Genomic DNA, 44,566 nt, shown 5'->3' on the forward strand with positions numbered 1-44,566 from the left:
CGCGATCTTGCCCACCGCAACAGGCTGTCGGAAGAGCACGGCGGTATGAGTTGGCGTAAGGTCACACCCTGAACCAGTCAGCCACCTTAACTATCGCTTCCACCGTTTCTTCCAGGTCTTTGTCGGTGAAATTCTCGTTGACTGGCAGCGTGATGGCTGTCTCCAGAACTGATTCAGCCATAGGGCACATACCTTTGCCGTAATTAACCCTGGAGAATGGATGGTCACCGTGATCGAATGCGCTGTGGTCCGCGAATATCGGATATTCGTATACGCATTGGGCGATGTAATGCGCGCCCGCGCCCAGCCCCTCCGCCTGCAGTGCTTTTGCAAACTCATCTGTGTTTGCTTTGAAAGCTGTCGGGTCGATCCTGAGCATATAGAACCACCACGAAGGGTCACATCCCGCAGTCGGCTTTGGAGTGAAAATCCCCTTTACGTCCGACAGGCGTTCGTTCAGCTTTGTGGCCCATGATCTGCGCTTGGAGACTATGCTTTCGAGCCTATGGCTCTGTGCAAGAGCCACTGCGCCCTGCAATTCGGTCATTCTATAGTTGTTTGCCAGGAAGAATGCCCGGCGCATGGCTTTGCCCGGCTCGCGGTCGTAACATTTATCGGTCGAAAGGCGAAGACGTCGCGCCAGATTATCGTCGTTTGTGATGACAACACCGCCGTCGCCACAGGATATATGCTTGAACTCATTGAGGCTAAAGCAGCCCATATCGCCGATAGTGCCGATGTATTTCTCATCATATGTGCAGCCCCATGCCTGAGCACAGTCCTCGATCAGAAATATGCCATGCTCGTCGCACAATGGTTTCATTGCGTTGAGGTCACATGCATTGCCCCATAGGTGGACCGCCAGTACTGCGCGAGTTTTGTCCGTGATGCACTTTTCCACCGACTTCGGATCTATCACATATGAGTGCGGGTCGACATCGGCGAAGATGGGCACCGCTCCTTGCCAGAGTATCGGCACAAGAGAACCCATGTCCGTGATGGGTGTGACGATCACCTCATCACCCGGCGATATTCCGGCGGCCATCATCGCAGCATGTATGCTTGCAGTGCCGCTGCTGGTTGCCACGGCGTATTTTGTGCCCATGATCTGAGTAAATCGCTGTTCCATCTCATGGACTTTTTTGCCATGAGCGTAGAAAAGTGTTCCCTGATCCAGCACCTCTCGGAGCTGCGTCATTTCTTCTTCGAGATACCTCTTGCCTGAGCCGAATGGCTCGCTCTTTGCAGGCGATCCGCCTGCAATAGCTGGGAGCTTGTTGTCGGTTGAATTGTTAGAACATGTCATTGGTTTACTGCCTTCTTAGCTCACATTCGGAACAAGTTTTAATGCATTGCCGGAATAGATTCGCTCGAGCACGTCTTTGGGCAAGTCGAGCGAGTTTATGAACTCCTGATGCTGGTTATCGAAATAATCGCGAGCATAGAGTATCCTGTCGCTGTAGTCGATCAAGAACTTGCGCCCGAACTCGGGGTCTCGGCCTAGAGCGTTGCAGCCAGATCCGCTCGACATATCACAATACAGGTTCGGGTATGACTCGAGCAGCTCTATGAGCTTGCCGCCAGGCTTCACCTTGCCGGTCGGGTAGGGTTCTTTATCGAATTTGTCGTCACCGGATATGTGCGCCCAGAACCCAGGCGCATGACCGAGGAATATTGTCTCCGGGCATGCTCTGACTGCACGTTCGAGCGCGTCAATACCTCCGCCATACCAATAGTTCGGGCGAGGATACTTGTTTGGTGAATTGAATTCATAGTCGAGGTGGACCACCACCGGCAGTCCTTTCTCGCCACAGAATCTGAACATGCGGATCGCGTCGGGGTTGTCATACATCATCCTAAGCTTCAACTCACCGCATACACGCACTCCATAGATTCGTATAGCCGCATCCAGCTTGTCTATGGCGTCCGGTTTTCGCGGATCGGGCGCATAACCCAGAATGAACCTGTTTGGCGCTCGCTCGACATATGAGATACATCTGTCGAATGAAATGGCGTAGTTAGTGCCGGCCTCCGGCGGCAGCACGAACAAATACGCCGGGTCATACTCATCCGCGGGGGTCTCCCAGGAGAGCAGCCACGTGATATCGATATTGTGATCGTCCATATTTTTTATGAAACGATCCAGATTATGACCGTGCCAGTCGGGATGATTATGCGCATCGATTATCATTACCGGATCCTACTTCAATGGCAGCGTTATGGGCTTGCCTGTTCTAGATGATTTATAGATCGCCAAGATCAGTTCAACTGCTTTTCTGGCCTCTTGGCCTGTAACCATTGGGTCGCGGTCGTCTTGTATTGCTTGGACAAAGTCTTGTATCAGGATTCGGTGACCCTCTTTCCCAATATTTGTCGGGTCCGACGCAGCCGTGTCTTTAGTGTCGTCAACATTTTCCGGCTTTCCATCATCAGGGACATTCCAGTCAATAATCTGTTCTCCCTCGATGCGTATGCTGCCGTTTTCACCATGAAATTCCATTCTATGGTTGAGCCCAGGGTTCACAGAAGTGGTGCATTCGATTACGCCGAACGCGCCGTTTTTGAACTTAACTGCCGCAACAGCCGTGTCTTCTACCTCTATATTGCGCACAAGCGGCGCTGCATGCGCATAGATACTTTCGATTGGACCCATTATCCAGTTGAGCAGGTCGATGCAGTGGACGCCCTGGTTCATCAATGCTCCGCCGCCGTCAAGTTTCCATGTGCCGCGCCAGTCACCCGAATCGTAATATTCCTGACTTCGATAATATTTGATGTATGCGTCGCCGAGCACCATCTTTCCGAGTTTGCCGCCGCGCACTGCGTTTCTCACTTTGATCCAGTTTTCGGATGTTCTTCTCTGGAAAATGCCGCCGAGCTTTACATTTGCCTTATGGCAGGCATCTATCAGAGCATCTATATTTTTGAGCGTAATGTCGATGGGCTTTTCGGACAATACATGCTTGCCTGCTTTTGCGGCATCTATCCCTATCTTTGCATGCAGCCCGGACGGCGTGCATATACACACTGCGTCCACCTCGGGATCGGCAAGCAGCTTTTTGTAGTTTGTATAAACCTTAGGGCTGCCGTTCTCTTCAGAGATGGCTTTGGCTTTTTCCTTTACGACGTCACAGACAGCGACAAGCCTTGCGCCTTCGGAGTTTTCTATGCCGTATGTATGACATGGCGCAATCACCCCACATCCGATTATGCCGAACCTTACATCATTCATTGTTCATTACTGTCCTTTTCAACCACAAATATGCTGAACACATTGTGTATGAATATTATCGAACTGCCTTTTGGCGGCGAACCGAACCAGCGTATTTCGTGAACTCATCGTGTGCCCACTCCTGCCATTCAGGCTCGACGCCCAGCGAGCGCACATCACTATAATATCCACATATGAACCCACCGCCATTCGACCCGAGCTTGTCTATGAGTTCGCGTGCTTTTTCACGGATATGTTGTTCATCGCCAGTCGGCAGGTCACGCTGAATATCCACGGGTGACCAGATTGTGGTCTTGCCCTTGCAAGTTTCTGCCAGGAAATCCAACCCCGAGAGTGTGGGCTGTTGAAGCTGAAGCACCTTAATGCCTATATCTGAAAGAGTTGGGATGATATCCTTTATATATCCGCAGGAGTGCATCCATACGGTAAGCCCCAGGCTGTCTGCATGGTCCACCAGTTCTCTAAATCCCCACTCAAACATCTCATGCCAGAGCTTGGGTGAGACCAGTAGCCTCTCTTGAGTTCCCCAGTCTTCGTAGAAGAACACACCGTCCGCGCCTGCTTTTGACCACTGCGTCATGCAGCCCTTGAGCAGGTCGACTATCTTGCGCTGCAGAGCATTTACTTTATCAGGGTAAAGCAGCACGTCCGCCAGAAACTCCTCAATCCTGCGCATATAACGCATGATAGCAAATGGGAACCCTTTCAACGTTCCCAGTCTATACTTATCAGAGTTTTGTGCGAAGATATCTTTTGCGCATTCATACCGAAGAGGCAAATCCAGACGAGGCATTACATAGCTGTCCAGGTCGGACCAGTCCTTAATAACGCCTTCTACGACTTCGCCCTGTTTAGTGTTCGGCAGGCATTTCCAGACGTTGTGCCACTCGTCTTCCCACTGCATATAGCCTTCGCACTCCCATGTTCGCCATGGCTTCCAATCTGGGTCATCAGTGATGCCAAGAATGCACAAGTCACTCACATATGGTTCCGGCAAACAGCAGGGACACCGCTCTGGTCCCTCAAAATTAAGGCACTTGATTATCAGTTCTCTGCCCGTCATTTTATCCGCGCACAACCTTTTCCGGTTTATTCGACTGTGACGACTTCTCTGCTGCATCCAGAAGCGCCATAATTTCGAGCGCATCGTCCATAGTTGCCGGCTGCTCGGTTCCATTGAAGAACGCCTGAACTTTTTGCAATAACGAGGTATATGATTTGGACATATCCACCGTGTATGAGACTGCATGCTCTTTATCTCGCAGACACCCGCCATAGGTCCAATAGCCTTTTGTCAGTTCGACCACTCCCCGGCGTCCATCATCATAATCCACCGTGCAGACCACACCGGTCGATGTATTGGCAGACTGAACACTTACTGCGCCGCTGCCTATGGCTCTCTGGAGCATCTCGAAGGCATGGACGCCGTACCAGATAATGGAACTGCCTGCCGGAGCCTCGCCGAGTGGGCCATATGTCCAGACCATTTTGGGCTCAGGTATCTGACCGGCAGCATCCTGGAGTTCACTGACGAACCTGAGCGAAGATGCGGAGAAGACTTTTAGTTTTTTGTAGACAGCCAGATCATGGATTTTTCTGCCGTTCTCGATTGTGTCGGCAAGGGGTTTGTCTAAAAACATAGGCTTGCCAAGTTCTGCTGCTCGATTGAAATATTCAAGATGATATGCAGGATCGTTAATTTCAAGCATGATCGCGTCGCAGTCAGCTACGGCCTCATCAAAATCGAGTGTGACCGGCACACCCCAAGATTCCAACTGCTGCTGTCTCTCGTTCAGACCCTCTTCACTCTGAAACGGTGTGGAGAATCTCAGACAACTGACCGCTTTCATCCCAACAATTTTGCGCTCATCAGGGCATTCAGGATCATTCATGCTCCCGGAGAACGCGAGGCTGTGGGTGGTATCCAGACCAATTATTGCTACTCTTACTTTATTCGACAAAACACTACCCCCAAATTGGATGTTAGAAGATTAGAAATAAGATGCTAAGTAAACTACGCCCATAAACTTGTATTAGGGATTGCACTTTAACACATACGGATTTTATGCTGAGAAGTGCGATTTATATAGCGTAAATTGCTTATAGGTTTGAACTCCTGCAGGCTGTATCTATTTTGAGAGGTAAACTTAGTGGTTTGCCCGTCCGGCTGGACGCGTATGCTCCAAGCACGATCTCGACAGCCCTGCGTCCTTCGACCCCGTCGATAGCCGGTTTCCTGTCTTCATCGATTGCGTTGATAAAGTCTTTGAACTGAGCTATATGTCCCGCAGCCGAAAAGGCCATGGGGTTATATGACCCACTGCCGATTGAACTGTTTTTGGACAGGGCGGGGCAGGGCGCTTCATCTTTCGTCTTCCAGTATACTATATCACTGTCTTCAATGACAGCCGTTCCGGCATCACCCAAAACTTCCAGGCGTACATGCAGACCCGGATATGCGCATGTTGTTGATTGGAGAGTGCCCAGCGTACCATTTTCAAATTCCAGCGAGGCCACAAGCGTGTCTTCCACTTCGATATCGTGGTGGAGCGTCCGCGCATTTGCGCAAATGCTTTTGACCGGCCCGCCGATCCATCTTATCAGGTCGACCGCATGAATGCCCTGGTTCATCAGTGCGCCGCCGCCGTCCATGCTCCAAGTCCCTCGCCAATCACTGGATGAGTAATATTCGGGCTTTCTATAATAGTGCACATGACCGTTGAGCAGGATCAGTCTTCCGAACAGACCATTATCGACTGCAGACTTTATGGCGGCAATGGCAGGGTCATAGCGTCTTTGTGAGACAACACCCAGCTTCACACCCATTTGGTCTGCAGTATTTATAACTTTATCCGCATCTTCGATGGAGATGGCAAGCGGCTTTTCGACTATAACATGCTTGCCCGACTCGAGCAGCGTTATTGCCTGTTTGGCGTGCAGACCCGATGGAGTGCAGAGTGTTACAACATCAATATCCGGGTCGGATGCAATCTCGTCTATGTTCTGATAAGCCTTTGCGTTATATTCCTGGGCGAAGGACTCGGCGGCGTCGAACGGAATTGCCGTAACCCCGATCAATTTGCAGCGTTCGATTGCGCCGATTGCCTCAGCATGCAGCTTTGCGACATTACCTGCTCCGATTATTCCGAAATTATATACGGCTTTTTGCATCTTTCCTCCGTTTATGTCGAGTGCCTAACTCTGATTATGCGCTTTCTTCATCATCAGGGTCTCCGAGAGCATTATTCAAATTCCTCGTGAATAATGCGGACTAAAGAAGTGCCAGTTACCCAATTGCTCGGGGTCACCGCAATCATCAGCAAGCAATGTCTTATAGTTAGACAATGTCTTTCTGAAAGCCTCCACATATTCGTCAATAATTTCAGGCTTATAATGTTTGAACCATGGCACGGCAAATGTCCGTTTGCCGATACCTTCGCTTATCTGCAGACTTCCAGCACCTTGTCTGATGTCCCTGATGGTGTATGCGATGCGGGTAGGTTTGCCATGGCCGTATACATCGCAAGTATTGAAAAGCGGATGCAGATGCAGCGGCAGATTGCAGCCCGGGCTGCACATTTCGCAGCCTTCTTCCTGCAATGCCATACAAAACCGCGTAATGGAGAGTCCGTCCAGTTCTTCGGGCATATACAGCCCATGTGGGAAATACCAGCCGCCCATTGTGGAATTCGATCCTGGGTCGGTGCGATGCGCTCTTATGCCAGGCAGGCCATCGAGCTGGTCCCAGAAGTAGTTCATGGCTTTTTGTATCTCGGCTATGCGCTGGTCATAATACTTGAGCTGCACACGTCCGACTGCCGAACTCATCTGATGCATACGAAACTTATAACCTCCCAGCGGAAGCCCGGCAAACGGCTTCAGATATGGTGTCTGTATCTGCGAATTGAATTTTTCATAGTGGCCGAATGCGACAGCCCTCTCGTAGATTTCCAGGTCATCGGTCACCAACATCCCTGCTTCGCCAACTGCAAATGCTTTTGCGCTCATCAGAGACATTGCGCCGACATCACCAATAGTGCCCAGCTTTTTACCTTTATATAAGCCACCCTGAGCATGCGAGACATCTTCGATAACTTTCAAATCATATTTGTGTGCAATTTCCATTATCGGGTCCATATCGCATGGGTATCCGACATAGTGGACGACCACGATTGCTTTGGTGCAATCCGAAATTCTGTTTTCTATATCCGCCGGGTCGATGCAGAGTGTATGCGGATCGATATCAGCGAATACAGGGGTTGCGCCGAGATTGAAGCATGGCAGGCATGAGGCCCAATATGTGATCGACGGGCAAATTACTTCATCACCTGCGCTGATACCGCAGCCGAACATCGCAGACAAAATCGCAGAAGTTCCGTTGTTAGTGCCCAGGGCATATTTAGTTTTTTGCCACGCCGCAAACTCGCATTCAAATTGAGCCGTGATATCCGTGCCGGACATAGCCGCATGTCTGAGTACATCAAGCACGGCCTCCTCATCTTCACTGCTGATTATGGGCCAGCGAAACATATCCTCATGGTTTGATGTGATGACCTTGTTGTCAGTTAGCGCTGTTGGTTTGGACAAATCATGCCTCCATATTCTCAAGAACCTGAATTCAGTATGCCAAAGGCAATTAGTTGAGCGCTACCGAAAACCGGCCAAAATGTGTCGAAAAGAGGTCATCAAATAGCATATTACATGCTGCTGCTGTAATGTGTCGTGGAGTATTATCGTGTCGATCGTCGATAGTCTGATGGGCTGATACCTGTTACAAGTCTGAACTCTCTGTTAAAAGCTGAAAGGCTGTCATATCCTACTGAATAAGCAACTGCGGCAACTTTTGTGTCCGAATCTTCAAGCAGTTTCTTTGCTGCATTGATGCGTATTTGGATAATAAATTCCTTAACTCCGAGTCCGGTCTCTTGTCTGAATGCTCTTCTGAGTGTAGATTGTGAGATGCAGCATTCTTTGGCTATATCTGCAACGGATTGTTTTTTTGCGTAGGTGTTGTTGAGGTAGTATATAACATCTTTAATGATAGAGTTTGGGACTTTTACTTTCTCAGAGCTTTCAAGTGCTGCTCGGCCGATAGTCAGCAGGAAGCGTTCAAGCTCACTGCAGATGATATCTTTCCATCCGTCTCTCTTGCCGGCTTTTTCATCTTCAATGTTCCTAATCAGCAGTTCGATATTGTTCGTTTCAGTGGAGCTAAGTGTAAATGTCGTCAGCCCGGTAAGTTCTTCAAGCTTTTTCAATGCGGCAGGCCTTGATTCCAATAATGCGGGTGAGAACATGAGCACCGCTCGAAGTAGTCCGCCTTTTTCTATCGGAAAACCATAGTGGATATCTTGCCCATGAACAATAAGCCCGGAACCCGGATAGAGTTCATATACGGTGTCTTTCACAAAGTACCTGCCATGGCCCCTAAGCGTAATGGAGACCTCAAGTTCGGAGTGATAATGCGCTATTGGAGGGAGTGTGCTCCACGATATCCGAACAGGCAGATCGCCTTCTCGAAATAGCATTTCTTTGTATGATTTTTTATGAATGCTATTTTCCGTCTTCATAATCAGCTTTGCTCTCCTGCAAGTAATGTCGGCCAAAATATTGGTAGGATGCCGAATTCCACAATAGCGAGACCTAAACTGTTATCATTTGCTATAGTATAACTCAGTTGTTCCATCAGCGCCAGGAGATCGAGGCAATTAAGACAAATTTGTCTATCACAACGATCTGGATGTTCGCATATCTTGGAGCAGACTAATATTGACAGAGTGGTGGACTCAGGATAAACTGCACGTGTGTGGTGGGAATGCATAAGGATTCGTTTGAGTTAGCGAAGATCAGCGAAACAGATGGCATGAATGCGAAAAGAGGTGGGTTATTATGGCAGTGCAAAAGAGGCTGCGCTTGGGGTTTACGTTAATCGAGTTACTTGTGGTAATTGCAATAATCGCTGTACTTGCTGCAATCTTGTTTCCAGTATTGACAAACGCCAAAGAAAAAGGTCGTCTGACAACCTGCATATTCAATTTGAAGACTCTGTCCAGTGGGATGAGGATGTATGCTGATGATAATGCGGGCAGACTTCCATGTTCCTATTATGGTTGGCTGGATGCTGGGGTTCACGATTGGTGCGGCTGTGAGTATGGTAGTACAAACCGTGTTTACCCTGACAGAGGCTCGCTCTATAAGTATTTAAAAAATATCAACGTATACAAATGTCCTTCGGATGCGGGCATTGCACCGAGAAATGTCACTTTAGTCGACACAAAAACTGCGCTGAAAGACTACCCACTGTCATATTCAATGAACTGGAAAATCGGTTACAATTGGGTCGAGACCCCTCCTGTGATCGACGCGATGACACGCCCAAGCAAGGTATTGTTACTGATTCATGAAGGTCGCAAGTTTATTGATGATGGCTGTTTCTATTGGGGTATCGGGGGTAATGGCGAGGCAAATCAGCCCAGCGATATCCATCTTAGTGGAACTGCCGCATCATATATCGATGGTCACGCGAAGTGGCTGAGTTTTGAGGCTTTTATTCTCGAACGTGATACCAATGTCTGGTATCCAGGCAAGTCATAGCCAAAAAGAGAAATATGTGATATGCTGACAGGGTCAGGGTCTTGAATCTGACCCCATATTTATGAGAAAAACTGCGCTTTACATCCTTGTTATACTGTTGTTTCTCACGCCTTATGCATTTGCGCAAGACCAAGCCTCGCAATCCAGCATCTGGTTTGGAGACATTGCCGCTCCGCTTAGCCTATCCGGCCAGGACCAGGCATCCATCATGAAGATATTGAGCGAATGTCTCCTTTCGGGTTCAAAAGTATCCAACAGTAAATTTCCCGATGCCGTCTCAACTGACATGGGCAAGCGCATTGTATTTGTGTCCCTCTTTGACGGCAAATCGCGCGCACAAATCTTTCGTGGTGAAGGATTGGGTTTGTCGAGTGCGATCAACTGCGCCCTGACAAGGATAGCATCTCAGCCTGATGCGCCCAAAAAATGGAGCGGTGTCAGGTTGGATATTGTGCGATCGGCGCGCATGCTGGACAACAAACTCGTGCCGCTTGAGCCGGGGCTGAATGGCTTGGCGACAGGCAGTCAGCAGGCTGTAGCTGTGCTTGCCGATGAACTTATTGCGGATGGGTGCGTGCGCGATGATGGCGATGTCAAATGGGATAAAGTAGCATTCCTCATAGAACGGCATGGCCTTAAGATTTATGACATTTCATCGCATACAATCGATCTGATGAAAATTGCCTATACATTCACAACCGACAGTCTCTACACCGACGGCAGGAATGTAATGCCGCTTTATCGCGGCCATACGGCAAATGTTCAGGTCACGTCATCTAATTTGCTTCAAGCGGTAAAAGCGGGAGGTGACTACTTGAAATGGTCGCTCGATCCCAATGGCCGTTTCACATACAACTATATGGCGGGCAGCGATAAGACCGACAAGGCGTATAACTATGTCCGACACGCCGGGACCATATATGCAATGTGCGAGGTCTACGGGGTCACAGGTGACCGCAGTCTGCTTGTTCCCATCCGCAGTGCGATCGATTACCTGATGCGTCTGAAAAAGTCCTCCGGCAATGCTCTGTATCTTGCCGACAAATCGGACTCCACCTCGCTGGGCTGTAATGCTTTGGCGGCACTTGCGCTGGCCGAGTATACTATGGTCACCAAGGATCGCCGCTATGTGCCGACCATTATAAAGCTCGGCAGATGGATCGAGATGTGCGAGAACGATTCGGGCGAGTTCGTGCACAAGGTCTGTGTGCCGTCGCAAAAGGCTCTGCCCGATACATGCAGTTATTATCCGGGCGAAGCGACTTTTGCTCTTATGCGCATCGCCAAGGTCGACAAACAGTCACATTGGATCACATCCGCACAAAAGGCCGCAAAAAACATAATAGCCGGTTATGCCAAGGTGAAGGACGACGATCTGCCCAATGACCAGTGGTTTCTCTACGCTCTGAACGAACTCTATCGCGTCAAGCCGAAGTCTGAATATATGAGCTGTGCACGCAGACTCGTTCGTGCTGAGATTGTCAGCCAGACGACAAAATCCGACCATCCTGATGAGATTGGTCTACTAAGGGGCAAGCTGGTGTCTAATATTACTGCCGTGGAGGGTCTTTGCGCAGCATATGCAATGATGAGAGATTATGGCTCGAAGAATGATGCGGACGCGATCAAGAAGTCTCTGCAATCGGCTGTGCGCTACCAGATGCAGCTGCAGTATCGGAAGGAGTCATCCGGGTACCTGCCGAACCCGCGGCATGCGCTGGGGGGCGTTACAAAGAGTTTCGCCAACACCACAATCCGAATCGACACAGTCCAGCACTTCCTGTCCGGCTGCATCCAGTATTACAAGATCATCAAGCCCAAAAGTTGATAAATTACTGTTCAGATGCAATGTCCGATATAGGACCATACATTGTTATTGTTCGGACGCGATATTTGATCGCGTCCGAAACAGAACTAATGCAATTTTCGGATTAAAGCTCGGAATGACGCGCTGCATTAGGAATGCTTTCCACTTTTAGCCTTCCACTCTTAAAGTATCGGTAGATACTTATTCAACTCCCACGGCGTCACTTGCACCTTGAACTCGTCCCATTCCTGCTTTTTGTTCCAGATCAACCGCTCGAATGCGTGGTCACCGAGTGTCTCTCTTACCAGTTCGCTGTTTTCGGCTGCTGCGATAGCCTCTCCGAGGCTGCCCGGCAGGCTCTCAATACCTCGCTCTTTGCGTTCCTCTTCTGTAAGCTCGTAGAGGTTATCGGTCATCTCTTGTGGAAGTTCATATTTGCCCTCGATACCCTTAAGCCCGGCGGCAAGCATTACTGCAAAAGCCAGATAAGGGTTGCATGCGGGATCAGGGCACCTGAGTTCGGCGCGAGTTGCCACTTCCTTGCCCGGTTTATACAAAGGCACTCGGACCAGTGCGGACCTGTTTCTCTGCGACCATGCGATATAGACCGGCGCTTCATATCCCGGCACGAGACGTTTGTATGAGTTGACCCACTGAGCCAGAATCAGCGATATTTCCTTTGCGTGTTTGAGCAGACCGGCAATATAACTCTTTGCGATATCTGAGAGATGATTGGGGTCGCTTTCATCGAAGAATGCATTGTTGCCGCCGGTAAAGAGCGACTGATGGGTATGCATTCCGTTTCCATTGGTGCCGAAAATCGGCTTGGGCATGAATGTTGCGTAGACGCCATGCTCGTGCGCGATCTCTTTGACCACCAGCCTGTAGGTCATCGCTGAGTCAGCCATAGTCAGGGCATCCGCATATCGAAGGTCGATCTCATGCTGGCTTGGAGCGACTTCATGGTGACTGTATTCGACCCCGATTCCCATCTCCTTGAGCACAAGTATGGTGTCTCGTCTGAGAGACGATGCCACGTCCAGTGGTGTAAGATCGAAGTAGCCGCCTTCATCTAGTATTTCGGTCCCGTTATTGTTCTTGAAATAAAAGTATTCAAGCTCCGGTCCGACATAGAACGAAAAGCCCATATCGGCAGCTTTTTTCATCGCTTTTTTGAGTATGAAGCGAGGGTCTCCAGCATATGGTTCGCCGTCCGGCGTCATAACATCGCAGAACATCTTTGCGACCGATTTGTCCGACGGCCGCCACGGCAGCAGAGTAAATGTGGAGGGGTCAGGCAGTGCGATCATGTCGCTTTCCTGGATGTCCTGATAGCCAGTGATGGATGATCCATCGAAGCCCATGCCCTCGTCGAGTGCGCCTTCAAGCTCCTCGATCGTGATCGCAAAGCTCTTCATCTGGCCAAGAATGTCCGTGAACCACAGCCTGATAAATTCGACATCCTTGTCTTGGCATGCTTTCAAAACCCATTCTTTACCTCTGTCGGCCATGTCTATGCCTCCCTTGGAAATAGATGTTAGAAGTAAGATGTTAGAGGTTAGATATACCAACCATACCGACTCCCTTTCCACGGGGAGAGGGTTGGGGTGAGGGCGCTGCCCCCTTAAGTAACGAACTTATACCCGACTCCATGCACTGTCTGGATAAGGTTATCGTGTTTTATCCCGAGTTTTGCACGTATGCGCCTGACGTGAACATCAACAGTGCGCAGTCCGCCGAAATATTCATATCCCCAAACCTGGTTCAAAAGCGCTTCACGTGTATGGACACGTCCCGGGTGGGCCGCCAGGAAGCGTAAAAGCTCGAATTCTTTGAAAGTCAATGCAAGCTGCCGGCCATCGACAGTCACTTCAAAGCTCTCCGTGTCGATAACGAGGCCGTCGGCGGTGATTTGCTTGCCTTCTTTTGCACTTTGACCCTTCGCGAGCAATCGCGCAATTCTCAGCGCAAGCTCAGATGCTTCATAAGGATAAAGAATGAAATCGTCCAGATATTTCGATTGCAGTTCTCTGGCGTCGATGTTCTCGACCACAGCCAGTCTGGGCGCTTCAGCCACCTGGTCATAGTTGGCCACAAGGTCCTTTGAATGTGCAAGAGCATTTTCGCTATTACGCATGTCCAGTATCACGATCTCAGGGCTGCCGTTTGCGACGGCGTCCGAGAGTGAGTCCAAGTCCCATGCTGACGTAACGAAATGACTCAATCCCGCTACCGAGGCGGCAACGGGCGAGAGGTCGCGTTCATTTTTTCCTAGAACAAGAATTCTGGGCATGGTCATTTTAAGGAGCTTTATTGCTCCACCTGAACCATTATATATTTGATCTATTGTCATGTCCAGTGCCTTTAATGTTGACCAATACGCCCTATTCTATAAAATAGTATAGGTCATTTGATGTTTCGACGCCGTTACACAAGAGTTAAGCGTATGTTTCAATGGGTGGCGAGGTGGAATCGGCAAGAAAGCGTACGCCGGTCTTCCAACGTACGCTTTCAAATAATCAATATAAAATATCAATTACAAAATTTTAAGCTGCTGCTTCCACATCGATCCTGGGGATGTAATCCTCGCACTTATACGAATGCGACTGCTCGTCCGGACTTTCCGCATCCGACATAAAGACGGCATATCCGGTCTTTGAGCACTTCTGATAGCTCTGATCGTAGTTTTCGCAGTCAAGGCATCTTCTGAGCACGCTCCAGCAGACACTGCAGCGCAGGCTGCCGACCAGCTCTATTCTGCCGCAGAGCGGACAGTGGATATAGACTTCCTTGAACTGGTGGTCTGTCTTTTGCAGAGTATCGCGCATGGTCTTGTTAAACTTCATAAGCTGCTCGGCGAGGTCTGCTGTGGCGCTGAGCATCTGGTTCATTTCGGTTGGCGAGAGATATTGCGACACGCGGTCATCGAGCAGATCGAGCACACCTGTGCAGGCTTTTTGCATAAGCTTAAGATGAGACTGAGCAGTCTTTGGCCGATATGCGGCTTTCTTTCTTTCCTGCCGCGCAATGCTTCGCAATATTTCTTCCGTAACGTTGAGAGGCACGCGCAAAAAAGCTTCAGTCTTGGAGGGTACTTCCGCGATGGCGCCGATTATCTTTTTGAGTTCATCTACGGACAGCCGTTCGGCTCTTACTTTCTTGGCGAGCCTGATCTGCACTTTCTGATTGTCATTGAGCTGCTTTAGGGCATAGGCATGCCCTTCCAGGAACTCACCTTCATTGTCTTTGGGCTTGGTCAGCAGTTCATCGAGGATCGGCTCGGGAAGCTCAAGCAAGTCAAGATATCTGCGCATGGTAGAATCGGCAACACCGAGTGTCTTCAAACACTTCTCCCACGGCATAAACTCCAGCAGTTTCTTGATAGCCCTGGCTCGTTCGACGGGGTTAAGGTCTTCACGCTGGAAATTTTCCAGCAGAGCGTCAGTGCTGGCGTCTTCGTCATTGAGTTCGCGTATCACAGCCGGTATTTGAGTAAGGCCGGCCAGCTGCGATGCCCGCCAGCGGCGTTCGCCCATTACTATTTCATATTTATCCTGTCCCACAGGACGAACTACTATTGGTTCGAGCACTCCACGTTCTCGAATGGACATCGCCAGTTCAAGCAGTGTGCCCTGGTCGAATGATTTCCTCGGCTGATCGGCCGCAGGTGCGATTTTTGAGATGTCGACAAGTTCCATTAAGACAGTCTCCTCTAGTATTGCCAGTGCGTCTTCATGGTAATTATGGCTGTTGAGGGCTTCAAGACAAGGCAATATGCGTTAAATTACGCAAAGTTACCGGCTGGTCGAGCAAGTTTTTGCGCGTATTGTGCGTCCGTCGGAGGTGATAGTGACTGCTCCGCATCTGTCCGTGCGATATACACGCGCTCCAGATGATTCGAGTCTTTCAACGGCTTCTGAGGATGGGTGACCGTAGTTGTTATGCCGTCCGCAGGAGATTATGGCTATCGCGGGTCTAACTGCATTGAGCCACTGTGTGGATGATGCAGCTTTCGCGCCATGATGGCCGACCTGCAATACCTGCGCGCGGACGGGTATCCCCGACTCGAGGATATCCTGTTCGGCTTCATCTTCAGCGTCGGCAGCCAGCAGAATCGCTGTCTTGCCATATACGATTCTGAGCACGATTGAGTTATTGTTGAGGTCGGAGTAATGCATCTTGGGATTTGGGCTGAGCACATGGATGCTCACGCCGTCGCCCATTTCGATATTCTGCCCACGCTTTGCGATCCTGTAAGTCGCGTTACTTAGCTTCACCCGTTTGATGAAGCGTTTGTATAATGGTGATGCATGCCTTGCTTCTATGTCCATAACAACCTTGGCCGGCACAGCTTCGAGCAGCCCCGCATATCCGCTGACATGATCCGAGTGCGGGTGGCTGAGCACGGCCAAGTCTATAGTGTTTTTGCCCATCCTATGCAGGTAAGGCACTACCACACTTTCGCCTACGGTGTCGTTTTTGCGCCAACTGCTGGTCCCGCAGTCCATCACCATTACCCTGTTCGACGGCGTGCGCATGACCACACATAGCCCTTCGCCTACGTCCATCACGGTGAGGTCGAGTGTTTTTCCACCAGGCAGTAGAGCGCTCGTCCATATGCCTATTGCAGCCAGCGCGGCGGCTGCAATTACCAGGAGTCTTCTATCAGTTCGCAATATCGTTCCTCACATAACTGACCAGTGCTTGCAGCAGCAGATAATATCCCACAATTGCAAGCAGCCCCGGTGATGAGACTGCCACGGAACTGTGCTCCCATGCCCCGAGATAGTCGACCACAGCCAGCATTGCCTTTGTCACAATCGTGCCGGACCACCCGACAATCACTCCGATAACGGGGATCGGCGCGGCAATGGGTGCCAGCATTCCGGCTCCAAATACTAATGGAACTCCCAGAGCCAGCGCCATATTGGCGGGCAGCGAGACCAGTGAGAAGTAGTTGAAATAATATGCAATCACCGGCGCAGTAAAGACCGTGACGCTCAGCGTGGCGATGCCTGCGCTTGCTATTTCGAGCGGCACTGCCTTTAGCCGGTCGAGGTTGGTTTTCTGAGTGGGTGTATTTTTTCCGAAAACTAATCCGGCACGTGCAAGCAGCGACTCGACCACTGGAGCGATAGATATCAGTGCCCATACGGCAAGAAACGAGAGCTGAAAGCCCACATCGAAGAGATAGAATGGATTGATAGCCAGCACTATAATCCCGGTCACAAAGAATAGGTCTCTGGCGGAAGGTATCTTATTGAACAGAGGCGCAAGCATATACAATATCGCTATCAGTGATGCGCGGACCAGTGACGGTTTCGGCCCTACCATCAGCAAATATGCAATTACCAGCATGATAATTATTACGTTGCGCCCTTTGGGTATTACCCGAATGCGCCTGAGCAGTGGCGTTGCAATCAGCAGGATTATGTAGCAGTTAAACCCGGATGCCGCAAGCAGATGCAGCGTGCCTGTTTTGCCGAAGTTGGCGAGCGTTTCGCGCGGCAGGTATGAATATGTCCCGAGCACCATGCCCGCAATCACCGATGCTTCGCGCCTGGGTGTGATCCGGTAAATGCTTTTCACGATATAGTGCTTTGCCTTGAGTGCCGCCGACATCCATATATATCCTGATGCCCCCTTGAGCATTTCAAGCTGTGAGTGATTGGCATAAGCGCATGCGTAAATGTTTTGTCTTGCCAGATACTGCCGCCATGAAAACTGTCCCGGGTTTGTCGGGTCTCTGGGCGGGTAGACTGTGGTGTTGACTCTGATGCGGTCACCGTATTCCAGTTTGGAAGATCGTCCATCTTTGTCGGGGTATAGATTAAGCATGATGCGTCCGCCTGCGCCTTGCCACCTGTCGCGCAATTGCATTCTGTTCACGCGGCAGATCAAGCGTGTTCGTTCTCCATTGTCCTCGGGGTCAGATGCGACCACACATTCAAAAGCTCTCGCACGGAATGCGTAGTTGGATATATCATCTGCCGGTACGCGGCTGTTTATGCAGTAGTAAGCAGCACCTATAATGAAAACAATCGCGCAGATCAACGCAGTGTCGTGCAGTGATTTCTTTGCAAATGCGCGAAAACCCAGCAAAACAAAACAGGCTGATGATGCCCACACGATGGGGTGCATATTGGCCGCAGCGGCAATCCCCAGTGCGAAGCAAATTGCTATGGGCGCTATCTTGCTCTCAGGCATCATGATGTAAATGATAGCGTTGATCGGCGGCGTATGCAAGCAGGGTTTTTGGTTAACTTTCCAACATCAACCCTTCTTTGACTGCGTAACGAACCAACTGTGCGCAAGTATGCATATCGAGCTTCTTGAATATTCGCTTTCTGTGGCTTTCTACCGTATTGACACTGATGAACAGCTTGTCGGCAATCTGTTTGCTGCTGAGTCCTTGAGCGACCAGCACAACAATTTCACGCTCTCTGTTTGTAAGTGCTGCGTGTGCGGTTGGGTCCGGTTCGACAGAGATATTTTTTCGCAATAATGGAGAAACCCATCTCTTTTTTTGCGCGGCAGATTCTATAGCTTTTATCAAGTCATCTATTGTGGAAGTTTTTGGTACAAATCCGATTCCTCCCGCTGCAACGAGCGCGTCAATCATCTCCTTCTTAATAACATCGCAAAATGCCACCACCTGGGTGCCCATACGTACAATACTGGAGACTGCCTGAACGCATTTAATGTCCGGCTGGGATGCGCCCATTATCACCACATGTGGTCTTTTTTGCCTTATTATAGCCATTGCCTCATCTGCGGATGGAGCATTACCCAGCACAGTGATGTCAGTGTGTCGTGATAGATATTCGTTCAATGCCCAACCTATTATCGGGTGTTCGTCAATGACGAAGGTGGTAATCCCTGTATGCACAATCCCAACCCCAGCTACTGCTGTTGACAATTTGATGGATACTGCGTTGCAACTTGGAGCTTCCTGCACCAAGCTAGTGTTATTGTGGGTCTGCCGGAGTTATTTTACTATGTTGATAACTGTTTTTTAAATACAAATTCACGGAATGCCGTTAAGCAATTATCAATTACCAAGTCCGAAGATAAAGCTTGGCAGCTAAAACTATGCAATGGTGTGCAATAGATGAGCATCTGTGCATTATCAGTAGGAGAGACAAAATATGTGGTTTTATGACCTCAAGATCAGGACCAAATTGTTGTGCGGCTTTATCTTTGTAGCCGTAATTGCCGGTACTATAGGGCTTGTGGGTGTATCAGGCATAAGAAAAGTAGCCGACGCAGACAAAACGATGTACGAGCGAATGACCGTACCGATATCTCAACTCAGCGATATCGCAGTTGGTTTTTATGAAGTCCATATCAACTTGCGAAATATGATGATGACACGGACGCTTGAAGAGCGCAAGCAGCATATTAGCAATATACGCGAACTCACAGCCGAGATTAAAAAAGCCAGTGATGAGTATGAGAAGACAATCATCACTGATAAGATGCGAGATAATTTTGAGCATTTCAAACAATCCCGTCAAGAGTTTGCCCCCTTAAGAGACCGGATAATTGAACTTGCTCTTCAGGGCAGAGATTCGGAAGCCATCGCCATCCTACGTGGTCCTGCGGCTGCCTCGACCAAAGCCGAGCAGGACGCCATCGATGCAATGCTGAAAATGAAAGTCTCTCAGGCGAACCAGACATCCGTTTCCAATACCTCCACTGCAAAGAATGTGTTTACAATTGTAGTATTGCTGATGATCGCGGGTGTGTCGGTTGCAGTCGGGCTAGGGTGGTTTATGTCGACAGTCATCTCCCGTCCTGTTGTCGATATCGCCGCTGCAGCAGAGAAAGTCGCTAACGGTGACCTCACGATCAATATTGAGAGCAAATCCAAAGATGAAATTGGGTCATTGTGCACGAGCTTTCGCAGGATGATCGAGAACCTGCGCAGCGTTGTACATGATGTAAGGCAGAGTGCCGAGACGGTGAGTGCATCTTCACAGGAACTCTCAGGCGCTTCAAAAGAGGTCACTCAGGGAACACAGCAGATCGGCGACACGATCGGCCAGGTGGCCGCAGGCAGCCAGGAACAGTCCAAGACGGCTCAATCCAGTTCACTTGCCATGGAACAGCTCAGTCGAGCAATAGACGAAGTCGCTTCTGGTGCCCAGGCTCAGGCAAGGCAAGTTGAGAATACGGTCGCGCTTATCCAGCAGATCAGTTCTTCTATCGAAGACGTTGCAAAGCTGTCACAGGATTCCGCGGTCAATGGCCAGCGAGTCAGCGAGGTTGCTGCTGATGGCGGCAAAGAGGTGATCGAAGCTGTCGACGGTATGCACAGGATCAAGCAGGCAACCGACAGGGTTGCTGAAATGGTCATCAAGCTCGGCGAGAGTTCGCAGCAGATTGGCGCGATAGTTGAGACTATTGACGATATTGCTGAGCAGACAAACCTGCTGGCTCTGAACGCGGCCATTGAAGCAGCCCGGGCAGGCGAGCATGGCAAAGGCTTTGCCGTGGTTGCCGATGAAGTCAGAAAACTGGCAGAGAGGTCATCAAAGGCCACCGGCGAGATTGCCGATCTCATCGGCGATATTCAGGAGATGACAAAATCTGCTGTTGAAGCGATGAACCATGGCAGCCAGGAAGTATCAGACGGCACAGAGCTTGCAAATCGCGCAGGCGAAGCACTAAAGAATATTCAGAGTTCCATCGAGGGTATTGTCGGTGAGATTCATCAAATATCGGCCAATGCACAGCACGTGAGCAGCTCAAGCGCTGATGTTGTGAGATCCATAGAAAATGTTTCGTCCGTTACCCAGCAGACCACTGCCGCCGCCCAGGAGATGAGCGCCTCGTCGACTGAGGTCTGCCACCAGATTGAGCAAGTAGCCGCTTTGAGCGAGCAGAATGCTGCTGCCACGGAAGAAGTTTCTGCCACGACAGAGGAACAGAATGCAGCTGCAGAAGAGCTAAACGCATCAGCCGAGGAACTGGCCGATATGGCCGGTCAATTGCAAGAACTGGTCTCGCATTTTAAGCTTGATGACGACATCCGTCCCGGCAGTGTGCATGACATATCCAGTCGCGTTGCTCAGACGGCGCATCGTAAGGCTGCATAGAGGAGGTCGACAGAATGACTGGTGAGACACAAATGGCAGCCATCGACAAATGTGAGCAGGTGGTTGTGTTCGAGTTGGGCGGCGAATGCTATGGAATTGCTATAGGGTCGGTCAGCACCATTATCAGAATGCAGGGAATCACTACAATCCCCAGAGTGCCTGATTTCGTAGACGGTGTGATAAATCTGAGGGGCAGTATCATTCCCGTGATTAACTTAAGGAGACGCTTCGGACTGCCTGCAGGTGAACATACAAAGGCTGCCAGGATAGTAGTTGTTGAGGTTGATGGCCAAATGATCGGTGTGACTGTGGATGCAGTAGTTGAGACGCTGAGGCTGCCCATGGAAGCGATCCAGGCGCCTCCTCCGGTTATGTCGTCAGTAAGCTCAGATTTTTTGCGCGGCGTGGGTCAGCATGAAAGCCGCCTTGTGGTTTTACTTGATCTGGATAAAGTGCTTATGACAGATGAAACACAGAGTATTTCCAAGTGCATAGGCAAATTGGATGAAAGGAGAGCAGCGGCGTAAGTAGTAGATGCGCGTAAACAGCTCTATTTAGCTCAGGTTGTTGGAGTGAGAAGATTTTCGTCTCCCCGGAGTCTTTCGTGCTCCAACACCATGACAATACCGGGCGAGAGCATGGACAACACACTCGCCCGGTGCAAATTTAACTACATCAGAAATACTCTTCAAATATTTTGATGCGCACAATGATCAGTGATGTATCGAGCGGTTTTGGCGACGGGTTCTGCGCAAGGTGATTGTCATGACAATTATCGCTACCAGGAAGCCTACCGCCGGTACGATCAGAATGTAGTATGCGCCCGCCACATGATGAAGTTCTTTCTCTTTCTCAGATGGCTCAAAAAGCGGTATCACGAGAAACATCGCGAGAGTTGAAATTCCGAGGATGACTCCTACAAGAGACTTGACGCGGTTGTGTCTGGCGGTGGTTAAGCTCTGGGCCGATGGGGCTTCGTCAAGAGAGAGAACTCTACGCATGGCCTCCAAATCGCCTCGGAGAAAGCAGTTCAAGGCATATCGAACCACTCGACACGCATTGTCTTGCAGTTCGGCTGCTTCAACGCTGCGACCAATGAGTAGTTGCCGGGTGAACTTCAGATCTTTGGCGCTCATCGTCGCGGTGCAAGCGCCGTCCCAGGTGATTATGACCCTCTTGGAACCGCCGGCGAATAGTGTAATTCCGTCACCGCGCCATCTGTAGTCATTCACCAGCCAGACTCCGCCCAGAAACTTCGCAAACGAAAGCAGTTCCGTCCTGGTCAGCCTGTGTCCCAGCGATTGATCGTCCTCGAAGTCCCCGAAGATGCCCAGTGCGCTGCCCGTGAACAGATTGAAGCCGACTCTTTGGGGCAGTTTCTGATTGGTGAAGTAGGCTATTATGCTGGCTAGCAGTGATGCTATAAAAAACAGGTAGGGCGACGCATGGAAGAAAGCAAACGCGACAATTGCAATGAAGATGATCGCAACTCCGAGCGCCCCTCCAATCACCGCTAAGCTCGTGTTTACTCGAAGAGGTTTGAATGCTCGCCAGGTCATATAAGCCCACAGCAGACTGACGACCTGGATCATTGCGTATAGGGTGTTTTCTTGTCGGTGTATAATAGACAGCCAAATCAAGGGGAAGACGACCACGAAATATACGAACATCACGGCCATAGCTTTCACGTAGCCGCGTCTGATAAACGCCTTGATTGGCCGGTTCTCAGGTTTGTCCTCAAGGCCGGCCTCATCCAGCTTGGAAAACATTGCATATAGACCTAATACCGGCAGCATCGAAGCCACTGATATCCACAATGAGAATGAAATGCTCGCAGACAGCTTACCGAGCGCGGCAAGCGCGCCGCCTGCTCCAATTGCGCCCTTGGGAGTCATCGGAAGCAGAACGATCACGGAGCGAGTGAAATTCTTACTCGGCTGCAGGTCACCCAACGATTCCTCAAGCATCTGTTCAAGCTGAGTGCGCAGAGCTATTCTTGCCCGGTGTAGTCTCGTGCGCAAGGTCTGCTCTGCTATTCCCAGTGTCGCCGAGGCCTCAGCTATACTCTTGCCTTCAACATAGAAGAGAGTCAATGCCTCGCGGTGGATAGCCGGCAATTTGGCGAACGAATCCCAGAGTTGCTGTGATAGAGACTCGCGATCCTCTTCTTGCGGTACGGCCTCAGTGGATTCAATCACAGCCCATTTCTTGTGGAAGGCATTCTCACGCTTTATCCCACGTCCCAGTGAACCGCATACGTTGCGAGCAATCCTTGCCAGCCAGCCCGCAAATTTGTCGGGTTCACGGAGCGTGCCAAGGTAGGTATATGCCTTAACGAATGTCTCTTGGGCAGCATCTTCAGAAAGGTCGACATCACCAAGATGACTCCATGCGATACCGTAGACCATCTTCTTGTATTTGTCTACGAGTTTCCCATAGCCGTCTTTATCGCCATTCAGGACAGCACTCACTGTCAGATAGTCGTCCGTGTGCATTGCCCACCTCCGGTGTCTTTGACTTAATGACGCCGGACATCGTTAAAGGTTACCGACAATATTATATCAATCCACGAAGCATAGTTGCGTTAGCACTGGGAATGTAGAAACGTAAGTGGATACACCGTGAGGACAAGAGTTTGTAGTTAATGGTCGGGGTGAGAGGATTTGAACCTCCGACCTCTCAGTCCCGAACCGAGCGCTCTACCAAGCTGAGCCACACCCCGACGACCATAAAGAGTATATCATAAATGTGAACTTCAAGCAATATATATGGAGCATGGTATTCGGGATTTTTGCAGCCATCGAGTTTTGGCGGGGGTGTGTGGGAATCGAACCCACCCGAGGACTTATTCAGCCCTCACAGCGATTTTGAAGACCGTGCGAGCCACCAGGCTCAAACCACCCCCATACCATTTTATATTGAGGATTTTGGATTGAGTATTTCTTATTATTATGTGATATTGGTGAGGGTTACGCCCTTTTTGATCTCCGTTATAGACTCAAGCGAGCAAAATCCCGCACCGTATGTAGTCGCATTTGCAGCACCTGCCGCCGTCGCAGAGACGAGTGCATCCGGCAGTGTTTTCCCCTGAGTAATCGCAGCCATAAACATAGCCAAAAACGCGTCACCCGAACCTACAGCACTTGCAAATTGAATTTCCGGCGGAACGGCCTTCCATACCTGCACCCCATCCGTGACAATTGCGCCGCTGCGACCCATCGTCACGGCGGTAATGCTCACGCCGAACTGCTTCAGGCTTTTCGCCGCTCTCACGATCTCCTCAAGTGTCAGCAGTTCCCTTCCTGCGATCTGCGAAAGCTCGGTGACATTGGGCTTTACCATAAACGGAGCGGACTTGATTGCCTCTTTCAGATGAGAATTGCTCGCATCGAGCACAGCCTTCACGCCGGCATTTTTGGCGATCCGAATTATCTTGCCATAGAAATCGTCCGGCACTCCCGGCGGACAGCTTCCGCACATCGCGACAAACTCGCATCCGCAGACAAGGCTTGTAATCTTCTCAAGCATCAGCTCGACTTCATCTTTGGTGATGAGGGGACCGTTTTCGTTAATCTCCGTCTGGGTGCCGTTCTTCGGGTCTACGACTGCTATGCAGAGCCTGGACTCATCCTGCACATGCACAAAATCGTGACGCAGTCCCTCCTGGCTGATCAGGCGCATGATTGCTTCACCCGTCGCACCACCGACAAAACCGGTCGCAATCCCCTCATGGCCGACTGTCTTGAGCACTCGAACAACGTTTATCCCTTTGCCACCCGCAACTGTCCGGCTCGCACTTGGTCTGTGGACCCTATCCAGCCCGAAACCTTCCACTTTATACGTTTTGTCAATTGCCGTGTTGGGAGTTATGGTTAATATCAAGAGGAGCCTCCATATAACAATGGGAAATTCTACGCCCGATATAAACAGGATGTCAAACCAAGCCTGTGTCATTCCCGCGAAAGCGGGAATCCAGATACCTTGCTTTCATCTTAGCGCCGGTTCCTGGATTCCCAGTCAGGCTGGGAATGACATGTGAGCATTACCTTAGTTTTGGAATGCACTCGTGCCAAGCGCTGCAAACTCGTCCAGCGAGAGAGTCTCCCCACGTCTGTTCTCATCAATTTCAGCCTGGGCAAGGATTAGGTGAGCTTTTTCTTTATCCCAACCTAACTCCGCCGATGAACCGAGCGCATTAAGTAGTGTTTTCCTGCGTTTGCCGAAAGCCGCCCTTACTATTCTGAAAAAGAGAGCCTCATCGCACACAGCCACAGCCGGCTTTTCCCGCATGGTCAGCTTGACCACTTCGGAATCGACATCCGGCACGGGATAGAACACGTTTTTTGAGACTTTCATCACGCTCTCGATCTCGCAGTGATATTGCACGAATACGCTCAGCGAGCCGTAGTCATCCGTCCCTGGTGCAGCCTGGAGTCTCCGAGCCACTTCCCTCTGCACCATCAATACTATGGATGAGATGATCTCTTTGGAATCCAGGAGCATTGTGATTATTGGACTTGTGATGTAATAGGGCAGATTGCCGACCACAGTCCACTTGCCTCCACCGCGCTTGCCGATAAACTCAGACAGATTGACTTTAAGAAAATCCTGGTTTATGATCTCGACAGCACTGCCGACAAGCGTATCTTCGAGAATGGGGATAAGCGCTTTGTCCGCCTCTACGCATACCACCCGGGCGCCTGTATCGGCCAATTCTTTTGTGAGCACACCCAGCCCTGGTCCGATCTCAAGAACATTCACGCCCTCACGAGCGCCGCTTGCTGCCACGATTCGTTCCAGCACATTACGATCAATAAGGAAATTCTGCCCGAGGCGCTTTTTTGGGCGCAGGCCATGGTCGGCGAGCAGTTTTCTGACTTGTGGAGCGGATGTGAGGTTCATATTGTAATTAGGTAATAGGGAACAGGTAACAGGAAATAGATTCTGTTGACTAATAAAATATAGGCCGCCATATGGCGGCCTTCGTAAACTATCCAGCTTGACAGGCGTGGACTACTCCAGTATATGGACGTTTACTTTTTTACGTCCAAAACGGATTGCCTCACGATATGTGTCGAACCCGAGATCGATGCGGTTGCCCTGTATAGAGCGGCCTACATCGCCTGCAATAGCATGACCATAGCCCTCAATATAGAGCCTGGTCCCAAGACTAATTACATCCGGGTCGACGGCAACCACGCCATAGCCCGCTTTCATACCGCAACTTGTCCTGCCTGTCGCCCACTTTCCACAGCTTCTTGGGCCGGGATCATATGCGCTGGCAGACATTTTCAGCACGCGCTTTGTGCGGTATTCGCCGCGGCTGGTATAGCGGCCTTTTGAACCAATGCTGACCACCTTGTTCACGGGCTGCTTTACCACAACGCTCTCGACTTTGGTGCGCATTACGGGCACGCCGTCATGACAGCGGACCTTGTAACGCACGACCTTTTCTCCACGAACCCCGTTCCTGGTCACTTTGACCACTCCCGGGCGCAGAGACTTAGTGAATGTTTTAACGGTCTCGAAACCGATAGGGCTCTTGATCTCCTCAATCGATTCTGAAACCCGAACAACCGTGATTTTCATCCCATCATGCGGCTGTCCATTCGTCGCAGGTGTGACCATATCGATCGGTCCCACCACGATCCCTTCTTCCTTGAGGGTCGCGCCAACAGACGTCTGGGCGGTGCGTACCTGTCGTTCATTTCCATCATAGCGGATTTTGACAGTCACCGTTTCCAGGCGCTGGGCTTGCACGACGTCATCTCGGTTGGCTCCAACCGCCATCAGCATTGTCAGCATAATTACTGCCACTGCGGCGGTTCGCGCGAGCCGAAACTCTCGTCTTCGCAAAACATCGCCTCCTTTCCCGCGCCAATTACCCATAGAGGATGCTATGTAAACCTTTTAGCCGTCACATAAGCGCCCGGCAACTGCCGCGAGAACATCCAATGCTAACACATCAGTCGCTGCTCTGTCAAATTTACCGGCCATACGCTCTGACCACTCGCGTTGACAGTTCACGTGAGCCGAGATAAAATAAGTGTGGAAAAGGGCCGCGGAATAGCGCATTGTCCGCGGCCTTTGCTGCGAATATGGCTATTTTAACACTCTCCAATATAAAAAAATCCTACGGCACCCGTGATCTCTTTGATGACGTTTCGCTTCTTGTAAATGAACGTGAGCGCACAGCTCTGATTGGGGCGAACGGCACCGGCAAGACCACACTGCTCAAGATAATTTGTAGTCAGGAGTCTGCGGACGACGGGACAGTCAACAAAGAGAGCGGGACCACGATCGGTTATCTGCCGCAGGAAGTCGATCTGCCGGAGACATCGGAGATGCTGCCCGCCGTGGTGGGCGTGACGCCGGAGATATATGAATGCGCCTGCGAGCTAGCCGACCTGGATAGAAAGATGAAGCACTCGACAGGTGAGCAGGCCCATATTCTCGGCAGCAGATATGCGGAGATCAGCCATCGGTTCGACAATCTGCGCGGATTCGATTATCAGGTTCAGGCGAAAGCTATACTGTTGGGGCTGGGTTTCGAGGAGTCGGACCTTGTCAAACCAGTGCAGACTCTCAGCGGCGGCCAGAAGACCAGGGCAGCGCTGGCAAGGCTGCTGCTTTTGTCACCGGATCTGTTGCTGCTTGACGAGCCTACCAACCATCTGGACATACAGGCCTGCGAATGGCTCCAGGAATATCTGCAGGACAGATATAAAGGCGCTGCGCTCATAGTCAGTCATGATCGCTACTTTATGGACAGGGTAGTGGGAAAAGTGTTCGAGCTGGACTTTGGAACGGTCTCGACCTACAAAGGCAATTATTCATCCTTTGCGAAACAAAAGGAAGCCCGCATCGAAGAGCAGCGCAGGCTCTATAAGGAGCAGCAGAAGGAAATAGCGCGCATCGAGACAGCCATACAGACTCTTTTTTCGGACCGCAAGTTCAGCAGGCGCGATTCAAAGATCAAGCAGCTCGAACGCATCAATCGGGTGCAGGCTGTGGGCAGCCAGCGGACAGTCAAGGTCCATTTTGCATCGGCTGTGCGCAGCGGTCGTGAAGTCCTCAGGCTTGTGAATCTCACAAAAGGCTATCCCGGAAGGCAGTTGTTTACGAATGCCGACTACGTAGTCGAGCGCGGGCGCAAGATAGGCATTGTCGGGCCGAACGGCAGCGGCAAGACCACCCTGCTCAAGATCATAGACGGGCGTGAAGATGCAGATTCGGGAGAAGTCATATTCGGCCACAATGTGGAGCCGGTATACTTCGCGCAGGAGTTCGACCATCTGGTCCCCACTCGCAGCGTATTGGAAGAACTGTTGGCGGATTCGAGCCTGAATGCCGTGCAGGCTCGCGATCTGCTGGCAAAGTTTCTCTTTATGGGCGACGATGCTTTCAAGAAAGTGGAAGTGCTCTCCGGTGGCGAGATGTGCAGGCTGGCGCTTGCGAAGGTCCTCGCGTCCAGCCCGAACTTACTCTTGCTCGATGAGCCGACCAACCATCTCGACATCGCATCTCGTGAGGCTCTGGAAAATGCATTGAGGGCATACGACGGCACTGTGATTGCTGCTTCTCACGACCGCTATCTGCTCGATGCCATAGCCGATGAGATCATAGAAATAAAGGATGGCGAGTTTACGACTTATCTGGGCAATTACTCGAGCTATCGCGATAAAGCGAATCCGTCACAAGTTGTTGTGCTTGAATCCAAGCCCGAGCCAGTGAAAGAGCGGCCGGTTACGTCCCTGCGCGAGATGGAACGCAGAAAACGTGAGCTTGCAAAGCAGCAGACAATGCTTGAGAGTCAGATCCATCAAGTCGAGGATAGAATGCGCGAAATAACCGAAGCTCTGGGCAGCGAGGAGACATATCGCAACGGCTCCGCCAAAGATATGTCGACGGAATATGACAGACTTTCCGAGCAGTTGTCTGCGCTTTACACAGACTGGGAGAGCGTGATGTCTGAAATCGCAACGTCTGAAAATGCATAACCCCTAATATGCACAGCTTGCTTGTCACATCACTTGCTGATAGAATATCACCATCACATTTTTTGAGGGGACATCATGGACCTGAAAGAAGCTCTTTACACTCGACGTTCGATGCGCGCATATCAGGACAAACCGGTGGACCGTGCAACTATTGAGCAGTTGATAGATGCAGCGATCCAGGCTCCAAGCGCAATGAACACTCAGCCGTGTGCATTTGCTGTCATCCAGGACAAAGCTCTGCTTGACGATCTGTCGGAGAAAACTAAAGCACATCTGCTGAGCGTTCTCGACCGGATGCCAGCGCTCGAAAGATATCGCGAGGCTATGCAGAGCCCGGACTACAATGTGTTCTACAATGCTCCTGCGCTGGTAATAGTCTGCGCAAAGCCCAACGTCAGCCCGGTGCCAGAAGTCGATTGCACCCTTGCCGCAGAGAACATGATGCTTATGGCGCGAGGAATGGGACTTGGAAGCTGCTGGATAGGCTTCCTTGCAATGTATCTGAGCAGTCCCGACACAAAGGCCGCACTGGGTATTCCGGCGGATTATACGGTTGTCGCACCAATAATTCTGGGTTATCCCGCGATTGAGTTTTTCGAGATGGAGAAAAACCCGCCGGAGATGATTTTCTGGAAATAGAGCAGGCAGTTACTTGCCGGAGGTGTATTTCCTCATTACATATGAAAGTATGAGACCTACCAGAAACGGTGAGAGCAGATATGCGCTACGTATTCCGACGGAATTGATGAAGTCTATGAAATCCCAATCGAAATCAGTAATCAGTCGTGATGTGGGCACGTAAAAAATAGTGGCGGCAAGTACGAGCAGGGTATATATCTTGGCTCGAACGGAATAATTAGGCTCTCGCCAGCCGGCTCCTGCAAAGAGTGCGACGGTTGCGAATAGCAGATAGATGCCGCAGAGCACAATCTTCGATGAATGGTCCGGCAGCGCAAGTGCGAGCACGGTTGTTGGAACAGCGAAAACAAGGATTATGGCCAGCACCTGAACTATCAACACGACAGCATCGTCGTTTTTGAGGTCACGAAACATACACGGTCCTCCCGCTGCGGATATATTGACATTATACGATAGATTCCGGCTTTGTCAATTTGGGGTATCACATTGTCAAGATAGGGGAAATTATATGGCAAACTGGTTTGAGGACAATTCATACAGCATCGGTCGAACGCCCCTGGTCAGGATCAACCGGATCACGAAGGGTGCAAAGGCGACTGTTCTGGCGAAGATAGAGGGTAGGAACCCGGCATATTCGGTAAAGTGCAGAGTCGGGGCGTCGATGATATGGACGGCTGAGATGGACGGCTCGCTCAAGCATGGCAAGGTGATCGTGGAGCCAACCAGCGGCAATACGGGCATTGCGCTTGCATTCGTCGGCGCGGCCAGGGGTTATCCGGTAATCCTTACCATGCCTGAGACTATGAGCATCGAGCGGCGCAAAGTGTTGATGGCCTTAGGGGCAAAGATCGAACTCACGGATGGCGCACTGGGGATGAAAGGCTCGATAGATCGTGCTGAACAGATGGTCGAATCCGACCCGGACAAATTCTTTATGCCCCAGCAGTTCAAGAACCCAGCAAACCCCCAGATTCATGAAGAGACCACCGGTCCTGAAATTTGGGACGATACAGACGGCAACGTGGATGTGCTGGTGGCTGGAGTAGGGACTGGCGGCACGATAACGGGCATCTCGCGGTTCTTCAAGTGTGTCAAAGGAAAGCAAATCACATCTATCGCTGTAGAACCTGCAGAGTCACCTGTGCTTACTCAGACGATTATGGACCAGCCGATAAAACCGGGTACGCATAAGATTCAAGGGATAGGGGCTGGTTTTGTGCCTGAGGTTTTGGACCTTTCGCTGATAGACAGAGTGGAGACTGTCGCCAGTGACGAAGCAATCGAGTATGCGCGTAGGCTCCCGCGTGAAGAGGGCATTCTGGTCGGCATATCATGTGGAGCAGCTATGGCTGTGGCGGATCGGGTTGCGCGCATGGACGAGTTCGAGGGCAAGAATATAGTCGTAATCCTGCCGGACGCTGCTGAGCGATATATGAGCACGGTGCTTTTCGAGGGCGTGGAGAAGAACGGCATTATATAGGTGGAAAGCCGGCAAATTTGAATATTGAGGCAGAGCAGTTATATAATTGCTCTGCTCTTTTTTGCATCTTGAAATAAGAATGCAAGAAGAAAGTTGATCATCGGCAGAGGTAAAAATGTCTGTATTAAAGATCAATATGACCTACCAATGCACCGCGAAATGTCGCCACTGCAGGTTCGCATGTGACCAAAGTCCGCATAGTATTGTAGATTTCGACCTTGTGATGCAGTGTATCGACACATTGCAGAAGCATAACAATCTGGAGTTGGTTGTGCTCCTCGGTGGAGAACCCGGTTTGGTTGCCGAGATGACTCATACGCTGGTGTCTGAAGTTCGAAAGCGCGGTATATGTGCGCGTGTTGAAACAAACGCTTCATGGGCTACAAGTGAAGAGGCAGCATACTCGTTTCTTGACAAGCTTTATTCTCAAGACTGTGCCGTAATGTTCAGTCTGGACTCATTCCATGAGCCGTTTGTTCCGCTGGATAACGTCGAACGTGCCATCCGTGTCTCAGAAGAGTTTGATGGATTTTACAATCTGGAAGTTGCATACATGGCTGGGCCAGGCAGTTCCAATGTTGCCGATTTGCGCACAGACCAGCTTCTAGCGGAGTTGTCACGCAGATTGGGACATCTGCCTCGAGAAATATACCGCGGCAATATTTTTTTTACCGGCCAAGCTGCTTACACACTGGCTGACAGTGTGGCGGTCGGTCGAGGAGTGCCAAAAGATATCTGTGATACGGCTCCCTGGTGGAATAACGGCTCGTTTTCATCACTCGAATTGCTTATACTCGACTCTGAGGGATATCTCAGCAAAGGCTGCAATGTCGCTATCGGAAATATCAAGCATACCCCTGTGCTGGATGTTATCAGATCGTTCGACGCCCATCAACACCCCGTCTTTTCGACATTGATCAAAAGCGGTCCATTCGGATTGGCAGAAGAAGCATCAAGGCTGGGCTATACCATCAAAACCGATTACGCAGACAAATGCCACTTGTGTCAGGAAGCAAGGGACGTACTTGAGGCTGCATACCCCGAGTATATAATTCCCATTCGCCGCTTTCAAAGCTAATGACTTGCCAGAAAAGTTCCAGAATCGTCCAGCCAGGGGAGCCAGCAAATTTGAAGATTAAGGCAGAGCTCTGCCTTTTGTGCGTCGGAATGATTGGAGGGATTTCGGGAAAAGAGATTCCTGAAACAACGAAAGCATGCCTGAGAAGAAATATCCTACACTGATCCACGAACGCGTGGCGCTCGCGCGGGCAGGCGAGAATCCCACAGTCATCTGTCGTATGCGGTCTGGCTGGGTTGTGCTCGGCGACGATCAAAGACTGCGGGGATATACGCTGCTGCTCGCGGATCCGATCTGCGATAATCTCAACGATCTATCGTTTGAAGCACGTACACAATTCCTACTCGACATGTCGATTGTGGGCGACGCTCTAATGGAGACCTTGGACGCTTCACTTATCAACTATTCCATACTCGGCAACCTAGATCGCGCTCTCCATGTACACATTCATCCGCGCTATGATCACGAGGCCCCTGAAGATCGCAGACACTTGCCATTCATCTATGGTCTGCGGAATGATGCACGCGTTGACTTCAATCTCGAAAGAGACCGACACCTTATGAGTGACATTAGGGATGCCATTGCGAAGCGGACGGAGATCATCAGCTAAGTAAAACACGGCCATAAACTTGTATAAAGGCGCGTATTCTAGATATACGATATTCAGACCGAGACGTGCAATTTACTTAGCATAAATTGCTTAGCGAGGAGACTACTGCTGCTGGGTGTTTACTTGATTCGGGAAGCCCTTTTTCGCTACACTGCTTCTGCGAGAAAAGTTCTAAAGTCGTCCAGCCTGAGGAGTAAGTTCAAAAACGTTCTGGGTCAGGATTCACTAATCCTGAAGTGTGCGACCTGTGTATGGGAAGCAAGCATCAGAAATTATTGGCGTTGAATGAGAAAAGTTTTGCATGAGTTTGAGACAACAATAGTCAGACTGCCGGGCAAAATGGCCTGGCCGGTGTTTTATATACCAACATCTTTCACGGACACCACCGGCACCAGGGGTCGTATCAATGTGCTTGCTACAGTCGACGGCGCTGAGTTTCGCGCAACGCTGCTTCCCAGCAGCAATGTGCATTACCTTGTCTACAACAAAGCGATGCGCGAACACTGCGGCAAAAAAATCGGAGATACTGTGCACGTATTATTGGAAATTGACGATCAGCCGCGCGAACTGGAGTTATCCGATGATGTTGCAGATGCGCTTGCAGCAAGCGAAACTGCTGTCAAAAAATTTGCGGCGCTTCCATACTATATTCGCAGAGAAGAAATAAACAAAATCAACTCTGCCAAAATGCAGCCTACGCGCGAGAAACGGATAAAAGCTCTGGTAGAAAAATTTAGTAAATGACCAGGCAGAAAGCTATGAGGCCGTCTCAAAAGTTAATGGGAGACGGCTTCTATATCTAGGTCTGCTTAGCAATGTCAAAGGCCTTAACAGACTGTTCTGCAGAACAACAATGAGCGAGGTTAGTATGAATACAAAGGAAGACCAATATCCTATCCTCTGTAGTGAATTCGTGCGGATGGCAACGGATATATTGTCTCATTTCACGGATGTTGTGCATGAATGGTCGGTCGACGAAGATGGAAATCACTGCATTTTCCTAAGAGGTCTGATGATGGGTTCGATATTACGGTGGAGGTTTTTAGCAACGAGATTATCGTCAGCGCTGATGGGCCGCACTTCCATTTCGACCAGGTGGAGTCGCCGGAGGATACGGTGAACGATGCATTAGGCCTGACGAGAGATTTGCTGAGTCCAGACATGCGTATCTTGCAAAAGTGTACGAATGGCAAGCCATACAAATGGTCACTGCAGGTTTTGCGTAACGGGACTTGGCATACAGAACAGACCATGGGTCTTCTTGTCTTTAATATTATTGGAAAAAGAAGTGAAAGAGTTTTCACAAACAGACTTCTGCCAGGAAGGCTCAATACTTCCGATGCATAAGTCGTTTTCGCTGAGCGAGATCATTGGATGCCAAAATCAGGAAAACACCTCGGTCTACGCCGCCTGAGCCAGAAAAGTTCAAAATCGTCCAGCAGGGGGAGTTGCAAATTTGAATATCAAGGCAGAGCGGCTGTATAATTGCTCTGCCTTTTTTGTTCCATTCTGGGTCAGGATTTCCAAATCCTGACCCAGAATATTTGCAGATTATGCGCTCAGAGCCATCTCTTTTGGCTTGCCGAGCAGATCGAGCGCTTCCGGGACTGTGTGGACTGTCGGGACAATCTTATCCAGCTTGAGCAGATTGAACGCACGCTCCACGGACGGCGGCAGACCCACAACCACCAGGGATTTTCCCGCCGATTCTGCATGCCTGAACTGCCTGACGATCCACCTGTAGCCGGGAGTCTCGACGTATTTAGACCGGCTGAGGTCGAGAATGAGGTTTCTGGACTCGATCATCGGTGAGTTAACGAAATGCGCAAGCGCTTGGGTTGTTCCCTCATCGCATGCTCCTTCGGGTCGGACTATTGCGTAACCATCCGAGACGCTGTAGTGAATCTGGTGACCTGTAATACGTGCTGTAGGCATATTTTTCCTTCCTGCCGCGCCTACGGAGTTAGCTGACGGGCTGGGGTAGGAAGTACCCCTTCCAGTGACCTGGAATTAGCCCCAATGATCGGTTTCCCCGCGCTCTTACTAACCCTGATTATGCGCTTTCCGCATAATCAGGGGCCCCGAGAGCATTATTCACGATCTTCGTGAATAATGCGGGCCAAGAGCTTCGGCGCCTGTAATCTATATTCCATATTATATACGGCAAAGTAGTTGGGCTTGTTCCGCCAACATGATAATTATCGGCAGGATGATGGTTGAACTTTGCCGAAACCAATTTAAGTAAACACTGACTTTCTGCACGGAGGTGCATTCTATTGAGTAAATTCGATTATCCACTACTTCTTGAGCCTATATCCGTTCCCAGACCGTGGGGCGGCGGGCGTGTGTGCAAGTTATATGAGCGCGCATCCGTCCAGTCCGATCAACCCATAGGCGAGTCATGGGACGTAAGCACCTGGCCGCGCGACCCCGGCAATGCCGACCTGGCGACTGTCACCAAGATCACAAACGGTCCTCTTTCAGGTACCCCGCTCGATATGATCGTAAACGTGCCTGTCGTCGTAAAACTGCTTGATTCGGCGGAGAAGCTGTCGGTCCAGGCGCATCCAGTTTCAGAGAATGTACACAAGGACGAGATGTGGTATATCCTTTATGCCGAGCCGGACGCATATCTATTCTGCGGGTTCAAAGAGGGTGTGGACAAGAATGCTTTCTGCGACCTCATTCATTCCGACAATCCGAGCGAGAAAGAAGTGCTATCTATGCTCTATCGAGCAGACAATATCAAACCCGGCATGCACTTCAATGTCCCCACAGGCACGATACATGCAGTCGGACCCGGCATCGTCGCTTTTGAAGTGAGCGAACAGACTCAGGTAACATATAGACTGTTCGATTACAATCGGGGCCGTGCACTGCACCTGGCCGACGGCTGCAAAGCTATTACAACCCCTCGTCCCGATTATCCAGTTCTTGACGCCGGGATTGAGATAGACGGAGCCATAAAAGTCGAGACACTGACCGAATTCCCGACCTTCTGTGTCGTGAGGGCCGCAGGCGATAAAGTCATGGTCAAATCATCGAAGCACATGCATCTAGTCACAGCTACTATGGGAGACTGCAAACTCACCGGTCCGAATGACAACTGGAATATCACTCTCAAGCATTCGTTCACATGTCTGGTTCCTGCTGTCTCTGAGCCGTATACGATAGACACCTGCGGCAGTGGTGAAGTGCTTTTTACACCTCTTACAGATTAAACAGCTTGTAAAAACTGCGCATTCGAGCGTTATGTCGATTGATGACTTGTTGACGGAGGACTCGAATGCGCATAACCATCACGAGCTTTGGCGATATTCCCGGTGAATATCATCTCCGAACCCCGGCTTATGTTGATCCGAAACAAAAGACAAAAGCAAGCCCATACAAATGATAATCGGCGGCATGAATACTCCCGACCAACATTTCTTATTTCCAGCTTCCGACGTCCGACATTCAGCTTGCTACCCTGTTAGAGTATGGGTTATAATTTAATCGGAATTAATGGAGGATGCCGGTGCGCGCGGAGATTGTGTCGGTTGGCACGGAATTATTGCTCGGGCAGATTGTCGATACCAATGCCCCTTATTTGTCCAAACTCCTGCCCGAGTTGGGGATAACTCTGCACCACAGGTCAACCGTCGGTGATAATGAATCCAGATTGATCGAAGCGCTCGAACAGGCGCTTTCCCGTTCTGATATCGTCTTCACGATTGGCGGGCTGGGTCCCACTCAGGATGATATCACCAAAGAGACAGTGGCGAAAGTAGTAGGTGACCGGATGGTCATCGACGCAGAGTCCGAGCGCAGTATTCGCGAGTTTTTTGCCACTCGCGGGATCGAGATGCCTGCCTCCAACCTGAAGCAGGCGATGGGTCCGATTCGCGGCAGGATCATGCCCAACCCTGTTGGGACAGCTCCCGGCGCGATATTCGAGACCGAAGACGGCAAGGTTGTTATAGTGTTGCCCGGTCCTCCGAGAGAATTTATCCCGATGGTCAATGAGCGCGCGATCCCATATCTTCGCGAGCGCTTTGGGAATCAATCTGGTATAATTAGATCAAGAATCTTACGTGTTGCAGGTCTTGGCGAGTCAAGTGTTGAAGATAAAGTTAAGCACTTGTTGAAAAGCTCGAACCCTACCGTGGCTCCTTATGCAAGTCCGGGTGAGGTCCATTTGAGAGTAACTGCCGGCGCGGCGAATACGGCCGAGGCGGATGCTCTGATAGACGGGATGGACCGCAAAATAACGGACGTGCTTGGGGTATGCGTGTTCGGCAGGGATGATCAGACTCTGGAACAGGTGGTTGTGGATACGCTGGTGCGGCGCGGCATGACGCTTTCTTTGGCCGAGAGCTGCACGGGCGGGCTTGTTGCGAATAGAATAACGGATATACCTGGAAGCTCGGCGACGTTTATGGCTGGTGTGGTGAGCTATGCCAACCAGGCAAAGATTGACTTTTTGGGTGTCGACGAGCAGTTGTTGATTAATTACGGAGCCGTCAGCGAGCAGGTTGCCCGCGCGATGGCGGAGGGCGTGCGGCAGCGTTCTGGAACGGATGTTGCCCTTTCCATCACCGGAATAGCCGGTCCGAGCGGAGGATCGCCCGAAAAACCGGTGGGTCTGGTGTATATGGCCCTTGCAAGTGACATGGGAACTGTTGCCGAACGATATCAGTTCGTCGGCAGCCGGATCAATATAAAGCTGAGCGCGTCCCAGTTTGGATTAAACATGCTGAGACTGTTCTTAGCAGGGAATTCTTCCTGATTCTATGTGGTGAGGGGTATTCCCGGGAATTTTCCGAACAAAGGGACCATGAAGGTTATCCGCACATTCGTAGCAGTCTTGATAGACGATGACATCAGGCGCGCTGTCGCCGAGGTGCAAAGTCGACTCAAGCAGCTTGCCCCGGACGTGAAATGGGTTGCGCCCGAAAACTTCCACATCACGCTGAAGTTCCTAGGCAATGTAGATGAGTCCGTAATACCGGATGTCATATCGGCGGTCGAGGACGGTGCGCGTGGCTTTTCACCATTTGACCTGGCCATATCGGGGGTGGGGGCATTTCCGAATCCCGCCAGGGCAAGAGTAGTCTGGGTAGGTAGCAGAGGTGGTCGTGAAAGGCTGTCTGACTTGGCGCAGTCTATAGACGGTAAGCTCGCCGAGTTGGGTTTTGAAAAAGAGGACAAACCGTTCAAGGCACATATAACAATCGGCAGGGTCAAGACAAGCAGGTATTTACGGACGCTTGCCGAAGGAATTGGTAATGTAGATGCCGACAATCTGGGCTTGCAGCGGGTGTCAGGCGTGGCTGTAATGAGCAGCGAACTCGGGCGCGAGGGCCCGGCCTATACGCCTATTAGTATTATTGAATTTTAATCACGAAAATACGAAAGCATGAAATATCTCTTTCGTGTTTCCTTCCTTTCGTGCTTTCGTGATGGAATCTTATTCCGGCTTGCCGGTCAAGGAAGGGACTTACTTATGGACAAATCAAAAGCGCTTGACATGGCCATGGCGCAGATCGAGAAGCAGTTCGGACGTGGTTCCATCATCCGTCTGGGTGAGAAGCCCCGCTTTGATGTAAGTGTTATTCCCACCGGCGCAATCACGCTGGATATGGCGCTGGGAGTTGGCGGTGTTCCGCGCGGAAGGATCACCGAGATATACGGTCAGGAATCCTCAGGCAAGACGACTCTGGCCTATCATGTGATAGCCGAGGCTCAGAAAGCCGGAGGCACCGCCGCATTTGTGGACGCTGAACACTCGGTTGACGCCGATTATGCGCGCCAACTCGGTGTGGATGTGGATGCGCTGCTGGTCTCGCAGCCCTCGACTGGTGAAGAGGCTCTGGAGATCATGGATGCGCTTATCAGAAGTGGGGCTGTTGATATAGTTGTGCTCGACTCAGTTGCGGCTCTTGTTCCAAAGTCCGAGATCGAGGGTGATATGGGCGATTCGCATATGGGCTTGCAGGCAAGGCTGATGTCTCAGGCCTTGAGGAAGATCGGCGGGTCGGTATCCAAGTCCAACACTGCTGCGATCTTCATCAACCAGATCCGTGAGAAGATCGGGATCATGTTCGGCAATCCGGAGACCACACCAGGAGGTCGCGCGCTCAAATTCTGGTCCAGTGTCAGGCTGGAAGTCAGAAGGATAGAGACGCTTAAGGTAAGCGGCGAGGCTGTTGGCACACGCGTGAAGGTCAAAGTAGCCAAGAACAAAGTGGGACCGCCGTTCAAGGATGCTGAGTTCGACATCATGTTCGGCAAGGGGATTTCCAAGAGCGGCAGTGTACTCGATCTGGCAACGGATATGGGCTTTGTGACCAAGACCGGAACGTGGTTTACTTGCGGCGAGACACGCCTCGGTCAGGGCAGAGAGAACGCAAAGGCATATCTTGAGGACAATCCAGAGCTTATGGCCGATCTTGAGTCTCAGATACGCAAAGCAAATGAAGAGGAAGAAGCCGTGCCTGAGAAGACGGAGACAGCGGCAGCCGAGTAGAAAGTAACTCACAACACATAACTTGGAACTCATAACAAAAGAATGGGCAAAATCACGGCAATAGAGCCGCAGAAGAGGCGCGGTTACAGAAGATCGATATTTGTGGACGGTGAGTTTCTCGTCGGCACTCATGAAGATATCATAGTCGCGCTCGGCCTGGGGGTCGGCCAGTCGTTTGATGAGGACAGGCTCGTCGAAATCCTCAATGCTGAAGAAAAGAGAAAAGCCCGTGAGAGTGCACTGAGGCTTCTGGGATATCGGGACAGATCGGTATCCGAGATAAGAAAACGTCTTATCGGGAGTGATTTTCCCGAAGATATCGTAGAAGAAGTAATAAAGCATCTGTCCGACTGCGGTCTATTGGACGATGGAAAATTCAGCCGAGGCTGGGTTAATTCGCGGATGGCTGCAAAGCCGATGGGCAGAGCCAGACTTTCTTGGGAACTGCGGTCGAAGGGCGTCGACGCACCCACCGTAGAGGGAGCGCTCGAAAGTATGGACGAAGATGCCGAGTTCGATCTGGCGCTTTCAGTTGCCAGAAAGAAGATCGGCAAGTCCGACGGTTTTGATCTTGATTCAAAGAAGAGGCTGGGCTCTTTTCTGGCAAGAAGAGGGTTCGGTTGGGAAGTAATAAACAGAGTGTTTGAAGAACTTTTACACGAGTAGTACGAGGAAGAGTCGAGGATATTATCCTTCCCCATACGGGGAGTTATTACTGGTCAGATAATAATTCGCTCAACCTCACATCCAATCAATTCAGGAGGTGAGGTCGTTATGACAAACTGGGTAATCGCGGTAGTCGGTGGACTTATAATTGGCGCCGCGGCGTTTTGTATAGCCTATTTCGGGTATATACGTCAACTTCAAATTAACGTAAAGTCCGAGCGAACGGAACTTGCGGGACGAGAAGAAGATTTAAAAAAGGAAATCGAAGCCAAACGGAAAGAGATTCTCCTTGAGGCCAAAGAAGAGGCGTTCAAGGTACGCGCTGAGATCGAAAAGGAGAATAAGGACAAACGGGCTGAAATTCAGAGGTTAGAGCGAAGGCTGACGCAGAAAGAAGAGACACTGGATCGCAGGCTTGAAAACCTCGATCAGAAAGAAAGAATGATTCAGCAGAAAGAAACCGAGGCTCAAGCCAAATTTGAAGAGGGCGAGGTCTTGGTTGCGCAGCAGAGGGGCGAGTTGGAGAAAATCTCCAGAATGTCTGCCGATGAAGCCAAAGAGCTGCTGATGCGGCAAATTGATCGAGAGATGGAGCGCGAGACTGCGCGCATTATCAGACAAGCCGAAGAACAGGCTAGAGAAGAGGCCGACCGCAAAGCGAGAGATATTATCACGCTGGCGGTGCAGCGGTGTGCTGTAGACCAGGCCACGGAGACGACCGTCTCGGTGGTTCCTCTGCCCAGCGATGACATGAAAGGCAGAATAATTGGCCGTGAAGGCCGCAATATTCGCGCATTCGAGACACTGACCGGCGTCGACCTCATCATCGACGACACACCCGAGGCAGTGGTCATATCGGGCTTCGACCCTGTGCGGCGGGAAGTCGCGCGTGTGGCGCTGTCAAATCTGATCCTCGACGGACGGATTCACCCCGGACGCATCGAGGAGATGATCAACAAGGCTCAGATCGAAGCTGAGACAAAGATGAAAGAGGCCGCCGATCAGGCAGTCTTTGAGACAGGTGTAACGGGTCTCGATCCCGAGTTGGTCAAGCTGCTGGGTCGACTGCGGTTTAGAACGAGCTATGGTCAGAACGTACTCCAGCACAGTGTGGAAGTCTCACACCTGGCCGGAGCAATTGCGTCGGAACTGCAGGTAAACGTGCCGCTGGCAAAGCGCGCAGGGCTTTTGCATGACATTGGCAAGGCTGTGGACTTCGAGGTGGAGGGCTCTCATGCAATCATCTCGATGGACCTGCTCAAGCGCTACGGCGAGCCGTCAGAGGTCTGTCATGCGGTTGGCGCGCATCACAACGACATCGAGCCTCATTCGGTGGAGGCAGTGCTGGTTCTGGTGGCGGACGCGATATCTGCCGCAAGACCAGGCGCTCGCCGAGAGACTTTGGAGACCTATGTCAAGCGCCTCCAGAAACTCGAGACCATTGCCGATTCGTTCGACGGAGTGGAAAAAACGTATGCCGTCCAGGCTGGCCGTGAGATACGTGTCATGGTCAAACCCACCGAGGTCGATGATGATTCGGCTGTGAAACTCGCCTACGATACCGCTCGGCGCATAGAAGAGGAGATGGAGTATCCGGGACAGATAAAGGTCACGGTGATCCGCGAGACTCGCGCCGTGGAATATGCGAAGTAGGTAATAGGTAACAGGCAACAGGCAACAGGAAATAGTGAATAACTGATCGGCGGGGGAATCCTTCCCCCGCCGCACATATAAATGTTGGTGATAGATAGTTGAAACTGCTCTTTGTAAGTGACATAGTCGGAAACCCAGGGCGCAAAGCCATAAGCGATATGCTTCCGGCCTTGCGCTCGCGTCTTGATGTGAGCTTTGTGATTGCAAACGGCGAGAACGCAGCAGGCGGGTTTGGGATTACCAAAACCATTGCGAAGTCTATCTTTGATGCAGGCGCGGATGTAATCACGCTGGGCAACCACACCTGGGCAAAACGCGACAGTTGGGACTTCATCGACCAGGAAGCGCGCATATTGCGCCCCGCGAACTACGGTCCCGGCACTCCAGGTCGGGGTTACGGCACTTTCAAGGCGCAAAATGGGCGGACCATCAGCGTAATCAATATGATGGGCAGGACGTTTATGTCTCCACTCGACTGTCCCTTCCGCACGGCGGATACGATCCTGACAGAGCTTGGCGATAATGCCGGTATGGTGTTTGTGGATATGCATGCGGAAGCAACCTCGGAGAAAATCGCGCTCGGATATTATCTCGACGGCAGAGTCAGCTCCGTTGTCGGAACACACACGCACGTACAGACGTCAGATGAAAGGGTGCTGCCGTGCGGGAGTGCATATATCACCGACGCCGGTATGACGGGTGCAGTCGATTCTGTGCTGGGTCTGGATCCTCAAGAGGCTATCAGAAGGTTCATTACACAGATGCCCGGCAAAGTCAAACCTGCCGAGGGCGAGCCATCACTTCAAGGTGTCCTGATTGATGTCGACCCTGTCACATCCCGCGCTACCAGCATCAGCCGAGTAAGCGTATGCTCAACTGAGCAATTCTAAATTCAAAATTGACACTGCAGTCGGCTCCCGGTAGAATTAAGGCTGGAGGAAATGAAGTAATGCGATTTTTTCGTTTGACTATAATGGTTGTGGTTGCCGTTATGGCTGTTGGCGCGTATGCCCAGACAAAAGATGAAGCCTATATATATAGAGGGACGCCTCTTAGCCAAGAAGGAATAACGGTTGGTTCGTGGGGAAGCGGCAGGGCTGTCGAGTCTAAAAATGTGATTCTGACGGGCAGTGACTCTATCGAGATCAGCACTCAGGGCTTTTATGCAGGCGGCAGGTTGGATTTCACAAAACCGGTGACGCTGTATTCCGGCACACCAGAGGGGACACGATATCTAGTTTTTGCATTTTACTTTAGTGATGTCAGGACAGTGGATCCCGCGGCAGGCACCGGCTACTCTTTTGATGTCGAGCCATATACCGTACCGAAAGTGTGCAAGATAAGGTTTGTCTTCACATCCGATAACGATACAAATATATCGGTTGAAGAGCCGACAGGCGCTTTGGACACCGATGATCAGTGGGTCCGAATCGCCGTTCCTTTGGCAAAATTCAAGGCGGGCGGTTTTAATCTCAAGAGACTGCTCATATTCTCTGATATACCGAGTACTTTCAATCTTGGCGAGATCAAACTGGTCACAGATAACACACCAATAACTGTTGATCCGATAGGAACCCAGACGGTTGCCGTTTACGACCATGTATTTTTGACAGCCGAGGCCGAGGGTGGCGTCAGCACGCTTAAGTATTCCTGGGACTTCGACAGCAGCAACGGCATCCAGGAAGAACAGACGGGCAAGGTTGCGCACTATGTCTTCACACGCGGCGGTGACTTTACGGTCACTCTCACAGTCAGTGATGTGGACGGGCTAAAGAAGCAGGCGCAGACGTCGGAGGTCATTTCCGTAATCGGCGACTAGCCTGGTTGGAGGCAATTTGCTTAGAACAATTGCGGGTCTTGCGGTATCTCTTCGTCCAAAACAGTGGACAAAAAACCTGCTTGTATTCGCCGGATATCTCTTCACCATCGAACAGGGGCATTCCTCGATAATGCTGCTCAGAGCAGCGGCGGCGTTTGGGCTGTTTTGTGCCGTATCGGGTGCGGGATATATTCTCAATGATGCCTGCGACGTTTCTTGTGACCGCAAACACCCTCGCAAATGTCATCGACCTATTGCAGCCGGACAGATATCCATAGGCGCAGCGGTTGTGTTCTGTGTGCTGTTGCTTATTGGAGGGCTTGCCGCCTCATATGCGCTGGCGACCTCGTTCGGTTTGATGATTACGGCCTATTTTATACTGACCACAGCCTACTCTCTATATCTCAAGCATGTGGTCATAGTGGACCTGCTTGCTATAGCTGGCGGGTTCGTGATTCGCGCTGTAGCTGGAGCTGTGGTGATCCATGTTGCGATTTCTCCATGGCTGCTGGTCTGCACGACTCTCCTGGCGCTGTTTTTGGGGCTTGCAAAGCGTAGAGGCGAGATAGCGACCCTGGAAAATGGAGGAGTTGATTACAGGCCGACACTTGGCCTGTACTCGACATTGATGCTCGATCAGATGCTGACAATCTCTGCTTCGGCATCGCTGATGGCATATTTCCTCTATACGTTCACGCCCAACTACTATTCCGGCCAACAGCACCCGGCTATGATGGCTACGGTCCCATTTGTGATCTACGGTTTGTTTCGCTATCTGTTCCTAATCCACACAAAGAATGCGGGAAGCGCGCCTGAACAGGTGCTGCTTGAAGATAAGCCACTGCTTGTCAATCTTCTGCTGTATATCATAGTGACTGTGATTGCACTTAAGATATAAAAAATGCCGGTCATCAAAAGACAACCGGCATCTCTACTAATTGGGGCGAGTAATGGGACTCGAACCCACGGCCTCCAGGGCCACAACCTGGCGCTCTAACCGACTGAGCTACACCCGCCATATGGCGCCCCCTGGGTGAATCGAACACCCGACCCACTGCTTAGAAGGCAGTTGCTCTATCCCCTGAGCTAAGGGGGCAACGTCTTGAACCGACTACAAATTATATCATGAAAGCCTTTACGTTCGCAATATCGTAACTGCTCACTCTTTATGAGTACAACCTATCGTGAACCGTCATTCCGAGGAGGAACGACGAGGAATCTGCTGTTTGCCACGCTTAAAAAGCAGATTTCTTGTATTATTGCCTTGCCTGTCAGATAATGGTGGATAATAGGACGCTATGATCCACCTGGTAGAGTAGACGAGCAGATTCGAGTGCCTTGAGCACGTTAGCGAGATGGTTTCCTCTACCTTGTATGAC

At 50.8% G+C, this 44,566-nt stretch carries 41 protein-coding genes and 4 tRNA genes (1 of these 45 running past the window's edge); 21 read left to right on the plus strand and 24 right to left on the minus strand.

Annotated elements, in window-relative coordinates:
* Positions 1–72, plus strand: partial view of a pyrimidine dimer DNA glycosylase/endonuclease V gene (locus LLG46_08155; protein ID MCE5323274.1) — the 3' portion only. 303 nt of this gene lie to the left of the window's left edge; the window shows 72 of its 375 coding nt (coding positions 304–375); its start codon lies beyond the left edge, outside the window; the stop codon is at positions 70–72.
* On the opposite strand, the gene LLG46_08160 is transcribed toward LLG46_08155, so the two are convergent.
* The 8 genes from LLG46_08160 to LLG46_08195 all read right to left on the minus strand — a co-directional run bounded on the left by LLG46_08160 (position 62) and on the right by LLG46_08195 (position 8,802).
* Positions 62–1,306, minus strand: a complete 1,245-nt coding sequence (locus LLG46_08160) for a DegT/DnrJ/EryC1/StrS family aminotransferase (GenBank protein MCE5323275.1) — start codon at positions 1,304–1,306, stop codon at positions 62–64. The genes LLG46_08155 and LLG46_08160 overlap by 11 nt on opposite strands.
* Positions 1,307–1,321: 15 nt before the next feature.
* Entirely contained in the window at positions 1,322–2,191 is an 870-nt protein-coding gene (locus LLG46_08165; GenBank protein ID MCE5323276.1) for an amidohydrolase, read from the minus strand.
* Positions 2,192–2,200: 9 nt separating this feature from the next.
* Positions 2,201–3,232, minus strand: a complete 1,032-nt coding sequence (locus LLG46_08170) for a Gfo/Idh/MocA family oxidoreductase (GenBank protein MCE5323277.1) — start codon at positions 3,230–3,232, stop codon at positions 2,201–2,203.
* 55 nt (positions 3,233–3,287) lie between these two features.
* Positions 3,288–4,229, minus strand: a complete 942-nt coding sequence (locus LLG46_08175; protein ID MCE5323278.1) for a hypothetical protein — start codon at positions 4,227–4,229, stop codon at positions 3,288–3,290.
* Between the two features lie 67 nt (positions 4,230–4,296).
* Positions 4,297–5,193, minus strand: coding sequence for a Gfo/Idh/MocA family oxidoreductase (locus tag LLG46_08180; GenBank protein MCE5323279.1), 897 nt, complete (start codon positions 5,191–5,193; stop codon positions 4,297–4,299).
* A gap of 139 nt (positions 5,194–5,332) precedes the next feature.
* Positions 5,333–6,403: a Gfo/Idh/MocA family oxidoreductase gene (locus LLG46_08185; GenBank protein MCE5323280.1), complete on the minus strand. Its 1,071-nt coding sequence runs from the start codon at positions 6,401–6,403 to the stop codon at positions 5,333–5,335.
* A 75-nt stretch (positions 6,404–6,478) separates the two neighbouring features.
* A complete protein-coding gene (locus LLG46_08190) occupies positions 6,479–7,819 on the minus strand; it encodes a DegT/DnrJ/EryC1/StrS family aminotransferase (GenBank protein ID MCE5323281.1) in 1,341 nt (446 codons plus the stop codon).
* 143 nt (positions 7,820–7,962) lie between these two features.
* The gene (locus tag LLG46_08195) at positions 7,963–8,802 is read right to left on the minus strand and encodes an AraC family transcriptional regulator (protein ID MCE5323282.1); all 840 of its coding nucleotides are present in this window, start codon (positions 8,800–8,802) and stop codon (positions 7,963–7,965) included.
* A 319-nt stretch (positions 8,803–9,121) separates the two neighbouring features.
* On the opposite strand from LLG46_08195, the gene LLG46_08200 reads away from it, so the two are divergent.
* Positions 9,122–9,826, plus strand: a complete 705-nt coding sequence (locus LLG46_08200) for a prepilin-type N-terminal cleavage/methylation domain-containing protein (GenBank protein ID MCE5323283.1) — start codon at positions 9,122–9,124, stop codon at positions 9,824–9,826.
* A 61-nt stretch (positions 9,827–9,887) separates the two neighbouring features.
* Positions 9,888–11,654, plus strand: coding sequence for a hypothetical protein (locus LLG46_08205; protein ID MCE5323284.1), 1,767 nt, complete (start codon positions 9,888–9,890; stop codon positions 11,652–11,654).
* Positions 11,655–11,815: 161 nt separating this feature from the next.
* Here LLG46_08205 and LLG46_08210 read toward each other — a convergent pair whose 3' ends face one another.
* The 6 genes from LLG46_08210 to LLG46_08235 all read right to left on the minus strand — a co-directional run bounded on the left by LLG46_08210 (position 11,816) and on the right by LLG46_08235 (position 18,552).
* Positions 11,816–13,144: a glutamine synthetase family protein gene (locus LLG46_08210; GenBank protein ID MCE5323285.1), complete on the minus strand. Its 1,329-nt coding sequence runs from the start codon at positions 13,142–13,144 to the stop codon at positions 11,816–11,818.
* A 113-nt stretch (positions 13,145–13,257) separates the two neighbouring features.
* Positions 13,258–13,986 carry a response regulator transcription factor gene (locus tag LLG46_08215; GenBank protein ID MCE5323286.1) on the minus strand — a complete coding sequence of 243 codons (729 nt, stop codon included), beginning with the start codon at positions 13,984–13,986 and terminating at the stop codon, positions 13,258–13,260.
* 193 nt (positions 13,987–14,179) lie between these two features.
* Positions 14,180–15,331: a ParB/RepB/Spo0J family partition protein gene (locus LLG46_08220; GenBank protein ID MCE5323287.1), complete on the minus strand. Its 1,152-nt coding sequence runs from the start codon at positions 15,329–15,331 to the stop codon at positions 14,180–14,182.
* Positions 15,332–15,427: 96 nt separating this feature from the next.
* Entirely contained in the window at positions 15,428–16,309 is an 882-nt protein-coding gene (locus tag LLG46_08225) for an MBL fold metallo-hydrolase (GenBank protein ID MCE5323288.1), read from the minus strand.
* Positions 16,299–17,843: a ComEC family competence protein gene (locus tag LLG46_08230; protein ID MCE5323289.1), complete on the minus strand. Its 1,545-nt coding sequence runs from the start codon at positions 17,841–17,843 to the stop codon at positions 16,299–16,301. The genes LLG46_08225 and LLG46_08230 overlap by 11 nt, the downstream gene beginning before the upstream one ends.
* Positions 17,844–17,892: 49 nt before the next feature.
* A complete protein-coding gene (locus tag LLG46_08235; protein ID MCE5323290.1) occupies positions 17,893–18,552 on the minus strand; it encodes a response regulator transcription factor in 660 nt (219 codons plus the stop codon).
* A 229-nt stretch (positions 18,553–18,781) separates the two neighbouring features.
* On the opposite strand from LLG46_08235, the gene LLG46_08240 reads away from it, so the two are divergent.
* Together LLG46_08240 and LLG46_08245 are read left to right on the plus strand one after the other, a co-directional pair.
* Positions 18,782–20,734 (plus strand): methyl-accepting chemotaxis protein, encoded by a 1,953-nt coding sequence (locus LLG46_08240; GenBank protein ID MCE5323291.1) that lies wholly within the window; start codon positions 18,782–18,784, stop codon positions 20,732–20,734.
* 14 nt (positions 20,735–20,748) lie between these two features.
* Positions 20,749–21,261: a chemotaxis protein CheW gene (locus LLG46_08245; protein MCE5323292.1), complete on the plus strand. Its 513-nt coding sequence runs from the start codon at positions 20,749–20,751 to the stop codon at positions 21,259–21,261.
* 186 nt (positions 21,262–21,447) lie between these two features.
* On the opposite strand, the gene LLG46_08250 is transcribed toward LLG46_08245, so the two are convergent.
* From LLG46_08250 to LLG46_08275, 6 genes are all read right to left on the minus strand, one after another.
* The gene (locus LLG46_08250; GenBank protein ID MCE5323293.1) at positions 21,448–23,229 is read right to left on the minus strand and encodes a sigma-70 family RNA polymerase sigma factor; all 1,782 of its coding nucleotides are present in this window, start codon (positions 23,227–23,229) and stop codon (positions 21,448–21,450) included.
* Between the two features lie 150 nt (positions 23,230–23,379).
* Positions 23,380–23,456, minus strand: a tRNA-Pro gene (locus tag LLG46_08255).
* Between the two features lie 86 nt (positions 23,457–23,542).
* Positions 23,543–23,639: transfer RNA gene (locus LLG46_08260), tRNA-Sec, on the minus strand.
* Between the two features lie 44 nt (positions 23,640–23,683).
* Positions 23,684–24,616 (minus strand): 1-phosphofructokinase, encoded by a 933-nt coding sequence (gene pfkB, locus LLG46_08265; GenBank protein ID MCE5323294.1) that lies wholly within the window; start codon positions 24,614–24,616, stop codon positions 23,684–23,686.
* 165 nt (positions 24,617–24,781) lie between these two features.
* Complete coding sequence (rsmA, locus tag LLG46_08270; protein MCE5323295.1) at positions 24,782–25,636, minus strand: 16S rRNA (adenine(1518)-N(6)/adenine(1519)-N(6))-dimethyltransferase RsmA; 855 nt, start codon at positions 25,634–25,636, stop codon at positions 24,782–24,784.
* Between the two features lie 111 nt (positions 25,637–25,747).
* Entirely contained in the window at positions 25,748–26,590 is an 843-nt protein-coding gene (locus LLG46_08275; GenBank protein ID MCE5323296.1) for a G5 domain-containing protein, read from the minus strand.
* A 242-nt stretch (positions 26,591–26,832) separates the two neighbouring features.
* On the opposite strand from LLG46_08275, the gene LLG46_08280 reads away from it, so the two are divergent.
* Together LLG46_08280 and LLG46_08285 are read left to right on the plus strand one after the other, a co-directional pair.
* Positions 26,833–28,734, plus strand: coding sequence for an ATP-binding cassette domain-containing protein (locus LLG46_08280; protein ID MCE5323297.1), 1,902 nt, complete (start codon positions 26,833–26,835; stop codon positions 28,732–28,734).
* 75 nt (positions 28,735–28,809) lie between these two features.
* Positions 28,810–29,373, plus strand: coding sequence for a nitroreductase family protein (locus LLG46_08285; protein MCE5323298.1), 564 nt, complete (start codon positions 28,810–28,812; stop codon positions 29,371–29,373).
* 9 nt (positions 29,374–29,382) lie between these two features.
* On the opposite strand, the gene LLG46_08290 is transcribed toward LLG46_08285, so the two are convergent.
* Positions 29,383–29,787 (minus strand): hypothetical protein, encoded by a 405-nt coding sequence (locus tag LLG46_08290; GenBank protein MCE5323299.1) that lies wholly within the window; start codon positions 29,785–29,787, stop codon positions 29,383–29,385.
* 94 nt (positions 29,788–29,881) lie between these two features.
* On the opposite strand from LLG46_08290, the gene cysK reads away from it, so the two are divergent.
* The 5 genes from cysK (at position 29,882) to LLG46_08315 (ending at position 33,888) form a co-directional block, all read left to right on the plus strand.
* Positions 29,882–30,853, plus strand: a complete 972-nt coding sequence (gene cysK / locus LLG46_08295; protein ID MCE5323300.1) for a cysteine synthase A — start codon at positions 29,882–29,884, stop codon at positions 30,851–30,853.
* A 115-nt stretch (positions 30,854–30,968) separates the two neighbouring features.
* On the plus strand, positions 30,969–31,931 hold the full coding sequence (locus LLG46_08300; protein MCE5323301.1) for a 4Fe-4S cluster-binding domain-containing protein: 963 nt from the start codon (positions 30,969–30,971) through the stop codon (positions 31,929–31,931).
* 136 nt (positions 31,932–32,067) lie between these two features.
* The gene (locus tag LLG46_08305) at positions 32,068–32,541 is read left to right on the plus strand and encodes a hypothetical protein (GenBank protein MCE5323302.1); all 474 of its coding nucleotides are present in this window, start codon (positions 32,068–32,070) and stop codon (positions 32,539–32,541) included.
* Positions 32,542–32,838: 297 nt separating this feature from the next.
* Positions 32,839–33,285: a YdeI/OmpD-associated family protein gene (locus LLG46_08310; GenBank protein ID MCE5323303.1), complete on the plus strand. Its 447-nt coding sequence runs from the start codon at positions 32,839–32,841 to the stop codon at positions 33,283–33,285.
* A gap of 219 nt (positions 33,286–33,504) precedes the next feature.
* Entirely contained in the window at positions 33,505–33,888 is a 384-nt protein-coding gene (locus LLG46_08315) for a hypothetical protein (GenBank protein ID MCE5323304.1), read from the plus strand.
* A gap of 204 nt (positions 33,889–34,092) precedes the next feature.
* Here LLG46_08315 and LLG46_08320 read toward each other — a convergent pair whose 3' ends face one another.
* Positions 34,093–34,476: an STAS domain-containing protein gene (locus tag LLG46_08320; protein ID MCE5323305.1), complete on the minus strand. Its 384-nt coding sequence runs from the start codon at positions 34,474–34,476 to the stop codon at positions 34,093–34,095.
* A gap of 341 nt (positions 34,477–34,817) precedes the next feature.
* Here LLG46_08320 and LLG46_08325 point away from each other — a divergent pair, with 341 nt between their 5' ends.
* The 9 genes from LLG46_08325 to LLG46_08365 all read left to right on the plus strand — a co-directional run bounded on the left by LLG46_08325 (position 34,818) and on the right by LLG46_08365 (position 44,085).
* Positions 34,818–35,762 (plus strand): class I mannose-6-phosphate isomerase, encoded by a 945-nt coding sequence (locus tag LLG46_08325; protein MCE5323306.1) that lies wholly within the window; start codon positions 34,818–34,820, stop codon positions 35,760–35,762.
* A gap of 296 nt (positions 35,763–36,058) precedes the next feature.
* Entirely contained in the window at positions 36,059–37,309 is a 1,251-nt protein-coding gene (locus LLG46_08330; GenBank protein MCE5323307.1) for a competence/damage-inducible protein A, read from the plus strand.
* Between the two features lie 48 nt (positions 37,310–37,357).
* Entirely contained in the window at positions 37,358–37,921 is a 564-nt protein-coding gene (gene thpR / locus LLG46_08335) for an RNA 2',3'-cyclic phosphodiesterase (GenBank protein ID MCE5323308.1), read from the plus strand.
* Positions 37,922–38,026: 105 nt separating this feature from the next.
* Positions 38,027–39,049, plus strand: a complete 1,023-nt coding sequence (recA, locus tag LLG46_08340) for a recombinase RecA (protein ID MCE5323309.1) — start codon at positions 38,027–38,029, stop codon at positions 39,047–39,049.
* 42 nt (positions 39,050–39,091) lie between these two features.
* Entirely contained in the window at positions 39,092–39,715 is a 624-nt protein-coding gene (locus tag LLG46_08345) for a recombination regulator RecX (protein ID MCE5323310.1), read from the plus strand.
* A 108-nt stretch (positions 39,716–39,823) separates the two neighbouring features.
* On the plus strand, positions 39,824–41,368 hold the full coding sequence (rny, locus tag LLG46_08350; GenBank protein ID MCE5323311.1) for a ribonuclease Y: 1,545 nt from the start codon (positions 39,824–39,826) through the stop codon (positions 41,366–41,368).
* Between the two features lie 98 nt (positions 41,369–41,466).
* Positions 41,467–42,258 carry a TIGR00282 family metallophosphoesterase gene (locus LLG46_08355; protein MCE5323312.1) on the plus strand — a complete coding sequence of 264 codons (792 nt, stop codon included), beginning with the start codon at positions 41,467–41,469 and terminating at the stop codon, positions 42,256–42,258.
* 59 nt (positions 42,259–42,317) lie between these two features.
* Positions 42,318–43,187 (plus strand): PKD domain-containing protein, encoded by an 870-nt coding sequence (locus LLG46_08360; GenBank protein MCE5323313.1) that lies wholly within the window; start codon positions 42,318–42,320, stop codon positions 43,185–43,187.
* Positions 43,188–43,203: 16 nt separating this feature from the next.
* The gene (locus LLG46_08365; GenBank protein ID MCE5323314.1) at positions 43,204–44,085 is read left to right on the plus strand and encodes a decaprenyl-phosphate phosphoribosyltransferase; all 882 of its coding nucleotides are present in this window, start codon (positions 43,204–43,206) and stop codon (positions 44,083–44,085) included.
* Positions 44,086–44,126: 41 nt separating this feature from the next.
* On the opposite strand, the gene LLG46_08370 is transcribed toward LLG46_08365, so the two are convergent.
* Positions 44,127–44,203 (minus strand) — tRNA-His (locus tag LLG46_08370).
* A gap of 4 nt (positions 44,204–44,207) precedes the next feature.
* Positions 44,208–44,283: transfer RNA gene (locus LLG46_08375), tRNA-Arg, on the minus strand.
* Positions 44,284–44,566: the final 283 nt, after the last annotated feature.

The sequence above is a fragment of the bacterium genome, assembly GCA_021371935.1.
Classification (GTDB): domain Bacteria; phylum Armatimonadota; class UBA5829; order UBA5829; family UBA5829; genus UBA5829.

Excerpts from the sequence above, each read along its gene's own strand:
- LLG46_08305 (MCE5323302.1), top strand. The coding sequence starts at position 32,068 with ATGCCTGAGAAGAAATATCCTACACTGATCCACGAACGCGTGGCGCTC.
- cysK (MCE5323300.1), top strand. The coding sequence starts at position 29,882 with ATGGCAAACTGGTTTGAGGACAATTCATACAGCATCGGTCGAACGCCC.
- LLG46_08280 (MCE5323297.1), top strand. The coding sequence starts at position 26,833 with ATGGCTATTTTAACACTCTCCAATATAAAAAAATCCTACGGCACCCGT.
- LLG46_08360 (MCE5323313.1), top strand. The coding sequence starts at position 42,318 with ATGCGATTTTTTCGTTTGACTATAATGGTTGTGGTTGCCGTTATGGCT.
- LLG46_08300 (MCE5323301.1), top strand. The coding sequence starts at position 30,969 with ATGTCTGTATTAAAGATCAATATGACCTACCAATGCACCGCGAAATGT.
- LLG46_08170 (MCE5323277.1), bottom strand. The coding sequence starts at position 3,232 with ATGAATGATGTAAGGTTCGGCATAATCGGATGTGGGGTGATTGCGCCA.
- LLG46_08315 (MCE5323304.1), top strand. The coding sequence starts at position 33,505 with ATGGTCGGTCGACGAAGATGGAAATCACTGCATTTTCCTAAGAGGTCT.
- LLG46_08185 (MCE5323280.1), bottom strand. The coding sequence starts at position 6,403 with ATGCAAAAAGCCGTATATAATTTCGGAATAATCGGAGCAGGTAATGTC.
- rsmA (MCE5323295.1), bottom strand. The coding sequence starts at position 25,636 with ATGAACCTCACATCCGCTCCACAAGTCAGAAAACTGCTCGCCGACCAT.
- thpR (MCE5323308.1), top strand. The coding sequence starts at position 37,358 with ATGAAGGTTATCCGCACATTCGTAGCAGTCTTGATAGACGATGACATC.
- LLG46_08210 (MCE5323285.1), bottom strand. The coding sequence starts at position 13,144 with ATGGCCGACAGAGGTAAAGAATGGGTTTTGAAAGCATGCCAAGACAAG.
- LLG46_08195 (MCE5323282.1), bottom strand. The coding sequence starts at position 8,802 with ATGAAGACGGAAAATAGCATTCATAAAAAATCATACAAAGAAATGCTA.
- LLG46_08320 (MCE5323305.1), bottom strand. The coding sequence starts at position 34,476 with ATGCCTACAGCACGTATTACAGGTCACCAGATTCACTACAGCGTCTCG.
- LLG46_08215 (MCE5323286.1), bottom strand. The coding sequence starts at position 13,986 with ATGACAATAGATCAAATATATAATGGTTCAGGTGGAGCAATAAAGCTC.
- LLG46_08245 (MCE5323292.1), top strand. The coding sequence starts at position 20,749 with ATGACTGGTGAGACACAAATGGCAGCCATCGACAAATGTGAGCAGGTG.
- rny (MCE5323311.1), top strand. The coding sequence starts at position 39,824 with ATGACAAACTGGGTAATCGCGGTAGTCGGTGGACTTATAATTGGCGCC.
- LLG46_08285 (MCE5323298.1), top strand. The coding sequence starts at position 28,810 with ATGGACCTGAAAGAAGCTCTTTACACTCGACGTTCGATGCGCGCATAT.
- LLG46_08250 (MCE5323293.1), bottom strand. The coding sequence starts at position 23,229 with ATGCACACGGACGACTATCTGACAGTGAGTGCTGTCCTGAATGGCGAT.
- LLG46_08160 (MCE5323275.1), bottom strand. The coding sequence starts at position 1,306 with ATGACATGTTCTAACAATTCAACCGACAACAAGCTCCCAGCTATTGCA.
- LLG46_08205 (MCE5323284.1), top strand. The coding sequence starts at position 9,888 with ATGAGAAAAACTGCGCTTTACATCCTTGTTATACTGTTGTTTCTCACG.
- LLG46_08240 (MCE5323291.1), top strand. The coding sequence starts at position 18,782 with ATGTGGTTTTATGACCTCAAGATCAGGACCAAATTGTTGTGCGGCTTT.
- LLG46_08165 (MCE5323276.1), bottom strand. The coding sequence starts at position 2,191 with ATGATAATCGATGCGCATAATCATCCCGACTGGCACGGTCATAATCTG.
- LLG46_08230 (MCE5323289.1), bottom strand. The coding sequence starts at position 17,843 with ATGATGCCTGAGAGCAAGATAGCGCCCATAGCAATTTGCTTCGCACTG.
- recA (MCE5323309.1), top strand. The coding sequence starts at position 38,027 with ATGGACAAATCAAAAGCGCTTGACATGGCCATGGCGCAGATCGAGAAG.
- LLG46_08290 (MCE5323299.1), bottom strand. The coding sequence starts at position 29,787 with ATGTTTCGTGACCTCAAAAACGACGATGCTGTCGTGTTGATAGTTCAG.
- LLG46_08220 (MCE5323287.1), bottom strand. The coding sequence starts at position 15,331 with ATGGAACTTGTCGACATCTCAAAAATCGCACCTGCGGCCGATCAGCCG.
- LLG46_08200 (MCE5323283.1), top strand. The coding sequence starts at position 9,122 with ATGGCAGTGCAAAAGAGGCTGCGCTTGGGGTTTACGTTAATCGAGTTA.
- LLG46_08345 (MCE5323310.1), top strand. The coding sequence starts at position 39,092 with ATGGGCAAAATCACGGCAATAGAGCCGCAGAAGAGGCGCGGTTACAGA.